Origin of the sequence: Gymnodinialimonas mytili (assembly GCF_037544085.1) — a bacterium.
GTDB lineage: Bacteria > Pseudomonadota > Alphaproteobacteria > Rhodobacterales > Rhodobacteraceae > Gymnodinialimonas > Gymnodinialimonas mytili.
Map to the genome: position 1 here is coordinate 1 of NZ_JBBIFW010000008.1, position 55,289 is coordinate 55,289.

General features: G+C 56.7%; 61 protein-coding genes and 3 pseudogenes (1 of these 64 running past the window's edge). 41 read left to right on the top strand and 23 right to left on the bottom strand.

Features of this window, described 5'->3' with window-relative positions:
* On the top strand, nt 1–190 hold a 190-nt coding region (locus V8J82_RS22205; protein WP_339978945.1), incomplete at its 5' end, for a GNAT family N-acetyltransferase.
* 491 nt (nt 191–681) lie between these two features.
* A complete protein-coding gene (locus V8J82_RS22210; protein WP_339978948.1) occupies nt 682–1,572 on the top strand; it encodes a helix-turn-helix domain-containing protein in 891 nt (296 codons plus the stop codon).
* Here the strand turns inward: V8J82_RS22210 and V8J82_RS22215 are convergent.
* The 4 genes from V8J82_RS22215 to V8J82_RS22230 form a co-directional block, all read right to left on the bottom strand.
* Nucleotides 1,563–2,174 (bottom strand): glutathione S-transferase N-terminal domain-containing protein, encoded by a 612-nt coding sequence (locus tag V8J82_RS22215; RefSeq protein ID WP_339978951.1) that lies wholly within the window; start codon nt 2,172–2,174, stop codon nt 1,563–1,565. The genes V8J82_RS22210 and V8J82_RS22215 overlap by 10 nt on opposite strands.
* A gap of 37 nt (nt 2,175–2,211) precedes the next feature.
* Nucleotides 2,212–2,943 carry an SDR family oxidoreductase gene (locus V8J82_RS22220; RefSeq protein WP_339978953.1) on the bottom strand — a complete coding sequence of 244 codons (732 nt, stop codon included), beginning with the start codon at nt 2,941–2,943 and terminating at the stop codon, nt 2,212–2,214.
* 160 nt (nt 2,944–3,103) lie between these two features.
* Nucleotides 3,104–4,366 carry an MFS transporter gene (locus V8J82_RS22225; RefSeq protein WP_339978956.1) on the bottom strand — a complete coding sequence of 421 codons (1,263 nt, stop codon included), beginning with the start codon at nt 4,364–4,366 and terminating at the stop codon, nt 3,104–3,106.
* A gap of 99 nt (nt 4,367–4,465) precedes the next feature.
* Nucleotides 4,466–5,407 (bottom strand): SRPBCC family protein, encoded by a 942-nt coding sequence (locus tag V8J82_RS22230; protein ID WP_339978958.1) that lies wholly within the window; start codon nt 5,405–5,407, stop codon nt 4,466–4,468.
* 255 nt (nt 5,408–5,662) lie between these two features.
* Here V8J82_RS22230 and V8J82_RS22235 point away from each other — a divergent pair, with 255 nt between their 5' ends.
* From V8J82_RS22235 to V8J82_RS22250, 4 genes are all read left to right on the top strand, one after another.
* Nucleotides 5,663–6,346 carry an isochorismatase family protein gene (locus V8J82_RS22235; RefSeq protein WP_339978960.1) on the top strand — a complete coding sequence of 228 codons (684 nt, stop codon included), beginning with the start codon at nt 5,663–5,665 and terminating at the stop codon, nt 6,344–6,346.
* 178 nt (nt 6,347–6,524) lie between these two features.
* Nucleotides 6,525–7,400, top strand: a complete 876-nt coding sequence (locus V8J82_RS22240) for an MBL fold metallo-hydrolase (protein WP_339978962.1) — start codon at nt 6,525–6,527, stop codon at nt 7,398–7,400.
* A gap of 110 nt (nt 7,401–7,510) precedes the next feature.
* Entirely contained in the window at nt 7,511–7,990 is a 480-nt protein-coding gene (locus V8J82_RS22245; protein ID WP_339978964.1) for a nuclear transport factor 2 family protein, read from the top strand.
* 21 nt (nt 7,991–8,011) lie between these two features.
* A complete protein-coding gene (locus V8J82_RS22250; RefSeq protein ID WP_339978966.1) occupies nt 8,012–8,656 on the top strand; it encodes an NAD(P)-dependent oxidoreductase in 645 nt (214 codons plus the stop codon).
* A gap of 646 nt (nt 8,657–9,302) precedes the next feature.
* On the opposite strand, the gene V8J82_RS22255 is transcribed toward V8J82_RS22250, so the two are convergent.
* Entirely contained in the window at nt 9,303–10,838 is a 1,536-nt protein-coding gene (locus V8J82_RS22255; protein ID WP_339978968.1) for a serine aminopeptidase domain-containing protein, read from the bottom strand.
* 172 nt (nt 10,839–11,010) lie between these two features.
* On the opposite strand from V8J82_RS22255, the gene V8J82_RS22260 reads away from it, so the two are divergent.
* Nucleotides 11,011–12,141, top strand: coding sequence for a helix-turn-helix domain-containing protein (locus V8J82_RS22260; protein ID WP_339978971.1), 1,131 nt, complete (start codon nt 11,011–11,013; stop codon nt 12,139–12,141).
* Between the two features lie 260 nt (nt 12,142–12,401).
* Here the strand turns inward: V8J82_RS22260 and V8J82_RS22265 are convergent, their stop codons facing one another.
* From V8J82_RS22265 to V8J82_RS23735, 4 genes and pseudogenes are all read right to left on the bottom strand, one after another.
* Nucleotides 12,402–12,965 (bottom strand): hypothetical protein, encoded by a 564-nt coding sequence (locus tag V8J82_RS22265; RefSeq protein ID WP_339978973.1) that lies wholly within the window; start codon nt 12,963–12,965, stop codon nt 12,402–12,404.
* Entirely contained in the window at nt 12,947–13,126 is a 180-nt protein-coding gene (locus tag V8J82_RS22270; protein WP_339978976.1) for a hypothetical protein, read from the bottom strand. Before V8J82_RS22270 ends, V8J82_RS22265 begins: the two co-directional genes overlap by 19 nt.
* 190 nt (nt 13,127–13,316) lie before the next feature.
* Complete coding sequence (locus V8J82_RS22275; RefSeq protein WP_339978979.1) at nt 13,317–13,547, bottom strand: hypothetical protein; 231 nt, start codon at nt 13,545–13,547, stop codon at nt 13,317–13,319.
* Nucleotides 13,548–13,594: 47 nt separating this feature from the next.
* Nucleotides 13,595–13,923 (bottom strand): annotated as a pseudogene (locus V8J82_RS23735) (recombinase family protein).
* A 253-nt stretch (nt 13,924–14,176) separates the two neighbouring features.
* On the opposite strand from V8J82_RS23735, the gene V8J82_RS22280 reads away from it, so the two are divergent.
* Nucleotides 14,177–14,587, top strand: coding sequence for a hypothetical protein (locus V8J82_RS22280; protein ID WP_339978981.1), 411 nt, complete (start codon nt 14,177–14,179; stop codon nt 14,585–14,587).
* On the opposite strand, the gene V8J82_RS22285 is transcribed toward V8J82_RS22280, so the two are convergent.
* Both V8J82_RS22285 and V8J82_RS22290 read right to left on the bottom strand, forming a co-directional pair.
* Nucleotides 14,584–14,775, bottom strand: a complete 192-nt coding sequence (locus V8J82_RS22285; protein WP_339978983.1) for a hypothetical protein — start codon at nt 14,773–14,775, stop codon at nt 14,584–14,586. The two genes, V8J82_RS22280 and V8J82_RS22285, sit on opposite strands and share 4 nt — an antisense overlap.
* Nucleotides 14,772–15,437 carry an acyl-homoserine-lactone synthase gene (locus V8J82_RS22290; protein ID WP_339978984.1) on the bottom strand — a complete coding sequence of 222 codons (666 nt, stop codon included), beginning with the start codon at nt 15,435–15,437 and terminating at the stop codon, nt 14,772–14,774. The genes V8J82_RS22285 and V8J82_RS22290 overlap by 4 nt, the downstream gene beginning before the upstream one ends.
* A gap of 155 nt (nt 15,438–15,592) precedes the next feature.
* Between V8J82_RS22290 and V8J82_RS22295 the strand changes: the two genes are divergently transcribed.
* Nucleotides 15,593–16,159: a helix-turn-helix transcriptional regulator gene (locus V8J82_RS22295; protein ID WP_339978986.1), complete on the top strand. Its 567-nt coding sequence runs from the start codon at nt 15,593–15,595 to the stop codon at nt 16,157–16,159.
* Between the two features lie 324 nt (nt 16,160–16,483).
* Here the strand turns inward: V8J82_RS22295 and V8J82_RS23740 are convergent.
* Together V8J82_RS23740 and V8J82_RS22305 are read right to left on the bottom strand one after the other, a co-directional pair.
* Nucleotides 16,484–16,723: pseudogene (locus V8J82_RS23740) on the bottom strand (helix-turn-helix domain-containing protein); the annotation flags it as partial.
* A gap of 305 nt (nt 16,724–17,028) precedes the next feature.
* The gene (locus V8J82_RS22305; RefSeq protein WP_339978990.1) at nt 17,029–17,979 is read right to left on the bottom strand and encodes a LysR substrate-binding domain-containing protein; all 951 of its coding nucleotides are present in this window, start codon (nt 17,977–17,979) and stop codon (nt 17,029–17,031) included.
* A 54-nt stretch (nt 17,980–18,033) separates the two neighbouring features.
* Here V8J82_RS22305 and pcaC point away from each other — a divergent pair, with 54 nt between their 5' ends.
* The 12 genes from pcaC to V8J82_RS22365 all read left to right on the top strand — a co-directional run bounded on the left by pcaC (nt 18,034) and on the right by V8J82_RS22365 (nt 28,095).
* Nucleotides 18,034–18,417 carry a 4-carboxymuconolactone decarboxylase gene (gene pcaC / locus V8J82_RS22310; protein ID WP_339978992.1) on the top strand — a complete coding sequence of 128 codons (384 nt, stop codon included), beginning with the start codon at nt 18,034–18,036 and terminating at the stop codon, nt 18,415–18,417.
* Nucleotides 18,414–19,142, top strand: coding sequence for a protocatechuate 3,4-dioxygenase subunit beta (gene pcaH / locus V8J82_RS22315; RefSeq protein WP_339978994.1), 729 nt, complete (start codon nt 18,414–18,416; stop codon nt 19,140–19,142). The genes pcaC and pcaH overlap by 4 nt, the downstream gene beginning before the upstream one ends.
* On the top strand, nt 19,142–19,762 hold the full coding sequence (pcaG, locus tag V8J82_RS22320; protein WP_339978996.1) for a protocatechuate 3,4-dioxygenase subunit alpha: 621 nt from the start codon (nt 19,142–19,144) through the stop codon (nt 19,760–19,762). The genes pcaH and pcaG overlap by 1 nt, the downstream gene beginning before the upstream one ends.
* On the top strand, nt 19,755–20,606 hold the full coding sequence (locus V8J82_RS22325) for a 3-oxoadipate:acetyl-CoA acetyltransferase (protein ID WP_339978998.1): 852 nt from the start codon (nt 19,755–19,757) through the stop codon (nt 20,604–20,606). The genes pcaG and V8J82_RS22325 overlap by 8 nt, the downstream gene beginning before the upstream one ends.
* The gene (gene pcaD, locus V8J82_RS22330; RefSeq protein ID WP_339979000.1) at nt 20,599–21,384 is read left to right on the top strand and encodes a 3-oxoadipate enol-lactonase; all 786 of its coding nucleotides are present in this window, start codon (nt 20,599–20,601) and stop codon (nt 21,382–21,384) included. The genes V8J82_RS22325 and pcaD overlap by 8 nt, the downstream gene beginning before the upstream one ends.
* Nucleotides 21,384–22,433 carry a 3-carboxy-cis,cis-muconate cycloisomerase gene (locus V8J82_RS22335; protein WP_339979228.1) on the top strand — a complete coding sequence of 350 codons (1,050 nt, stop codon included), beginning with the start codon at nt 21,384–21,386 and terminating at the stop codon, nt 22,431–22,433. The genes pcaD and V8J82_RS22335 overlap by 1 nt, the downstream gene beginning before the upstream one ends.
* 185 nt (nt 22,434–22,618) lie before the next feature.
* Nucleotides 22,619–23,569, top strand: coding sequence for a LysR family transcriptional regulator (locus V8J82_RS22340; RefSeq protein WP_339979002.1), 951 nt, complete (start codon nt 22,619–22,621; stop codon nt 23,567–23,569).
* A 70-nt stretch (nt 23,570–23,639) separates the two neighbouring features.
* Nucleotides 23,640–24,668 carry an ABC transporter substrate-binding protein gene (locus V8J82_RS22345; protein WP_339979005.1) on the top strand — a complete coding sequence of 343 codons (1,029 nt, stop codon included), beginning with the start codon at nt 23,640–23,642 and terminating at the stop codon, nt 24,666–24,668.
* Between the two features lie 91 nt (nt 24,669–24,759).
* Nucleotides 24,760–25,527 (top strand): ABC transporter ATP-binding protein, encoded by a 768-nt coding sequence (locus tag V8J82_RS22350; protein ID WP_339979007.1) that lies wholly within the window; start codon nt 24,760–24,762, stop codon nt 25,525–25,527.
* Complete coding sequence (locus V8J82_RS22355) at nt 25,520–26,323, top strand: ABC transporter permease (RefSeq protein ID WP_339979010.1); 804 nt, start codon at nt 25,520–25,522, stop codon at nt 26,321–26,323. The genes V8J82_RS22350 and V8J82_RS22355 overlap by 8 nt, the downstream gene beginning before the upstream one ends.
* Nucleotides 26,324–26,328: 5 nt before the next feature.
* Nucleotides 26,329–27,372, top strand: a complete 1,044-nt coding sequence (locus V8J82_RS22360; protein WP_339979013.1) for a zinc-dependent alcohol dehydrogenase — start codon at nt 26,329–26,331, stop codon at nt 27,370–27,372.
* Nucleotides 27,373–27,375: 3 nt separating this feature from the next.
* Nucleotides 27,376–28,095 carry a hypothetical protein gene (locus tag V8J82_RS22365; protein ID WP_339979015.1) on the top strand — a complete coding sequence of 240 codons (720 nt, stop codon included), beginning with the start codon at nt 27,376–27,378 and terminating at the stop codon, nt 28,093–28,095.
* Between the two features lie 314 nt (nt 28,096–28,409).
* Here V8J82_RS22365 and V8J82_RS23745 read toward each other — a convergent pair whose 3' ends face one another.
* The 3 genes from V8J82_RS23745 to V8J82_RS22375 all read right to left on the bottom strand — a co-directional run bounded on the left by V8J82_RS23745 (nt 28,410) and on the right by V8J82_RS22375 (nt 30,680).
* Nucleotides 28,410–28,544, bottom strand: a complete 135-nt coding sequence (locus V8J82_RS23745) for a WGR domain-containing protein (RefSeq protein ID WP_439650094.1) — start codon at nt 28,542–28,544, stop codon at nt 28,410–28,412.
* Nucleotides 28,545–28,634: 90 nt separating this feature from the next.
* Nucleotides 28,635–29,867, bottom strand: a complete 1,233-nt coding sequence (gene repC / locus V8J82_RS22370) for a replication initiation protein RepC (RefSeq protein ID WP_339979017.1) — start codon at nt 29,865–29,867, stop codon at nt 28,635–28,637.
* 279 nt (nt 29,868–30,146) lie between these two features.
* Nucleotides 30,147–30,680, bottom strand: coding sequence for a hypothetical protein (locus tag V8J82_RS22375; RefSeq protein ID WP_339979019.1), 534 nt, complete (start codon nt 30,678–30,680; stop codon nt 30,147–30,149).
* Between the two features lie 371 nt (nt 30,681–31,051).
* Between V8J82_RS22375 and V8J82_RS22380 the strand changes: the two genes are divergently transcribed.
* The 15 genes from V8J82_RS22380 to V8J82_RS22450 are packed head-to-tail and all read left to right on the top strand — an operon-like array spanning nt 31,052 to nt 42,647.
* Nucleotides 31,052–31,399 (top strand): hypothetical protein, encoded by a 348-nt coding sequence (locus V8J82_RS22380; RefSeq protein WP_339979021.1) that lies wholly within the window; start codon nt 31,052–31,054, stop codon nt 31,397–31,399.
* Entirely contained in the window at nt 31,396–32,019 is a 624-nt protein-coding gene (locus tag V8J82_RS22385; RefSeq protein WP_339979023.1) for a lytic transglycosylase domain-containing protein, read from the top strand. Before V8J82_RS22380 ends, V8J82_RS22385 begins: the two co-directional genes overlap by 4 nt.
* Nucleotides 32,020–32,021: 2 nt before the next feature.
* Nucleotides 32,022–32,309 carry a TrbC/VirB2 family protein gene (locus V8J82_RS22390; RefSeq protein WP_339979025.1) on the top strand — a complete coding sequence of 96 codons (288 nt, stop codon included), beginning with the start codon at nt 32,022–32,024 and terminating at the stop codon, nt 32,307–32,309.
* Between the two features lie 3 nt (nt 32,310–32,312).
* Complete coding sequence (locus tag V8J82_RS22395; RefSeq protein ID WP_339979027.1) at nt 32,313–32,591, top strand: VirB3 family type IV secretion system protein; 279 nt, start codon at nt 32,313–32,315, stop codon at nt 32,589–32,591.
* Nucleotides 32,581–34,944: a VirB4 family type IV secretion/conjugal transfer ATPase gene (locus V8J82_RS22400; protein ID WP_339979029.1), complete on the top strand. Its 2,364-nt coding sequence runs from the start codon at nt 32,581–32,583 to the stop codon at nt 34,942–34,944. The genes V8J82_RS22395 and V8J82_RS22400 overlap by 11 nt, the downstream gene beginning before the upstream one ends.
* Entirely contained in the window at nt 34,941–35,171 is a 231-nt protein-coding gene (locus V8J82_RS22405) for a hypothetical protein (RefSeq protein WP_339979031.1), read from the top strand. Before V8J82_RS22400 ends, V8J82_RS22405 begins: the two co-directional genes overlap by 4 nt.
* A complete protein-coding gene (locus V8J82_RS22410) occupies nt 35,164–36,300 on the top strand; it encodes a lytic transglycosylase domain-containing protein (RefSeq protein WP_339979033.1) in 1,137 nt (378 codons plus the stop codon). Before V8J82_RS22405 ends, V8J82_RS22410 begins: the two co-directional genes overlap by 8 nt.
* Nucleotides 36,301–36,310: 10 nt before the next feature.
* A complete protein-coding gene (locus tag V8J82_RS22415; RefSeq protein ID WP_339979035.1) occupies nt 36,311–37,096 on the top strand; it encodes a type IV secretion system protein in 786 nt (261 codons plus the stop codon).
* Nucleotides 37,097–37,142: 46 nt separating this feature from the next.
* A complete protein-coding gene (locus V8J82_RS22420) occupies nt 37,143–37,796 on the top strand; it encodes a VirB8 family type IV secretion system protein (RefSeq protein WP_339979037.1) in 654 nt (217 codons plus the stop codon).
* Nucleotides 37,796–38,479 (top strand): TrbG/VirB9 family P-type conjugative transfer protein, encoded by a 684-nt coding sequence (locus V8J82_RS22425; RefSeq protein ID WP_339979039.1) that lies wholly within the window; start codon nt 37,796–37,798, stop codon nt 38,477–38,479. Before V8J82_RS22420 ends, V8J82_RS22425 begins: the two co-directional genes overlap by 1 nt.
* Nucleotides 38,469–39,926 carry a TrbI/VirB10 family protein gene (locus V8J82_RS22430; protein ID WP_339979041.1) on the top strand — a complete coding sequence of 486 codons (1,458 nt, stop codon included), beginning with the start codon at nt 38,469–38,471 and terminating at the stop codon, nt 39,924–39,926. Before V8J82_RS22425 ends, V8J82_RS22430 begins: the two co-directional genes overlap by 11 nt.
* An 18-nt stretch (nt 39,927–39,944) precedes the next feature.
* Nucleotides 39,945–40,940 (top strand): ATPase, T2SS/T4P/T4SS family, encoded by a 996-nt coding sequence (locus V8J82_RS22435; protein WP_339979043.1) that lies wholly within the window; start codon nt 39,945–39,947, stop codon nt 40,938–40,940.
* Complete coding sequence (locus V8J82_RS22440; RefSeq protein ID WP_339979045.1) at nt 40,930–41,187, top strand: hypothetical protein; 258 nt, start codon at nt 40,930–40,932, stop codon at nt 41,185–41,187. The genes V8J82_RS22435 and V8J82_RS22440 overlap by 11 nt, the downstream gene beginning before the upstream one ends.
* A gap of 9 nt (nt 41,188–41,196) precedes the next feature.
* Nucleotides 41,197–41,643, top strand: coding sequence for a hypothetical protein (locus V8J82_RS22445; protein ID WP_339979048.1), 447 nt, complete (start codon nt 41,197–41,199; stop codon nt 41,641–41,643).
* Entirely contained in the window at nt 41,643–42,647 is a 1,005-nt protein-coding gene (locus V8J82_RS22450) for a TrbL/VirB6 family protein (RefSeq protein ID WP_339979050.1), read from the top strand. Before V8J82_RS22445 ends, V8J82_RS22450 begins: the two co-directional genes overlap by 1 nt.
* Before the next feature lie 13 nt (nt 42,648–42,660).
* Here V8J82_RS22450 and V8J82_RS22455 read toward each other — a convergent pair whose 3' ends face one another.
* The 6 genes and pseudogenes from V8J82_RS22455 to V8J82_RS23750 all read right to left on the bottom strand — a co-directional run.
* Nucleotides 42,661–42,996: a hypothetical protein gene (locus tag V8J82_RS22455; protein ID WP_339979052.1), complete on the bottom strand. Its 336-nt coding sequence runs from the start codon at nt 42,994–42,996 to the stop codon at nt 42,661–42,663.
* 237 nt (nt 42,997–43,233) lie between these two features.
* Nucleotides 43,234–44,646, bottom strand: coding sequence for a hypothetical protein (locus tag V8J82_RS22460; protein WP_339979055.1), 1,413 nt, complete (start codon nt 44,644–44,646; stop codon nt 43,234–43,236).
* Nucleotides 44,647–45,121: 475 nt separating this feature from the next.
* Nucleotides 45,122–47,101 carry a type IV secretory system conjugative DNA transfer family protein gene (locus tag V8J82_RS22465; protein ID WP_339979057.1) on the bottom strand — a complete coding sequence of 660 codons (1,980 nt, stop codon included), beginning with the start codon at nt 47,099–47,101 and terminating at the stop codon, nt 45,122–45,124.
* 5 nt (nt 47,102–47,106) lie between these two features.
* Nucleotides 47,107–49,344 carry a relaxase/mobilization nuclease domain-containing protein gene (locus tag V8J82_RS22470; protein ID WP_339979059.1) on the bottom strand — a complete coding sequence of 746 codons (2,238 nt, stop codon included), beginning with the start codon at nt 49,342–49,344 and terminating at the stop codon, nt 47,107–47,109.
* Nucleotides 49,337–49,774, bottom strand: coding sequence for a hypothetical protein (locus tag V8J82_RS22475; RefSeq protein ID WP_339979061.1), 438 nt, complete (start codon nt 49,772–49,774; stop codon nt 49,337–49,339). The genes V8J82_RS22470 and V8J82_RS22475 overlap by 8 nt, the downstream gene beginning before the upstream one ends.
* Before the next feature lie 30 nt (nt 49,775–49,804).
* Nucleotides 49,805–49,945, bottom strand: a pseudogene (locus V8J82_RS23750) (hypothetical protein); the annotation flags it as partial.
* 471 nt (nt 49,946–50,416) lie between these two features.
* Here V8J82_RS23750 and V8J82_RS22480 point away from each other — a divergent pair.
* Nucleotides 50,417–51,154: a ParA family protein gene (locus V8J82_RS22480; RefSeq protein ID WP_339979063.1), complete on the top strand. Its 738-nt coding sequence runs from the start codon at nt 50,417–50,419 to the stop codon at nt 51,152–51,154.
* The gene (locus tag V8J82_RS22485) at nt 51,147–51,494 is read left to right on the top strand and encodes a hypothetical protein (protein WP_339979065.1); all 348 of its coding nucleotides are present in this window, start codon (nt 51,147–51,149) and stop codon (nt 51,492–51,494) included. The genes V8J82_RS22480 and V8J82_RS22485 overlap by 8 nt, the downstream gene beginning before the upstream one ends.
* Before the next feature lie 438 nt (nt 51,495–51,932).
* Here V8J82_RS22485 and V8J82_RS22490 read toward each other — a convergent pair whose 3' ends face one another.
* Nucleotides 51,933–52,364 (bottom strand): hypothetical protein, encoded by a 432-nt coding sequence (locus V8J82_RS22490; protein WP_339979067.1) that lies wholly within the window; start codon nt 52,362–52,364, stop codon nt 51,933–51,935.
* A 559-nt stretch (nt 52,365–52,923) separates the two neighbouring features.
* Between V8J82_RS22490 and V8J82_RS22495 the strand changes: the two genes are divergently transcribed.
* The 3 genes from V8J82_RS22495 to radC form a co-directional block, all read left to right on the top strand.
* Entirely contained in the window at nt 52,924–53,733 is an 810-nt protein-coding gene (locus V8J82_RS22495; protein ID WP_339979069.1) for an SOS response-associated peptidase, read from the top strand.
* A gap of 163 nt (nt 53,734–53,896) precedes the next feature.
* Nucleotides 53,897–54,307 carry a thermonuclease family protein gene (locus tag V8J82_RS22500; protein WP_339979071.1) on the top strand — a complete coding sequence of 137 codons (411 nt, stop codon included), beginning with the start codon at nt 53,897–53,899 and terminating at the stop codon, nt 54,305–54,307.
* Nucleotides 54,308–54,411: 104 nt separating this feature from the next.
* Nucleotides 54,412–55,289: the 5' portion of a RadC family protein gene (gene radC, locus V8J82_RS22505; RefSeq protein WP_339979074.1), read on the top strand. 55 nt of this gene lie beyond the right edge of the window; the window shows 878 of its 933 coding nt (coding positions 1–878); its start codon is at nt 54,412–54,414; its stop codon lies off the right edge, out of view.

Sequence of the window (55,289 nt, forward strand, 5' to 3'; positions counted from 1 at the left end):
GTTGGGCAAAGTGCTGACTGCAAGAATTGAAGAAGAAGCGCGACAGAGAGCAATCCCGGAAATGATGCTTCATTCCTCACTAACAGCGCGGGAGTTTTACGCGGCTCTTGGCTATGAATTTGTAGAATTGCAATCATACCCGGAAGGACCATTCGTCTTGATGAGAAAGCCGCTTAATGTGCGCCCGTGAAATACCTTGTTCCACGAAGCACCGGCAGTGACGTTTGCTGATGTGTTGCGGCCGTCCGTTGACGCCACGGATCGGAGCAGACCTTCGTTTCCGCGAGGCCGAGGGTTGCTTTGTCCCGCGCACCAGCCTTTTGGCACGCTTGCAGTAAGGTCAGATTTGGGCTGGCTAGTGCCGTCTGGATCGTACCAGCCCGAAATTCCTCCGTCCATTTCAGTCCCATAGTTCGTCTCCTTTGTTGCATTAAATGCTATCAAAGGAGCGGCATCAAACCGCGACACGTCCAAGTACCAGTTGCATGCGACTTGCCGCAGTTCGTCGATCTAAATGACGACCGAAGCGACATTAAGTGTGCGGTTCTTTGCTCGCTATCTCCAACCTATCACCTCTACTCTGGTTCAGAACCTGAACTCCGTGAATTTCCTGAAATATCGCCTATATGCTGTTTGGTACCAATAAGGCGGGAAGCAACAAACTAAGAGGTTTTCGATGAGGTGAGACAGCAGATTGAACCCTACTCCAGTTTCTACCGGCGCATGTACGGCAAGCATATTCTGAACTCGCGACTTGTTGACGGTCGTGAGGCGGTCGACATTTTTCGTATCCGCCAACCACCCGGCCACTATCCCGATGCTCCTGTCAACCAATATGTGATGCAGTTCAATGTTGGCCCCACAGTCAACGCAGATGCTGACGTCGGTCTGGGCTTAAAAGCTATACCCATGAGGCGCGGTGAGCTCGTTATTGCTCCCCCAAACACAAGTGCGGACTACCAAACCAGCACATCTCTGGACTTCATTTCTTTTGGCCTTCCAATCAACTTTGTTGATGCAGCCGCCGCTCATCTGAATATCGAGCGTTTTTCAGTGGAACCGTTGCTTGGCTATGCGGTGCAAGATCATGTCATCAGGCATCTAATCCAGGACATATGGCGAGAAGCATGTCGTGATCTCTCCAAGGGCGCGCTTTTTATCGATGCGAGCCTGATGAGCCTGTCCAATCAGCTGGTCGGGCTGGCTTCCAAGGGACGACCGAGGCCTGCTCCGTCAAGGCATAAACTATCGTCGTCGGATTTCGCGATGCTATGCGAATATATCGACAGCAATATCGATACCAATGTGCGGATGGCATCGCTGGCCCGCCTAACCGGCATGCCCGATCATAAATTTGCGCGCGCCTTTAAGGCCACAACAGGCAAGTCACCCCATCAGTGGGTGATCGACCGACGGCTGGACCGGGCCGAACAGTTTCTGGGTAAGAGCCGGATCAGTCTCGCTGAGATCGCCTATGCATGCGGGTTTTCCAGCCAGGCCCATATGACCACGCTGTTTTCTGAACGGCGAGGCGTCACGCCTGCAGAGTACCGAAACAGCCTTCAGGCATAAGCGGCCAGCGCGTCCTTCACAGCCGGATCAGCCTCCATAGCGTGAAGGAATGCAGTGAGATTAGGCATTTGCTCGATCTTGATGGGAGTTAAGTCAAGCCAGCGACACAGGACGTAGAGATAAGCATCCGCGACGCTCCGCGTGCTCTGTTTCCGATGATCATGCGCCAAACGATCGTCAACCAGTGCAAACAATCGCTTCATCCGTTGATAAGCCATTATGCGGAGCGTCGGATGCTCGGACGGATCGGTGTGATATCGGCCGGGTGCAAAATGCGGGCCAAACGCCGTGTGAAGTTCAGTTGTGTAAAAGGACAAAGTCTGGTGTAACCGGATGTCGCGCAACGCATCCGACGTATGACATCCAAAAACGCTCGGATTGTCGCGATGGATGTAGGCGAGAATGGCATGCGCTTCGGTCAGAACCTGGCCGTCAGGAAAGAGGAGCGTAGGAACCGAGCCCAAAGGATTGATCCTGAGATACTCGATCTCGCGGTTTTCGTTAGCTCTCAACACCTTCAGATTGAAGGGACGGCCCGACCAGAGCAACGCAATGTGGGGTGCAAGCGCGCAAGCTCCGGGCATGGAATAGAGGGTCTGCATCACGTCTTCGGACGGAGCGAGACAAACGAAACACTCTTCATGTGTCGGCTCCCATCTTGTTTACTGACTTTTTAGCATCGAGTGTCTTGATCTCGCCGGAGATCTCTTTGCCCTCGAGAGATATCAGCCATGCGCATTTGGCCCCGACATCTTCGGCTGAAAGCCAGGTTTCCGGGCCATCGGGACGCTCATGTGTGATAATTGGCGTATTGAGAATGAGTTGGTTTACCCGCACGCCTGATGCAGTATGTTCCGCCATGAGTACGCGGGCCATCATCGTTTGAGCCGCCGCTACGATAGATATCGGACCGGCATTTTGCGCCGGCTCCAATGCAGCACCACCATTGATCATCAGATAGCAAGGCCGGTTGGATTGCTTTTGCAGCATCGGGAGAAACAGCCTTGCCGCATCGAAATGACTGGTCAGGTTGTCACTGAGCACGTCCGCCCAATCCTTCGGGTCATAGTCGACAAGCGCTCCACCTTGACGCCAGCCACCCAAGCTGACGACGATACCATCGATACGACCAGCGATCGTCTGCAGGTTCTCGATGTAGCGTCGAGCATCAACCGTGTCTCCAATGTCAACTTCCATCGCATGCAAGCGCGTATAGGAGGCGTTGCCCAAAATAGCTGAAAGCCGATGAAGCTTGGCGGGACGTCGCGTTGGCACAAAGACATGCGCGCCGCATTGCAACAGGGTCGAGACAATGCCTTGACCGACGGCTCCCGCCCCGCCCAGGACAATGGTGTTCTGCCCGGTATTCATCGCAGAAAGCAAAGCACATGATCTGTTGAGATCTGACCAAGCGCCTTTTCCTCTTCTGGTATTCCGCTCCTGACCGCGATCACCTGTCCCGAACCAAATAGCATCCGAGTCGCTATGACGGCATTGGATTGAAGGCGTAGTAGAAGACAACAGGACAGTCTCATGATTTGGTCTTCCTGTCTGACTGGTTAGCGGACTTGCGCAACCGCAGCACAATTAGCACCACACAGAACGAGACCGCGACGATGAGCGCAGTGGCACCCGCCCAAAGAAAGCTGCCCGCGATTGTCGTAGCTGGGCTCAAGGCCGCGAACAGGATCGGGGAGAGAAACTGCCCGAGGAAAATGCTCACGCTTAACCCGCCTGTTGCCTTGCCTCGGCCCCTGGCTGGTGCAGTGTCCAGCACGAGGCTGTTCACGGTCGGCATGGTGAGCCCGGCCCCCGCGCCGGCGATCAGCATCCCGCTGGCAATAACAAGAAAATTGTCCGAGATACCGGTCACCAGCAGACCAAGGCCCAGCCCCATGAAAGTCAGACCAAGCGCGCCCGTTGCGGGGATCGCAGCTTTGATCCGCCCGAACAGCAAGGCAGTCATGGCACTCGCGAAGGTGCTGACGGCAATTGCGTATCCTGATAGTGAGGCGTCTTCGAAACCGGCGGCGACGAGGCGGAAGGGCACTTGGGTTGGAACGATATAGAAGAGCGTCATGGCGGCCAATGCAATCAGATACAATCCACCGAGACGCATCCAGGGCATCCTGTTGGTGTCGAGACGCTCTGTGGCCTGATCCTTCTCCGGTGTAGCGTTCGGAAGCGTGGTCAGAATGAACGGCAGAAGCAAAAGTGGCAGCGCGTAGATGTAAAATGGAAAACGCCAATTCATCTCGGCGAGCCAACCGCCCGCCGTCAAAAATACGACGCCGCCAAGCGCCATCGCCGCGCCTTGATACCCAAGCACGCTGTCGCGAGCGGCAGCCGGATAGAGCCCGCCGATCAGGGTTGTCGTCGCAACCATAATGCCGGCCACGCCCACACCAAGAAGCGCACGCCCGACCAGAAGCGGGTAAAGATCTGGGACAATTGCACCAGATGCGCCGCCGACCACAAAGATCACGGTAGATCCGAACAAGATGCGCTGCGCGCCAAACCTGTCGACCAAAAGCCCCATTATCGGCGCCGTGATCGCAATAAAAAGAGCCGGCAATGTAAGTGCGAGTCGGGCCAGGAACTCGGCATCGGGAACATCAGAAAAGTACCGGGCCAGACCCGGCAGAGACGGCGCGATCGTGGCACCCGCCATGACCGTCAAACTGCTGGCGGCCAACAGGACGACGAGAACGGCAGGACCCGGGGCAACGATCGGCGCGATCTCATCACGATCTGAACCGGCAGGATCGCGGGTGGGGGGTACTGGTAGGTTCATCTGGACCCGCTATGGATATATGGAACGAAACCGCTCGATGCATGTCTCGGAAATGAGAGACCATGACTGTACGAGAGTGTATCTTTTACCTGCATCTATCTAAACCGACGCTGCCAAAGGTTGCTGAGATGGCTTGGCCTGATTTGAAACCATGTTGCCGCCGAATTGCTGCACCAATCCTTCGAGTGAGGCTCGATACTCAGATGTCATCATGTCTGACACGGTGTTGACGGTGGTTTCATCGTCGGGATTGGTTGGGGTGAATTGTCCCGACCAGACCAGACCGGCGGTGCCATCGGCGCGCGGCCAGACTTTGAGGTTTGCTATGTAATCATCGCATGGATAGGCCGAATCTGGCTCCAGACGGGAATCATAGCTCAGCGTGCGTGCCGCGTCGTCGCGGAACAACTCGGTCTCGACATCGATCTGATCCGCATCCTTGAGCTTGACGAAACGCCGCCCATTGCTCACTTTTTTTACGGTCTCAACTGTCGTTATCCAGTCTGCGATCTGGAAAAAGTCGCCAACAAATGACCAAACCTGGTCGGGTGTAGTGTTCAAATGCGCGAGGGCAGATGCGGCATAGGCATGCTCCGGTACTGGCAAGGGTGCACCGCCGAAGTGATCGACAAGACCGCCAAGACCAACCGTCTGGTTTTCCACCAGCTGAGCTGTCAGGCTGTCAGCGCCAGCCTCAGGATCTGTCGGGATCATCTGGGCCGACCAGAGCACCCCGGTCCGCTCAGGTCCGCGACTCCACACCTTGAATTTGCCGAAATAGGAATCAATCGGCCAAGCCCCACCACCGGCATTCAGCGAGCGATAGCTATAGCATTTGGCTTGGTCGGAATAATGTAGTCGTTCTTCCAGGGAGCCGGCGTCGACACCGGCGAACATGTCACGTCGCCAAAGTCCCCCATTCTCTCGCTTGGTCTCTTTGATCAATGGATGGAACTTGGGAAGGCCATGAAAGTCGCCGACAATGTCCCACACTTTGGCAATGGGGGCGTTCAGCGTTACGGCGCGAGCGGATTGATACATATGGACTTTCTCCTGTCAGATCGTAGGGCGACACTGCATCATAAGAAGAACCTTATTTTGATTGGTTGGTCTTTCAGAATATCGATGCTTTCAAAATCTGTGCCGGTTTCTCCACAAGCCTTTGGCCTGGTTCATATCAAACGATCGCATCGCTAAATCCTGAAAGGGGCCGAAATCTGAAAGAGCTCAGAGGTCATTAGCCGCCATAACCATGATCGTAACTGTTCAATTGATTCAGCAGATGGAGTTTTCGACATGGCCCTACCGACAAGCGAGCTGACCCCTGACAATTGCGTGTTCATGATGGTCGATCATCAGGTCGGACTGATGCAGTTTCTGAGCTCAGTCGATCCGATGCAGCTCAAGCACAATATTCTTGGCCATGCCAAAACCGCGAAGGCCTTCGACATTCCGGTAGTGATGGGGACAAGCTGGCCGCAGGGTCCAAATGGTCCAACCATGCCAGAGCTAAAGGCGCTCTTCCCTGAACTCGATGTGATCGACCGGCCTTTTGTCAATTTCTGGAATGATGCTGAATCTAAGGCCGCGGTCGAAGCGACAGGCCGAAAGAAACTCGTCATCTCAGGGCTTGCCACCGAGGTTTGCGCTGCCTTTCCCGCACTTTCCGCTCTGCGTGAAGGCTATGAGGTTTATGTAGTGATTGACGCCTGCGCAGATTTCAACCCGATGATTACCGATGTGAAGACGCAGCGGCTTGCTGCGGCAGGCGCTATTGTGACGACCTGGGTCGCCGTTCTGGCGGAGCTGGCCGCTAACACCCAGGAAAATGGTGAATATATCGGTCAGTTTCTCAGCGAACATATGGGCCAATACTATGCAGCCATGAATAATTTCCTCGGCGTAGCATTCAATGCTGACACTGTCCGTGAGGGCGTTGGGCTGACCGGTCATCCCCCCATTCCGCAAGCAGGCCTTTGAGTCGGTCGATGCAAAGCTCGGTCTTCGGTGCGGTTGTCGTATACATTCCAGCCTGCCGGTCATGGAAGAACATCCGAAGCTCTAGGGTCCTCCCGTATCGCTGACGCTTCGTTTCCTCCGCCACCCTGTTCCCCACACGGCGGGCACCTTTTTCCATTCGAACCCGAAAGGACACCCCATGAAACTGCTTGACAGACGCGATTTTCTGCAATTTGCCGCCGGAGCTTCGACCCTTGCCCTTGCATCACCCGCATCCGCGCAACCGCTGCGCTCGGCGGATGTCTTTACATCGGACGAGGCGGGCACTTTTGTCGACTCGGTCGTCGTCCTCGGAGAGACACGTGCGGTCCTGATCGACGCGCAAACTGATCGCGCCAATGCAACCGCTCTGGCCGACACGATCGATGCATCAGGGCGCACGTTGGAGACGATCCTGATTACCCATGTGCATCCTGATCATTTCCTCGGACTGGGAGTGTTAATGGATCGGTTCCCACAGGCGCGGCCCGTCGCGCATTCCGCCCTACAGCCGATCCTCGAACAGGCCGGACCGCCGATGTTCGACCAGATCAAGGCCATGATGGGGCCTGCGCTCGCCGATCGCGTCGTCATTCCAGAGCCTTTGGGTGGCGACACCATGATGCTTGAAGGTGAGCGTATTTCGATCCTTGAACCCATGCATGGGGACACCGATACCATCACGCCTGTCTATGTTGAGTCTCTGGACACCTTGATCACGTCCGATATCGCCTTTTCCGGGACACACGCCTATGTCGCGGAAAACACTGACAGCGCTGCGCTGGAACGTTGGCGTGAAAGTCTTGACGCGCTCGAGGCTACCGGAGCGGGCACCGTTATACCTGGACATCGGCTGGAGGGCTCACCGCTTGACATGACGGCCTTTTCCCACACCCGCCGCTATCTTGACGATTGGGAAGCCGCAATGAATGAGGCAAGTCATGCGACCGAGCTGCGCACAGCGCTACTGGAGCGGGTCGGCGACCTGCCAGTTCCCTTCTTCGTCGATCAGGCGGTTGCGGCGGTGTATCCGTGATGTCAGCGCGCACTTTGTTCCAGATTGAACTGGCAAGACCTCAGGACGATTGGGGGCAATGGAACTCAAACGCTAGTCCTGGTTTTCAGCCCTCGAGAAGGAAAAGGCCTATGAATGCACCGTCCGAAACTCTGGAGGCGCGGATCCAGACACTGGAAGACCGCACCGAAATCCACGAAATGACCAGCCGTTTCGCCGATGCGGCCAACAGAGTCGATGCGGATGCCGTCATCTCGTTGTGGGCCGAAAACGCAATCTGGCAGATTGGCCCGCCGATCGACAAGATGTTCAAGTGTCATGACGAAATCCGTGGCGCGTTTCTGGGATTGCTGTGCAACGCCTGGGAGTTCTTAATTCAGATGCCGTTGGCCCATGTGATCAAAATTGACGGTGACAAGGCCACAGCGCGTTCCTTCGTCAACGAGATTGCCCGCGCCAAGGACGAAACGGCGAACTTCAATCTCGCTGTTTATGAAGACGACCTGATCCGCACAGCAGCTGGTTGGCGGTTCGTCAAACGGAACTACAAAGTGCTCTATCTCGATACATCACCCCTTACCGGCACAGCCTACCAACGCGCAGTTCTGTAATCAGATCAGGAGACTGAAAAAATGAAAGTTCTCGTCATTGGCGCCACCGGCAATATCGGCCGCTATACGCTTGCCGAAGTTACGGCTCTCGGCCATGAAGTCACCGCGTTTGGCCGATCGGTAGACCGTATCGCGCCCTTTGATGGGCTTTCGATCCAGAAGGGTGATGTGACCAATGCAGAGGGCCTGGCGGCGGCTATGCCGGGCCACGACGTTGTCATCCTCACCTTTGGCGCGCCACTAAACAGACAGACGATCTTTCATGGTACTGACGTTTGTGAAACAGGTACGCGCAACGTTGTATCGGCGATGAATGAGGCAGGAGTGCCGCGCTTAGTCGCCATGACGTCTATCGGTGCCGGCGACTCGTCCGGGCATGGCAGCTGGCCGTTCCGCAATCTGGTAAAACCGATCCTGCTCGGCCGCATTATGAAGGACCGCACCGCTCAGGAAGACGTCGTGCGAGGCTGCGGTTTACCTTCTTGGGTCATTGTCCGCCCGGCTGAGCTGACGGATGGCGAGAAAAGGACCGAGCTGCGAGAATTCGTGACATTCGACGGTAACGACGAACCCGGTTCAATCGCGCGCATCAGTGTCGCTGCCTATCTGGCCGGAAAGGTGATAGATACTTCCCATGACGGTGGCGCTGTTTTGATCTCCGAGTGAAGCGATATGCGGAAGAGCTCTAGTTCCAGATCGCGCGGAATGGCATCGCAAACGCCCACGAGACCGCCATTCATGCAGCTGGAATCCAAGGATGACACGGTGCCTATACCTTTCGGGTAGCCGAAAAAATCGAATGCTGCCTAAGACTGTCGCATCGGAAAGTCTGACCCTGCCAAAGGAAACCGTTTCCAAAGATCAAACTGCAAAGCCGTTATTCATACAGCCGCAGCAAAAGGTAGCTAGGTCCGCCTTAACAGACCTATCACACCGACCTAGGCAATGACGGCAACGCGGGACAAAACCGCCGTTAGTGTCCACTAGATAAACGGCCGAGTTTCTGTCTCATCTCCACTCCTTGGTGGTTACGATGTGCCCGAAACCCTCTCTTATCAAATCGATCTAAATTGTCCCATTGCCGCTGACGTCGGACAGGCCTTCTCTCACATCTTGGATCAAGCGATGTAATGCGCTCCCGCGGTAGCAGGGGCTCATGGAGGCAGTCACCCCTCCGCCACAGTTCGGGGTTTTTCCAGATGCTTCAAGTCATCTTACTAAATGTTCGGTTTGGCCGCATGGCACTGCGCGCAAATTGCCAATCGTGCTGGACGCCACAGTCCTGGTTGAGCGTCGCCGCATCGATATATCTTCAATTCTCGCCCCAGGCATTCGCATTTCCGAACAGAAACAGGTTCAGTGCGTCGGATCCTTCCCACGCTGGCGGCATGACCTGAGCGATGCATCCAAGGTCAGGTGGTGTGAACGGATTATCCAGGAACTGAATGCGGATCCGGCGGGCGCAGTCGTCGCCGTTGAGCATTGGCGTGGCGCCGGTCAATTGATGGGATCCGTCGGGAAACTCAGCCCAGACTTGAGACGGCCCGCGATAGGTGTCGCGCAACAGATTGGCGCGGCTCAGTGGTGTCGGTGCGTCAAGTGCCCCCTGCAGCATGAGCAATGGGCCATCGTAGGGTGGTGGTGTTAGGGGAACCCCCTGACCCTGAGTACGAGGCCACGCCTCGATCCGTGAGATATGGGCTTCGAGTCCCGTCGCCATCGTATAACCGGCCAGGTCCTGGAGCAGTGTATACGAGCGATCGCGTGGTGGTTGGGTCTCCGACAGAAAAACATGGGCTCCAAGAACGTCGGAGCTTCCGTCGTCGCTGACTGCAAGCTCGGTAAGGCGTCCCGCAAGCGTGTTCAAAGCACTGACATCCTCCGGCCTACAACGGTTAAGCCGCAGGACGGCGGCTGGGATCAAATCCCGCACTGGCGCCGAAAACAACATGCTGCCAAACAGCAGACGCGCATCCGCGCTGCTTGCCCCCAGAGCGGTACAGCTCCCGTTATCGAGCGACGCCACAGCCCTTTGCGCAATGTCCCAAGGATCCCCATCAAAACGATCGGCACATGCCGGATCGACGGCACATCGTCGCAAGAGGTTGCGCCCGGTCCGTTCGAAACTGGCGTCATAGCCATCGAGGAAGCGACCGGTCGCAAGGGCCTCCATGATCACACCGTCGGGCTGGTTGGGATATAGTTCAAGATACCGCTGGATCACGATCGTGCCGTACGAGCCGCCATAGACAAACACTGGAACGCCGGGTTCGCGATTGGCCGTAATCAGCGCGGCGAGGTCATGTGCCGAAGCCGTGAGCGTGACGTGAGACAGGCGATCCCCTAACCGGGCGTGAAGCTCGGCTCCACACGCTTCGACTTCGGCAACCCCCGTCTGAATACTGGTTGCGCTCCCGGCTAAGCCCGGGCAATCGAGGCGCTCGGATCCGCCCGTTCCGCGATGATCGACTGCATATAATGCGATATCAGGACGGTCTTGGTGGATTCCACCGGACAGACGCTCCATGTTGGCGGTCGCGGCGTCTCCCGGTCCACCGCTCACCAGCCACACCTGCGCCTGAAGAGGCGCACTCGCACCCCGGCGTTTTACCAGCAGACGGTAGCGCTCGGACAAGCTGGCTCCATGCTCCAACGGGACCGTGACAAAGGCGCATTCCGCCTCGCGGTCTCCCGTGCCAGTCGACCAATCGCAGACGGCCCATCGCGCTTGCTCTTCAATCGGCGTCTCAGGGACGTCCGGTGCATTCGAACAGGCTGCCGCGAGAAAGAAACACACAGTCACAGGAGTTGGGCGAAGCTTGCGGAAGGTGATCATCGATTGGTCCATGGTTGGCAACTCATTCCAGATGCGAATGCGGTCTGAAAGTCGCCCAATCCATGCGGACAGGACGGCGTACGTGGCGGAGATCGGCCAATGTCCCTAATGCATCGTTGCCAGCCGCAGTGAGGTTCGCAATCTGCGTTAGGTTGGAGATGTCGAACGACGTAGGATGCAGGACATGAGCGCTTTGTTTCTGATCGCCCCAACTATCCTGCAGAGCACAGTATTTGCAGGGCTTCTGGCAGAGAGCGATCCGCGTCATCCCGTGGCAGATCGAGTCTTGGCATACCTTTTTGCGGTGGTTGCGCTGTCGCTCTTGGTGTCGCTGGTGCCCGAAACGGATGACAGCGCATTGTCGGCGGCGTTGGTTCTGGTCGCGCTTCCCTTGAGTCTGCTCTATGGCCCACTGACCTATACCTATGCGGCGGCGCTTTTGGGGCCGGCCGGCGCCTTTGACACCGGGGGATCTCGCCGCGTTGGGCTTTGGTTTTCCGTTGGCGTTGCGCTTGCATTGCCGGTGGCCATTGTTGTCGCATCCGGTGTCGAGGGAGACGCCTTGGCACCCTTGGCGGGCGTGTTCGCCTACACCTGTGCCATTGCCGCGATAGCTTTGTTTTTAGTGGTCAACTCGCTCTATCTTTGTAGGAGTTGGAGGGTTGTTTGGACGGCGGGAAAGCGCGGCTTGGACGGCAGAGCCGTGTCAGCCGCGTCGTTACAACTCGGGCGACGGGTCCTGTTGGTGGTGTCTGTTGCGTGGTTGATTGCACTGCTCGAAGACCTGCCCGAGATCCTGGACTTCGATCCGGTCGTGCCGCCGATCTTTGGGGCGGCTCTTGATCTGGTTTGCGTGCTTGCCGTCGGATGGTTGGCGCTGGCGTTCCGTCGGACTGTGGGCTCGTCTGAGCCAAGCCAGTACCATCGCTACCAGCGCTCGGTCCTTCCGGAGGAGCAAGTTGAGCGGATCCGGAAGAAACTCGATCACGAACTGGCGGTGAACCGGATCTACCTTGATCCGAATCTTTCTTTACAGAAGCTAGCCGAACGGGTGGGATGTCCGACCCACAAACTAACCCATTTTCTGAACCTGCATTTGGGCCAGACGTTTCACGACTGCATCAACAAATGGCGGATCGCTGAGGCATGTATCCGCCTCAGGCAGTCCGAGGAGACGGTGCTGAATATCAGCATGGATGTTGGGTTCAATGCCCGCTCAACCTTCAATGCCGCGTTCGCCAAACATATGGGCATGACGCCAAGCGATTACCGACAACAGAGGGAAGCGGGCGCGAAACCCACCCCGTTGCAATAGAGGCGCCTTACTTCACCATGCCCGTCACAGCGAAGGCGACTGCGCCACGCCGCGGTAGATTTCAACGGATCAATCAAATCATCTTTTGTTGTCGCCGCTCATGCAGACTTCCCCGACAGCCGGCCGCGCGCAACTGCGGAATTGAGCAACAAGAAAGCGCAACACCGTCTCGCTCCATTGCTACCGATTTCTTTGCATCGGCGGATGTCCTATGTTGGAAATTTGCTGAACCACCGGTACACGAGACACTCGTGACATCACTATTGATCACGCTCCGTCGCATGCCGGGCGCGCTGAATGCTCGCGATCACGTCCGAGAGAACCCAAATCGTCATTAGGACAAGAAACGCGGTGAGGATTTGTTGCGCCTCTGCGATCGCGCCCATCGTGCCGATGAGCAGAACGACAGCCAGAATGGCGTTGGTCATCACATTTGCGCTCGCCCAGGGCGACAGGCCAACCACAGACCGCTTGTTTCGCTCATAGGTTATGGTCGCAACGCCGACCCAGGCAAAGAGCAACATCGCGACAGACACAACCAAGCTCGTGAGTGAACCGACGTCCAGCAAAGCCACCAGCTGCCATAGCGGGTTGGATCCTGACGATGCTTCCAGCTTGGCCACGGCACTTGCGCCGGTAAGCTTCAGGACAGTGCCGATGAAGAAGGCTGAGGCAAACACCAACGGGACGCTGCGGGCTGGGGGCAAGTATGTAAACGCCGCGAGAGGTCTAGGCTCTTGCGCGTAGGCGTTCAGATGGCCCATCGGCGAGCCGATGAAGAGGAAGCGAGAAATCGTCTCGCTGATCACGGCCGTGCGCGCCACATAGACACGCCAAGCGCTATCGAACTGGCTAGGACCGCAAATGCGATCACAGGATCCATGTAACCGCGCGCGACAACTGAATCTGCAAGCAAGCCGCCGAGCCAGGCCGGGAGGCCGATGCAGAGCAATCCATAGAGAGATTCGAAGAGGTTCTTGATCATATCAAATTTATAACGACGGGCGAGATAGGCTTCAATCTCGTGTGGCCGGTAGACCGAGTTTCAGCAGCGGTTCGCGCGACATCTCAGAGACAGCTTTTGGCAGCCTGCCTCTCTCGCTTTTAGCGACATCTCGCAACCGCACAGGTCGTGATAGGAACTTATCTTCAATCGATGGTGCTCGCCCGAATGATTAGCTGCCTTTGTCGCCCTTGGCGGCTTTAGAGTGGCTCAGAGTGGCGCGCCCGCGGGGGAAATACTTGTAGAGCGTCGAGATCTTGATGCCATGCATGGAGGCGATGATTTTGGCTTTCCGGTCGGTTCTAACAACCATCTGTCTGGTGTTGTCGATCTCATCATCGTTCAACGCAGCTGGCGTGCCGCCTTTTCGCCCTTGACCGTGGGCCGCCTGCAGGTTGACCATTGTGCGTTCACGGATCAGATTCCGCTCGAATTGCGCAAAAGCCTTTGCTATAGAGAAAAAATCCGCCTCACGTCCGTCGATGTGTCGATCCGCTCCCGATCGGTCAGCAGCTCGATTCCGTTCCGTTCAAGCCGATCCGCGATGCTCGAAAGATGCATTTGGCTTCGACTGAGTCGATCCAAAGCCGTCACCACGAGCACGTCGCGGCGCCGCAACCTAGCAAAGCATTCCTCCAAGGTCGTTTCGCTCCGGTCTCTTTGACGGTGTAGATCTCATCACATCCCAGAGCGCGAAGTCGTGCGACCTGCGGGTCTAGCTTCTGGTCAAGAGTGGAGACCCGCGCGAAGCCAATTTTTTGTTTGAAGTCGGTGTCCATAGAACGTCTGTTCGAGTGGTTTTTGTAGAGGCTAGTTTATAGATGAGGTTGGAAAGGCATACGGCGCGGATTGCAGAGCAAAACAGTCCGAAGCGATGGTGACCACAAAAACTCGGTTTTATAGACATGGTTTGGAAGATGACATAACAACAAGTTTGTATCGCCATCGGGATGGCCCGGCTTGTGTACGCGAGCCTAGGGACGAGAGGGGTGTGGTGACGCTCAGCGTTGGGGCTAGGAGCAAGGATAGCATATGCGGCGCGAAGACCGTTTGGTTAACACTGAATATGCAACAGATGCGCAGTTTAGGGCTCTCCTTGAGGCCGGGTTCGAGCTCGAGCTGATTGCCCATGAACGCATGTACAAGAAGCATGTCTCATTCGCCGGCACATGGTCTGCGCGGGTGGTCCACCCGCTGACGGGTGAGGCAAGGTATCTTGTGACAACGAGTGAAGCGCTGAACAACGATGGCAATTTCACGATGAAGGAGTTTAATGGGATCCTAGGCATCATGTCGTTTGTGAAAAGCCTCGGCTATCTCACAGTCAGTTTGCCGATTTACGCGACAGGCTGGACTCGGATTGGTCCCACACCAGCGCTAGTCGCGCGACCGGAGAATTGGGAGGATCCATGGGCTCGGGATGCCGATGTCAGCGACAGTTAATGCGCTGAACAACTGCTTTCATCCAATACGGGTGGGATCGGCTCATCTGTCAAAAGTGTCTTTGGATGCTCGTCTTCAAACCAGACATTCCCGATCTCGCCGCTTGTCCAGCGGACACGATGGCCAATGCAAATCAAGGTTTCGGGGTTCCATAGAAAACCAATTGTCCGGGCGAAATTGGCTTTCATGCGACTATCTCCGGTGCGGAGGATCTACAAACTTCGCGCAGGCACGGCTGCACGTCACATGCAAAGACGCGATGCGCAGCGCCATCGATTTGAACCTTTGGTCCTTCCGGTTGCATCTCATAGCCCCAGCGGCGCGCCACACGTTCGACATGCGCCCGGGTGAGGAACAGGGCCTTTCTGCACCCGACAGAGGAGAGAAATGCCATTGCCTTGTCGAGGACAAGCCGTGTGGCGTCAGCACCGCCGATGGAAACCAGCCGCGTTGCTTCCCAGATCGATGCATCGATCGGTGCGGTATCATCCATGAGGTTCATGGGAATGGATGGTAAGAGGCCGCGCTGAGCATCACGGATCATATAGCTGTATAGTCCTGGCCCGCCGTAGCTGGGGCAGTGTTCTTCCGTTGGACGCAAGCGCAGACCTGCAACGACCTCACTCGTACCGCTTCTCGTGGCTATAACATAGGTGGCCTTTCCGATGTCGTAGTAGTCCTGTTCCATCTCAGCGACGGCGGGAACATCCCACCCCATCCCCTCGACGAACACTCTGTGGCGCAACTGGGCAAAGTGAACGAGTTCCGGTCCATGAATAAAGGGCGCATGGCACACCCTGCAGTCGAGAAGTTGTGATGAATAGGTCAATTTGCAGGCCCAAAGTCGCATATTCTTGCTGGTGCTGCGAATTTATATGACTGGAGTTGTGAGGCGCCGCAATATTGGCCAAGAATGCGCGCCAAAACCTATACGAAAGATAGAATATGACGGCGAGCGCACAGGTTCCAAAGAAAGTAGATCAGCGACTTAATGGACTGTGTACAATGGGTTACACGGTGTTCTTGGACTACACCTTGGGCGGTCCGAAGTTCTTCTGCTGCACCTATCCGCAGTCATGGCAAGAGGACTACGACACTAACCGATTTTATCACTTTGACCCTGTATTTCTGCAAGCTGTCGCCGGGTCTAAACCATTCCGTTGGTCCCAAAGCCGCATACCGGATCTAAGGGGTGTCATGGAGGCTGCAAGGTCACATGGTTTGAAGTTCGGATGTACCTTTTCGATGACTTCGGCAAAGGGCGTGTCTCTTGTTTCAATCGCGCGGGATGACCGCGAAGTTAAGAGGGATGAAGCAGATCAACTGCCGACAATCCTGAAGGACGTTGCCAAATGGTATAAGGAAGAGGCGCCGCACATCACAGCCAGACAGACGGAAGTGCTGAGCATGATCGCAAATGGCCTCCGAGAAGACGAGATCGCAGAAACGTTAGGCATCTCGGTCCAAGCGGTGAAGAACCGCCTGCATCAGGCGAGAAAAACAACGGGCTCGAAGACAACCGCTGAGCTGGTCGTTAAAGCACTTGCGGCAGGTCTGATCCAGACAAGTTAGAATATAGCTCAGGACATGAGGGCGCGGCCCACGAAGATGGCCCGGATCAGACTTTATATTACGCATCGCGCCTGTAGGGCATCACTCGAGTGCATCCACAACGCATTCAGGCTGGTCATTCTGTCGAAACACGTCGCGTTCCGATGGTGAACATCCAACGAGCGCCGGGGACGTCTCAGCCAAGTAGGTCAAGATAGTCAGGTACTGCCTAGCGTTCTCTTGAATGACGGCCATGCCACAATCTGCATAGATCACGGTATTGGTTTCGAGGACGATGGCGCAGGTTAATCTTTCGCCAGAGAACAGCGCGATCGTCGCAGCGTCGAGCCGAACGAGTTTTCGACGCCGCTGACGGCGCCCAGAAGCTGCTTTCTGTGCGAGCGTGCTGTAGTAGCCATTAAGCTCGGGGATCTCAGTATCTGTGAATCCGTTGCGCTTGATCTCGCGGTAGATGGACGAGCGGTGCCTGCCGATCTCGGCGGCGATCTTGGCAATCGGCGTCTTCATGTGGAGCAGGACCTCGATCACGCGTCTCTCACGCAAATCTAGCTCTGTATGGGCCATGTCCGTTCTCCTTGCTTTTCAGCAAGATAGGGGAAGTGTCGCAGCCCAGTTTAGAATGTGCCCGCTACACATATTACTGACCTATAAGGCTTATTATGTAAATTAGTTTAGTTTCCACGTGCTGCCGGACTGGCGCGAGGCTAGTCGTCAGAAACGATGCTTGGCATTGATGGACACGGTTCAGGTTAAAGCGCCCGTCTCACTAAAGCAGCGCGCGAGTATTCAAGCCAACGGCCGAAGCTACCTCACGTAAAGTGGTGATAGTCTCTGCGGTCAGCAACTCTTCTTCTTCGCTGAATCCAATATCAGACGTTTGCGGTATTTCGTAAACATTCGGCAAAAACACTGCGCTCGACGTTGATCGGGGCAGACGTCGAGATGCTAATTCCCACTGGGCCCGACAGAAGCGGCGACGAAAGCTCGACCGCAATAAGGCTCCCCGCTTCTGTCTCGTGCGCGACGACACCGCGCGAGATGAACCAAAGCGCATTCGATGCGCTGAGGATCTTTCGACCCACCGGAAGTCCGACCGTTTCGTAGGCTCCCCGCAATCCCGGCAGCCCGATGCTGCTCAAATACCGTTCCACCGTAGCAGAGATAACCGCCCCACTTGGTGGAAGGATCAAAGTGAAATCCGAAATATGATCTTCGGGCTTGCTTCGTTCTAGGATTGGGTGGCCTGGCCGACACACCAGGATCACATCCTCGATGTATAGCTGTTGAAAGGTAACACCGGCCGCAGCGTCCCGTTCTGGCATTCGACCAACCACCAAATCCAGCGTCCCGTCTCGAAGTTGGTTGAACAGGAGCCAATTCGGGCCAGTCAGAATGTGCAGCCGGACATGTGGCATTTCCTCGCGAAACGAAAGCGCAGCCCTCGGCAGGAGATCCGTCGCTGCCGTGGGAAGAACGCCAATGGAAAGCCGCGATGTCAGATCTCCGTCTTTAGCCAACCGGTCGCGCCCGCGCATCAATTCCACCATGGAGGCGCTGGCGTGGGACTGGAACACCCGGCCCGCTTCGTTGAGACGGAGCCCTCGCCCTACCCTGTCAAAGAGCGGGGCTCCAAGCATCTCTTCAAGCTCTTTCAGGCTTCGAGATACGGCTGGTTGAGTGATGTTGAGGCGGTCCGCTGCGACCGACACGCTCTCGGCCCGTGCAATCTCCAAAAAGGTGCGGACGTGCCTGAGCCGAAGATGTGCATCCCAATTCATACCAAACAGGTTATATTTGTACCTCAATATATCAATATTCAAAATCCAAAAGGCAATATAACTCCGCTCTTAACAAAACACTGCTGAGGGAATGTGATGTTGGATCAACGGTCGCAAAAGGGGATGGCAACACGGCGGGCGGTCCTTGGCGACGCGCATGTCGACCGCGCCGAAGCGGCCAAGACCGACTTCGACGCCCCTTTCCAGTCACTCATCACCGAGGGCGCATGGGGTACGGTCTGGGCGGATGACAGCATCACACAGCGCGAGCGTTCCATGCTGACACTCGCGCTTCTAGCGGCGACCGGGAATTTCGAGGAAATCCCGATGCATATCCGCGCCACCGCCAACACCGGTGCGACCAAAACCGACGTTATTCAGGCTTTCCAGCACGTGGCCATCTATGCCGGCGTGCCCAAGGCCAACCACGCGATCAAACTTGCAAAATCGACCTATGCCGAGATGGAGGAGCACCAATGACTCAACCCGGAGATTTCTATCAGAGGAACCGAGGTGTCCATCCCGCGGCGTTCACACCGGATTATAAGATATCCGTGGCCCGCAGCCCGCGTTATTCACTCATTTCGCTGCAAAACTCCGTCAGTGAAATCACAGGACCACGCTTCGGCCACAACGATATCGACGAAGGCGACAACGACCTACTGACAAACTACGCCAAGGCCGATGAAAGCCCGATCGGTGAACGGATCATCCTTCACGGACGAGTGTTGGACGAGAACGCGAAGCCCGTGCCGAACACGCTCGTTGAAATTTGGCAGGCCAACGCGGGCGGACGCTACCGGCACAAGAAGGACACCTATCTTGCGCCGATCGATCCGAACTTTGGCGGCTGCGGGCGGACACTGACGGATGAGAACGGCTATTTCTTTTTCCGCACCGTAAAGCCTGGCGCATATCCGTGGCGCAACATGGTCAACAACTGGCGCCCTGCCCACATACACGTGTCGGTTTTCGGCTCGGGTTTCGTGCAGCGGCTCATCACCCAATGCTATTTCGAAGGCGATCCGCTGATCCCGGCTTGCCCGATTGTCCAGACAATCCCGGACGCAGACGCCATCGATCAACTGACCGCGAAACTCGACCTTAACGCGACCGTCCCGCTCGACAGCATCGCCTACAAATTTGACATCGTGCTGCGCGGTCGCCGCTCAACTCTGTTTGAAAACCGTCTGGAGGGGAACTGATGGCTCAGGAACTCGCATACCTCAAAGAGTCGGCATCGCAGACCGCCGGACCTTACGTACACATCGGCCTTGCGCCAGGTGCTGCGGGCTTCGAGATCTACCAGCAGGAATTGGGTCACGACATCACCGGCCCAAACGCCGAAGGTGAACGGATCCGGGTTGAAGGCCGTGTGATTGACGGCATGGGGGCACCGATCAAGGACGTTTTGATAGAGGTTTGGCAGGCCAATGCCGACGGCCACTATGCACATCCCGAAGGTGGCGGGCCCGTCGAAGATGGGTTTCGCGGCTGGGGTCGCGTGATCTCCGATTTTGAGAGCGGCGCATGGGCGTTTGAGACCGTCAAACCGGGACAGACCCGCGGACGCAATGTCGGCACGCAAGCTCCGCATCTGAACCTCTGGATTGTCGCGCGCGGAATCAACATCGGGCTCAATACGCGGATGTATTTCGGCGACGAGACCGCGGCCAATGCGTCGGACCCTGTGCTCAACCTGATCGAATGGGAACACCGCCGCGCAACGTTGATCGTCGAGCGGACAGAGGAGGACGGCATGCCCGTCTACCGCTTCGATATCCGCCTTCAGGGCGAAAACGAGACGGTATTCTTCGATGTCTGATCCTTGCATCATCTGCGTGGCGATAACCGGATCGCTGCCGACCAAGGCCAATAATCCTGCCGTGCCGATCACCGTGTCCGAACAGGTCGAAAGCACTCAGGAAGCCTTCGAGGAGGGCGCGTCCATCGTGCACGCCCATGTGCGCAATGACGACGAGACGCCCTCCTCCGACCCGGAAAGGTTCGCGCGCCTGAAAGAAGGGCTAGAAAAGCATTGCCCCGGCATGATCATTCAGTTCTCGACCGGTGGGCGCTCCGGCGCCGGGCAGTCACGCGGCGGGATGCTGCCCTTGCAACCGGACATGGCCTCACTGTCGGTCGGCTCGAACAACTTCCCGACCCGTATCTACGAGAACCCACCCGATCTCGTGGACTGGCTCGCCGCCGAGATGAAGGCGTACAACGTGAAGCCGGAAATCGAAGCCTTCGATCTGAGTCACATCCTGCAAGCGGCAAAGATGCGCGCTGACGGGCGGATCAAGGACACGCCCTATGTGCAGTTCGTCATGGGCGTGAAGAACGCCATGCCGGTCGATCGTGAAGTCTTCGATTTTTACATCCGCACCGTGAAGCGCCTGTTCGGAGATGAAGCGCCATGGTGCGCGGCAGGCATTGGCGCACAACAGGCAACGCTGAACGAATGGGCCGTGTCTTCCGGCGGTCACGCACGCACCGGGCTGGAGGACAATGTCCGGCTCGACCGCGATACGCTTGCGCCGTCCAACGCCGCTCTAGTGCGGCTGGTCGTGGACATTTGCGGAAAATACAAGCGCCCTGTTGCCACCTGGGGCGAAGCGCGGCGGATTCTTGGTTTGCAGCAACCTGCCGACGCTGCGCATGACTGAGTTTCTAAGGGCGAATGGTCGCGTTCACCACTACAGATTTCGCGCGGGATTAGGGGCGCGGGCAGTCGTCTTCGCCAACTCGCTTGGGACCGATTTGCGAATTTGGGACAAGGTGATCGAGGGGCTGCCCTCTGAAGTCCCGATCCTCAACTACGACAAGTCTGGCCATGGATTGTCTGAGCCCGGTGCAGTCACAATCGCGGACTACGCGTCCGATCTGGCATCGCTGATGGACGCGTTGATGCTACGGGATGCCATGATCTGCGGGGTCTCGGTTGGTGGCATGATCGCACAGGCACTCGCAGCTTCGCGTTCTGATCTCGTGGCATACCTTGTGGTCTGTAATACAAGCCACCGCATCGGATCCTCTGAAAGCTGGGCGGAGCGTATCGCCGCGCTGGATAAGACCGGCCTTGAAGATATGGCCGACGGCATCCTCCTACGCTGGTTTGCCAAGCCATTCCGCGACGAACACCCCGATTTCGTGGCCGGGTATCGCATGATGCTGACCAGAACGCCTAAGGATGTATACCGCGCGACCTGCGCTGCCATCCGGGATGCCGACCTGACTCAATCTACAAGCCGCCTCACCTGCCCCACTCTCTGCGTCGCGGGTTCCGATGATCTGGCGACACCACCGGACATCGTGATGGCCATGTCTGGCCTCATCCAAGGTGCTGCGTACGTCTGCCTTGAAGATGTCGGTCACTTGCCCTGCATCGAAGTGCCGGATCAGTTGGCAGCACTCCTCTGCAAGCGTCTGGAGGCATTGCCGTAATTTTTGATCATCCCTGGCTTGGAACGCTCTTCGGCGATGCGGAGATCGCCAGCTTTTGGTCCGCAGACGCGCAACTTGCGCATTATCGCGCTTTCGAGGTTGCGCTTGCACATGCACTCGAAGCCTGTGAGCGCATTCCTTCGGGGCATGGCATGGAGGCCGCTGAAGCGGTCAAAAGAGCAAAGATTGATATTGGGTCCCTCGCACATGCCACCCTCCGCGACGGTTTGCCGATCCGTGATTTCGTGCGCCAACTTCGCGCTCAAGCAGGTGGGAACGAGGCCGCCATTCACACTGGGGCCACGTCGCAAGATGTTCTTGATACTGCATTGTCGCTCACCCTGAAAAACGTCTCCGTTGTCCTAGCCGACAGACTGGAAAAGCTGGACCGTGGGCTCGCCAAATTGGCTAGCGAAAAAGGGGATGCGCCCTTGATGGGCCGGACCCGTATGCAGGCGGCCCTACCGATCACCGTTTCCGACCGGATCGAAAACTGGCGGCAACCTCTTCGGGGTCACATTGCCGGTCTAGACGCCCTAAAGCCTCGCGTCGAGCGTCTGCAGCTTGGCGGTGCGGTCGGAACACGGCATGACTTCGGCGAAGACGGAGACCGCATTGCAACCCATATGACAGATGCGCTTGACCTCGCAGCGGGACCTGTCTGGCATACTGATCGTACGGGCGTAGCTGAGTATGCCGGACGTGTATCGCTGATCACGGGATCCCTCGGGAAACTCGGGCAGGACATCGCACTGATGGCGCAACAGGGAATTGACGAGGTGATACTCGAGGGCGGTGGCGGATCCTCCGCGATGCCTCACAAATCAAACCCAGTTTTAGCCGAGTTCCTTGTGTCACTTGCTCGGTTCAACGCCACCCAAGTCGCGGGCCTTCATCAAGCATTGGTTCACGAACAGGAGCGTTCTGGGGCCGCTTGGATGCTGGAATGGATGATTTTGCCACAGATGACGATCGCTGCAGGTAGTTGTTTGCAGACTGCCAGTGAAGTGGTTCGATCCATTGTTAGTTTTGGTTTTCGTAAGCCGTAGATTCATGTTTTAGATCGGGACCAAGCATGGCACTGAAGAACAGACGCCGTACAACTGGGTGTCTGACTGCCGAGTCCTTGAGAGCAAGTGGAGGCAACTTCGGGTCACTGAGTTAGGCGCTTGATCCTCCAAACTGCGTTAGACTTGTAACCATCCCTAAATCTGACACGGGAGTTCGATGAGAAATGGCAGGTCGCCTCAAGAACGCAAAGAACCTCAGCCTTCGGCAGATCGAGGCGTTTCATGTAGTCGTGCAAACCAGATCAATTACATCAGCTTCTGAAGTCTTGTCTATATCTCAGCCCTCGTTAAGCCGAACGATCAAACGCCTAGAAGATGTCCTTGAGTTGAGGTTATTCGATCGTGACCATAGAGGTTTAGTTCCAACAAGCGAGGCTTTGTCGATTTTTCAAGAAGTCGACCCGATTGTTAAGCAAATCGCTGGTCTCAGTCACCGTATTTCGGAGATCGCCACTGGCGAGTTTTCCGAGTTTCGTCTTGGTGCAACAGCCAGCGTGTCACGTGCCTTGGTTCCCAGAGCCTTAAAGTTAATATCAAAAAACAAGAGTGGCCCTGATTTGTTCTTCGATGTTCTCTCTGTTGATCAAATGGAGGACTACTTGCTCACTGGTCAAGGAGAGTGCCTTGTTACCATTTCACCGGTTGAGCATCCGATGTTTCAAAAGCGACTTCTCGGTAATTGCGAACTTGTTGCTGTAGTTCCTATGGGCCACCCGCTGTCAACGAAGGAGCGGCTAGATACGGGTGATTTTGACGGTGTGGACATCATCCATTTTCAGCACGAAGGCCCGCATCAACGAGTAATTGACGGCTTTCTCCAAAACAGATCAAGGGAAGCGAGGAAATCGGCAGTGGTGCGATTCTCCGACACGGCTATTGCGCTTGCAAATCAAGAAATGGGAGTGGCGCTGGTCGATGAATTCTCCGCTTGGGGACCTCTTGGCGATAGGGTGATAAGGCTCCCTATTCAAAATGCACCAACTTTCAGCGCTTTCTTGCAGTGGAATGGACGCAAACCGCAGTCCCAGTTCGTGCAAGTTCTCGGGGATAAGATCGAGGAATTGATCAAAAAACCAAATACGCCGCGCAAGGATATGCCTTCGGGGCATGACTAGCGGAAAAAACTGCACTAGAATGCATATCGAGGTCATGTATCTCTCTCAGTACTAAGTTTGGGAGGAAACCATGAAAAAATTCCATTTGGACAGACGTCAAGTTGTGTCCCTTCTGGGCGCATCGGTCGTGTCAACAGCCTTTGCTTCTCCGGTGAAAGCAAACACCAACTTGGTGATTGGTGCACTGCGGCTAACGAGCCATTCGCCGACCTATATCGCGTTGGAGCGCGGTTACTTCGCGGATGAGGGTCTCAACATTGATCTCAGTTTCTTTGAGTCTTCGGCCGCGGCTGCAGTCGCAGTTGCCGGTGGGGATCTCGACTATGGCATAACGTCCATCAGCGGTGGGCTTATGAACTTAGCTCAACGGGGTGTTGTGAAGGTGATTGGTGGCGCACTGGCGGAAGATCCAACAGTGCCCGGACAGGTGATCCTGGCTTCAAATTCGGCGTTTGAGGCCGGCCTAACAGATCCTTCACAGCTAGCGGGTAGGACATTCGGAACCACAAGCGCCGGGTCTTCATTTCACTACATGCTAAGCCGGATCGCGGATGCGAACGGTATTCCGATGGCCGAAATTACCATGCGCCCCCTACAGAAGGTTGGCGCAATTATCGGTGCCCTAACTTCGAACCAAATCGACGCTTGGGTCATACAGCCCAGTATCGCCAACAGAATGATCGCCGAAGGATCAGCTCAAAGAATTGGCGATTTCTCTAGCTACGATCCGAGCTATCAAGTTACCGCAGTGTTCACCTCGACCGAAATCGCTACTAACGAGCGTGGTCAAACGGAGACCTTTCTTAGGGCACTTGCGCGTGGCGTCGCAGACTACAACGCTGCGTTCGTCGACAAAACCGCTGACACATCTGAGGTCGAGGAACTAATCGAACTGGTGCATCAGTATGTCAATGTGGATACACCTCGCGAGACCTTTGCACTGTCGCTAACCGAGGGTTCAATGCGGATCAACCAAGGTCTAACTCTGTCCACCACTTCAGTTGGAGACCAGTTGAGGTGGATGCAGTCCGAGGGCCTTGTAGACGCTGAAATCACGCTCGATATGCTAGTAGATCCCTCTTACGTTCCAACTATGTGAGCCAACCTGCCATTTCTTAGGCATGAATTTCTCGGTTCGACACCAATGAGCCGAGAAATTCTTAGGGTGTGGATAGTTATAGGGGGGATCGATGGATCTACAGCTTCAAGGAGTAGGGCACTCATATGGGAAAGTGCGTGTTCTACAAAACATTTCGTTTGACATCCCGAGCGGCAAAATCGTCTGTCTGATCGGTCCTTCTGGCTGCGGCAAATCTACGTTGCTCCGATTTATCGGAGGACTTGAGCGGTCCACAGAGGGCCGCGTCCTGCAGGTTGGTGAGCCGCCAAAGGAGTCGCTGAATCCACTCACTTATATCTTTCAACACTTCGCTTTGTTGCCGTGGCGAACGGTATCGGGAAATGTTGAGTTGGTTCTGGAGGATCACGGTCTCTCCCGTACCGAGGTAAAGGACATTGTCGACAACGTTCTCGCAAGAACCCGTCTGTCTGAATTCCACGATGCACTTCCAAAACAACTGTCTGGTGGAATGAAACAACGTGTAGCCATCGCTCGAGCCTTGGCAGTTCGCCCAGCTGCCATGCTTATGGATGAACCTTTATCAGCACTCGATAGCCAAACTCGAGAGTTGCTTATGGACGATCTTGTGGACCTATGGGTCCGCAAGCCATTTACGGCCGTTTATGTCACTCACAACCTAGCCGAAGCTGTTCGATTGGGTCACACGATCGTCGTACTTTCGCGCCGACCTGGGCGAATTCATGAGATTGTCGAGATAAACACTCCACTCGCGGAACGACACTTGGGTCACCCGGAACTTGAAGAAAAACAAAAGCAGTTGTGGAACCTAATGAAGGAAGAAGCAATGGCCGCTGATTTGGAGCTTGTCGATGGCTAATACACAGATCATGACGAGGCCGGTGGCATTCCGGGGCGGTGGCTTTGAAACCCGCAGTGTAAGATTTGTTGGACCAATGGTGTTCATCGCAGTGCTAGCACTATTGGAATGGGGCGCCCGGTCTGGAGTGATCTCTTCACTAACCATGCCGAGACCTAGCGCTGTTCTGGAGACCCTGATGAACCTCGCTCGTACAGGTCTTCTATGGCAGCACTTGGCGCCTTCGGTCGAACGGCTGATCGTTGGAGGAACTATCGGGGCCGTTGCTGGCATTACCTTAGGAACACTCATAGGGCTGTTCAGCCTAGTTCGCGCCGGCTTAGTGCCAATAGTTGCAGCTATTTTCCCGATCCCGAAAATTGCGTTGTTGCCCCTATTCGTAATCTGGTTCGGTATCGATGAGGCATCGAAATATGCACTAATTGCATTCGGTACCTTCACACCTACGGTCGTTTCAACGTTCGGCGCCGTGGACAATGTGGACCGCACATTGATCCGAATGAGCCAGAGCTTTGGGCTGTCGCGGTGGTCTATCGTTCGTAAAGTTGTATTGCCCGGTGCATTCCCAGGCATTTTGTCCGGTCTGCGTGTTTCAATCGCCATCGCGATAATTCTATTGGTCGCAGCTGAAATGCTTGGCGCGTCGCATGGCGTTGGAGCCTACATTTTGGAGGCGGGCTCGCTCTACGATTTAGAACGGCTCTTCGCTGGTGTGGCGATCTTGTCGATGATGGGCCTGATTGTCAGTTGGGCGATTGGTCAAATCGAGCGCCGGTTCTTGGCATGGCGGACCTAAGAGCCATGTTGGCAGTTCAAAAGATCTCACCAAGCCGCGGCATCGAGCTTAGGGAGGTTCTTCAACCAGACTCCCTGGGACAGCGAGATGTTCTAGTTTCTGTTGAGGCTGCGGGGATTTGTGGCACGGATCTGCATATCGCTGCGTGGACACCCGGCTACGAAGCTATGGCTGCACACCTGCCAATTACACTTGGGCACGAGGCGGCTGGTAGAATCGAACGCGTAGGATCTGACCTTGAACAATCGCTCATTGGTCGAAGGGTGGCTGTTCGACCTTCGGTGGTTTGCCATACTTGCGCGTCTTGCAAAAAAGAGCGGTTTGATCTGTGCACCAAGCGCAAGGGTGTTGGTGTGACGCTTGATGGTGCTTTTGCGCCATTCGTCGTCGTTCCATTAGAGAATTGTGTGTTCGTACCTAGTGGGCTTAGCGCCGATGTAGCCGCACTAACCGAGCCGATGACAGTCTGCAAAGAAGCTGTGGACACCGCTAGTGTAAGTCCCGGTGACAAGGTGTTAGTTTTAGGCCCTGGAGCAATTGGGCAAGGTATTGCCTTGTTCGCTCGAGAAGCGGGTGCCAGATCGATCGTCGTTTGTGGCTATGACGACGAGAGCAGACTGAATACAGTCAAAGCGCTCGGGTTCGAGGATGTTGTAGATACCCAAGAGTTAGGGTTGTACCGAAGCGTCAAACCTTGGCTGAAGGACGGCGAGTTCGACGTCGTTATCGAAGCAACCGGAGTTCCAGAGGTCGTAAACGACGCCCTAGATGTCCTTAAAATCCGCGGCATCCTCGTAGTAGCAGGCATTCATTCTTCTTTCGCCAAAATCGACCTGACAAGACTTGTTCGTCGGCAACAGCAGGTTCGGGGATCATATCGTGCCCCCATTCCCACTTGGGAGTGGGTCCTAAAATATCTGAACGATAATCAAGATCTCGTCAAAAAAGTCATTACTCACTTTGTCGATCCTGCGGACGCCTTGGACGGTTTCGAACTTGCCGCCAGCAAGACTGCATCAAAGGTGATTATACGCCATCGGACGGAGTAAACGATGCCGCAGCCCGAAAACGCATTTCTTTATATCTGGAACGACTATAGCGAAGCGCGACGCCTTGAGTATGATAAATGGCATACCTTTGAACATGTCCCAGAGCGCGTTAGTCTTCCAGGCTTTGAAGCAGGATACAGGTATCAGTCCGAAGACGAAGGGACTCAGGCCTACTTTACTGAATACCGCCTTGCTTCCCTCGAGGCGCTCGAGACTGCCGACTATGCAAATGTGGTGGACTATCCCACGGAATGGTCGGCAAAAATGCGACCAGAGTTCAGCAATGTTTTTCGACTACCAAGTCGTCTCATCTGCTCGGCGGGCTGTGGTACCCCTGGGTGGGTCGCTACGATTGTTTTTACTGTCGATGATGCCGATGCCTCGTTTACGGGTCTTATCCATCAAAGCACTTCGTCGATGTTGCGTGACCGAAAGATATCTGGCTATCAGATCAGCGAAGCTGATGGGGTGCCTCCATACAAAGTCTTTACGCAAGTGAACTCGAACGCACTGTCGTGTGCGATCTTGGCAGTGGTGCTCTCTGCACCCACTAAGGCTAGTGCGAATTGTGCAGTTAATGACCTACTTGCGCACTGCGACTTAGAAAGCTCGTCGGAAAAGCTTCTTCAGCTAGGCGTTTATCATTTCTGCTATGGAATTGAATCTAGTGAAGTTTCTTCGAAGAGAGCGGAAGGGCACCCAGAGGAATTTAAGGTTCAATAGTCTTCAACTTTGATCTGAAGGCATTCGAACCAAGAAACTCTATCAGACAAGAATGTAGCAATTCGCCCAAAAGGACCGTGGCTGTTTATTCGACTGATTACGTGTCAGATGTTTAGTAGTCTCGCATCTGGAATGGACTACTGCTCAGACTTGAAAAAAAGAAACCTTTGAAGCGAATAGAATTGGAATTCTCTCTTTCATTGGGGAGGTTGCTTCATAAACAAGATTATCGGCTTTTGGTCTGTGAACAGGGCGCAGTCTAAACTGGATCGCGAAAATTACCCTATCTTGCTGAAAAGCAAGGAGAACTTACATCACCCATACCCGCGCTTTGCCTTCTGCATATGCAGCTTAAACCTGGCATCCTTCGCTTCTTCCTCTGTGCCGAACCAATCGATCCGAGTAGTCCCGGAGCGCCCGATGCGACCCCATTCGCGGACCAGACCCAGTCTCCAAAGAGCCCACGCACAATCTCCATCCGGTAGAACCGATGCATATTGGCCTCTGGCTCTGTTCGTGTGAGATGCATATTGCCTGCCCTATGATTTGTCACGGATCCTATTGCGCTCGGCGATCCCAATGAGACTCCGGATGATGTGCAGATCTCCACTCCGCGCTTTTCTGACCATACCACGGAAATAGGCGCCGTTGTTGAGGATCGCGATGTCGCCGCTATTGAGATGCGCATCGATGATTAGGATACAGAGCGCCGCGGTCTCAGGGGTGACCAGATCTACGGCTTCATCCCAGGCCGAGGGGTGGACACCTAAGGGCTGAAGACGTGCCATGGCCGCCCCGACAAAGTCTCGGATGGTGAGGCTTGGAACATCGTCACGCTGTTTGCGCAGCTCCAGCTGGAAACCCGGCGCCGCCATGCCAAATAGGGTGGGTGGCGTCAGCTTTGCGAGGAAATCAGGCTCGTGGATCCGGTGCGACTGAACCAACCGCCCGTCCCCGCCGCCTTGTTTTTCTAAGTATGAGCGCGCTTGCGCGCTCTCCTTTTTGACGTTTGCGTTACAAGATACAGATGCAGAGTCTTGGGTTGTATCTTGTATATAGGGCGGCTTATTTTTGAGCGGTCGGGCGATTGTTTTTGCACAGTTTTTCAGAAGATCCTCAGCTATATCCACCAAGGTATCCAGCTCCTTCACAAGCCGTTCCAGGGAATCGATCGACATGCGGTGCTGCTCTGAGGCGGTTGGCATCTGATCGAAGGCCGTCTCCACCTCCTGTGCTTCACTGTGATCAGGGCACAGATCGAAAACCTCCCCCAGGATCGAGGTAAGGAACCGCTTCGATGTGCTGAAACGCCCGCGTAGGTAGCCGTTCTCAAGGCGCTCTTGTTGCAGGTGATGCAGAACCGCTTCAAAATGCGCCGCGGAGCGGATTGCTGGCGTGAAATAGATTCCGCAATGCAGGAAGCCGGATCGGGCGCCATTCGCGGAGGTGCGCTTTTCGATCAGGCCAGCCCGGACCAATTCTGTCTCGTGCTTGCGAATAACGGATGGGGACCGCCCGCGCATCTTGGCAATCTCGGTCTGTGCCATGTAGCAGCATGGCGCCTTCTCGCTGCTCGTCCAGTCGCGGGGACGGGTCGCCTCTGCCATGAACAAAAACGTCTCAAGTGCTGCGGCCGAGACAGGTTGTGCCAGATGTGGCCGCACGCTGCGCAGGATCCGCAAAAACGCATCTCTGGTCATGTTTTCTGGGAGGCGAACATGCTTCTCCAGGTCCGATAAGCTCGGGTGATCAATCGATTGAGCACTGCCCATAAGTCATCTGTCCTCTTATGTCAGAGGCAGGACACCAGGTCGCAGAAAGGTGTTCGCATAAACTGCGTTTTTGCTTGTTTTCTGAATAAGACAGGGATAGGACAACTGATGAATGAGTGACTCTTCTTTGAGTCTGTCCCCCCCCTCGCTGGTTCGCCCTGCGGGGGGTTCTTTTTTAAGGGTGTTAGAGTCTTTGCTCCGTTGTTGTGTTTTGGGGAAATCTGACTGGCATCGACCCACGTTAGCGAGAAAGCGTGTGAGCCGAGGCGTTACGATCGTCTAGTAACGGACTACTTCATAGCTGTGGTTGCCTTCGTGATCGCGCCACTCAACACCGACACCGCGGAACGATCCAACAGGGCAGCGCTGCTCCATTCTGATCTGAAACGGGAGCCAGTCTGATGGCGGGTAGTTGGGGTCGTTCCGATCAAATGCTTCCCATCGAAACTCGCCTTGGGCACCGTAGACACCTTGCTGCATTCGCCGTCGGCCATGTCTGCAATTGATATCCCCGTCACCGCTTTCGTGAAGCCAGACGCGATAGTCGATATCGATCACTCGAATGGTTCGAACAAAGTCAAAAGCCGCGCTGCTGATATCTATGTCGGCACGATCCTGGATGAGATGCAGCATGCCATTCGGGAATGGACTCTCTATACCCTGTTCGATGTCGAGGACAGCCTGGGCCATGCTTGGCTCGTCATCTTCCGAATTGATCGCAAGCCATGGCGAATAGCGATGCATCTCATTTTGATAAAGCGCCTCGAACACATCCGGCAGCCCAATGGGTTCGAATGCATCGCCAGCCGCCATGGGGCAGCGCCAGATTTGTAAAGGCGGCTCAACCGGAAAAGGTGTGACCCGGCGGATGAACTCAGCCCGTGCCAAAGCGCAGGGCGTCGATGGCGGGAAGCCGCCTGCTAGGCACAGAAGAATGGCGCAATCGATCGGATAGCTCTGCGCGGATGCGGGCGCGGAGATGGTGATGAGTGCGGCGACAGACGCGCTCTTGAGCGAATGGAGTGGTTTCATCATAGATCACCCCCTAAGCGGAACGATGCGTCAGAGTCTATAATATAAATTTATATTTTTGCATCATCTATCCTTCGTATATGTTCGCTCATTCGAGGTGTTGATCAATCAATTTATAACTGCAATGCCGTTTGCCAAACTGAGGGTGTCGAATGTCAGTCAGCAAAGTTGTGCGAACCGTCCCGGAAAAAGCTTTCGTGGATCGGGTCAAAGAAGTGGGCCGCGTCGATGTGATTTGCACTGGCAACCCTGCGCGACGCGTCAGTGTGGTGAGGGGTGGCTGGCGCTATCAGGTCACAACTGAGTGCGGCTCAGAGACCTTGCAGCTGGCGACCCATCGCAGCAGCGACAGCCGGATTATCAAAAGTGTGGCCACCGTGTTTTCGATGTTGGCCGATTGGGGGGTGTCGAGTCCCGCCATCCCATCAATCGAGGGGCTGACCGTCACCAATACGATCGCGCGGGTTGCCCCGAACCAACCGGGGGCAATGAGCCGATGACCCGCGTGGCACATATGTCTTGTTTATCACTGGTCGCAGGAGTCATCGCCACCAGCGGCGCGCCTCTGCACGCCGATGTGCTGGCAACTGGTGGATCCGGGCTGGCGCCTTATGCCCATAGCACAAGCCTCTTGCTGTTCAGTGAGCCTGAGCCCGATGTGGTGACGGCTTCTGACGCCCGCCTGCGCCGCGCGGAACCCTCTGAGTATGTCATGGCCGCGATCAATGTCGTCGCCCGTGAGTACGCGGATCATCCGGTCTTAGAAGAGGTTGGGCTCACCAGCTCGGAATGGGCGGATCTCTTCCAAAGCAATATCGAGGTGGAAAGCGCCTATGACCCCGATGCGCGCTCTCCCGTGGGGGCCATCGGGTTGGGCCAGCTGATGCCAGCGACAGCCGACGATCTCGGCGTCGATCCCTTTGACATGATTGAGAATTTGGACGGGTCAGCGCGCTACGTGCTGCAAATGCTGAACCGGTTCGGATCGGTGGAACTGGCCTTGGCGGCATACAATGCCGGGCAAGACGCCGTCGAGGCCCATGGCGGCGTGCCGCCATTCCCAGAAACAGAAAACCACATCCGACGCGTTCTGGCCGTGTTCGCAGATTTAAGGAGTTAGGAATGTCACGCAGGCTATCGAGTTTTCTTATTGTGGCGCTTCTCGTCGCCGCATCCCCCGCCGTAGCGCAGTCAATCGACACAAGCGCCATCGACTCTGTGATGCAAAGCATCTTGGACGCGATGACCGGCACAACCGGTCGCTTGATTATGACTGTGGTTGCCGTGGCTATCCTGATCGCCGGCGCGCTCAACTACATCGATTGGTCCCGGGTCTTTCAGCTGCTCATCATCATTGTCGTCATCGGCGTGGCGCCGACTGTTGTGCAATCCATCTGGGGCACGACCTAAACGATGTTGGATGTGGAGCCCTTCAACGTCGCCCTGACCCAATCAAGCCGCTTGTTTGGGCTCCCCTACCCCTTCGCATTGCCGTTCTTCGGCGGCACCGTGGTTCCGCTCATATGGTCAACGAGTGTCTGGACAATTGTCTGGTGTGTGCTCGTCTATGCGGCCTGTCGCTTCATAGCCGAGAAGGATGAGCGGATCGTGGACGTGTTCCTGGTCGGCAGTCGCGCCGCACCGGGAACACGTTCTGCACGCATCTTCGGGGGCCATAGCTATGGCCCTTGAGGTGCGGACAATCGCAGAGCAATTGGCCGGGCGTGGCCAGTTGCTCCAACATGGCTATGCCCACCTGCCCTATGTCTCGCTGGTGAACGATAAAACCCTGCGACTGCGGGACAATTCGCTGATGTGCTGCATCCGCCTGGATGGGTTGAACTCGACCACGGCAGCGGACGAGGATCTCGATGGGGTCAAAAGCGCCTTTGCACGCGCCATTGCCCAACTCGGGCCCGATTACACCATCTACACGCATCGGGTCTCGCGCCGCGTTGATCCCGTGGCAGACCTCGATCCGCTCAACGACAACGATTTCTGCGACCATGTGGATCGGCGCTGGAGCAAAGGCCTGGCAGAGCGAAAACTGCGTGACCGCACGCTGACCATCTCGATCATCAGGACGCGGCGCCTCAAGCGAACCTTTAACCCCTTCGTCAAAGCCGCCAATCTCATCGAAGGCGCGGATCAAAAACGCGACCTCGAACATCTGGAGGAAACCGTCCGGCTGTTTCGGGCCGCGCTCGGCAATGACCGCTCGCGCGTGCTCACAGAACCCAGCGGTGAGGTTCTGGGCTTTCTGGGCTCGATCCTGACGGCCAATGAGACACCGATCTATCACCCCAACACGTTGAACGTGATTGGCGATGTCGTCTTCGGAGAACGTGTCACCTTCGTTGATGACGGATTTGTCCTCTCAGATGGCCCATTCGGCGAGCGGGTCGGGATCACGCGCGCGCTCAAGGATTATCCGCCCAATAGCTGGTGCACGATTTTCGACGGCTTCGCGCTGCCCTGCGACTACGTCATCTCGCAAAGCTTTGTCCCGATGAGCAATAACCAGGCGGCGGAGCTTGTGGAGCGCAAGCGCAAGGTGATGCAATCCACCGCGGACATTCGCACCGCGGCCAGCGAACAGCTGGCCAAGCTGCATGAACAGGTCATGGTCCGCGAAAAGTCCCTCGGGTCGCATTCCTTGACCGTCTCGTTGATCAGCGATGACGAGGCCAGCCTGAGGGAGCGCGTGTCGGATCTCGAAGGCCTCGCCTCGAATTTCGGGGCGCGGTTTGTGGCAGATAGGGTGGTCAATCGCGCCCATTTCTTCGCGCAATTCCCTGGCAATATGGCCGGGCGCCCACGCACAAATCTGATCACCAACACGCATTTTGCCAACTTCGCATCCCTGCATCGCACACCGATGGGCAAAGCGGCGGATCAATTGCCCTGGCGCAGCCCCATCACAGTGTTTCCGACGAATGAAGGCGGCGTGTATCGCTTCAGCTTTCACCGGGCGGGCGCAGCCACAAGCGAACCGCCCGCCGGTCATACCGTCATTCTCGGTGAAACGGGCTCCGGAAAGTCGGTCTTGGCCGCGCTGCTGCTGACCTTCGCGCGGCGCACAGGCGCGCGGGTCTTTGCGTTCGATTATCGCAAGGGCCTTGAGATGGCGGTCCGTGCAATGCGCGGGACCTACTCCGTCGTCGAAAGCGGGCGCCCCACCGGGCTCAATCCGCTCTGGGTCGAAACGGATCCCGAAGGCGTCGATTGGATGACCGATTGGCTCTCCCGCATTCTCAAACCGGGCGGGCAGCTGAGCGCCGCCCAGGGCCAAGAAATCCGCCAGAACGTTGTGCGCAATGCGGAAAGCACGAGCATCGATGTCCGGCAATGGAGTCCCTTCACCAAGCTCTTTGCCTCGACGGATGATGGCGGCGAGTTGCAAGGCTTGCTCTCGGAATGGGGCCCAGGCGGCCGATATGGCTGGGTCTTCGGGGAGACAAAAGAGGATTCCTTTTCCCTCGACGGCGACGTGATGGGCTTTGATCTGACGCATATTCTCGATGCGCAGAGCGAGCGCGAGCGGATGGCCGTTCTGAGCTACATCTTCCGGCGTGTCGAACGTCAGCTAAAGGATCGGCGCCGCACCATTGTTCTGATCGATGAGGCCTGGAAGGCCATCGATAATGAATACTTCGCCACCGTGATCCAAAGCTGGCTGGCCAGCCTGCGCAAACAGAACGCCGTCGTGGTCATGTTGGCGCAAAATGCCGGTCAGCTTGCCCAAAGCAAGGTGGGTGAGCGCATATTCAGCTTCTTCCCAACGCAGATCATCTTTCCCGACGCCAAATCCTCGGCCGGGGATTACCAGGCGCTGCGCTTGAACGCCTCCGAGCTAGCGGCTGTCACCGCGCGCAGCAATGGCCGGAACTTCCTGCTGCGTGACGATCAGGCCTCGGTGATCATCGACGGCGATGCGTCCTGCCTGGGCGATCTCTTGCATGTCCTGGGCGGTGGTGCCGCTGGGGCCTTCGTCGCCGGCGATACCTTCCGTGAAACCCCCGACTTTTGGAGAAAACTCGTATGAACCGTCTCAAATACTTCGTCTTCTTCGGCGCGATTGTTGGGTTGGCCGGCTGCGCCTCGATGCGCGATCGCGAAGCGCCCTGCCGCTGCTTCAACAGCAATGGCGAAACCAACGGATCGTGCAATTTCGAGCGGTTCGAACACGACCCCTATAACTACACCGTCGCCCAAAGCACCCACCAGCCAAGCGCCCTCGCGGCCACAGACGATGGATGTGGCGGTGTATAGGCGCGCGACACTGACAAGCGCGCTTGTCCTGTGTCTGGCCTGCGCCAGCCCATTGGCTGGCCAGGGTGTGCCGGTCACCGATCCCACGAGTTTTGCGCAACGGCTGCAAGTCTTCCTGAACATGGAAGAGGACGGCATGACCCAGGTTGAAATCGCCAATTCGCGGGCCAATCTCCGCGATTTTGGCAATCAACAGGTCGAGGCCCTCGACGCGATGATCGACGCGTTCAGCGGCGTGTCCACATTCCAAGCCACCTTTGCGAGCGGCACCGGAGGCGATTTTCCGGCCCTGGGCGCGGTCTATGGACCAACGGCCAATGCAGCTGCCGGACAGGTCTTCGGTGATGCGCGGAAAGAGATCGAGCAGCTGATCATTCGGGGATCCCAAGACACCTATTCCCTGCCCGGGGTCGCGGCGGCAGGTCTCTCGCCGGTGCAATGGCGCTGCCTTCTGCAAGCGCTGATCTGGCAGGAAAGCCGGTTTCAAGTAGGGGCACGCTCCCCGGCCGATGCATTCGGGCTGACGCAGATCATTCCCGGCACGGCCCAGGATCTCGGGATCTATCCCGAATACTACACCGATCCCTATCTCCAGGTGGTGGGCGGTGCCCGATATCTCGCGCAGCAGCTTCAAGCCTTTGACGGCAATATCATCTTCGCCCTGGGCGCCTACAATGCGGGGCCCGGCCGGATCCAGCAATATGGTGGCGTGCCTCCGTTTGAGGAAACGCAGCATTACGTGCGCGTAATCCCGGAACGCTATAATCTATATCTGGCCGCGATTGGCGGTGTGGAGGCGACCGGCACCATTGACCCAACGCTTTTCGCGGTCAGCTCGGCAAGCCTGGTCTCGTCGGGATCGATCGGCTTTTCGGAAAACGCGCTCGTCAATGCCCGTCAGGCTTTGCTGCGGGTCCGCGCCCTCGTCGTGCAGATCGGCGAGTCCACTGATCTCGTCGATGCCATGAACCTCAACACGATGATGAAGGCTGAGATTGCCCTTATCGCCTCGATGCGTGTTCAGGGCGAGGCCGCACGGACCCAAGCCCTAATGGCGCAACTTGCCGGACGGCTGGCCCGCCAGCGCGAGGCGATGCTCTTCGCAAATATGGAATTTCCAGAGCTATAGGAGACGAACAATGCCGAACTACACGCACAGAATTGCGGCCTTGGTCACAGCGACAACACTCTGTGTTACCTCACCCGCAATGGCGCAAGGCGTGCCGACCATCGACAGCCGGTCTTTGCTGCAACAGATCCAAATCCTGGAACAAATGCTGCAGGATATGGGGATCCAGAACCAGCAGCTCACCCAGATCATCGAACAGGTGAACTTGCTGCAACAGCAGATCGCGCAATTGGAGCAGATCCAAAGCTTGTTGGAGGATCCCGAAAGCATCGTCGCCATGCTCATGGGCGATGAGCTGGACGGGTTGCTTCAGGGCAATTTCGATTTAAGCATGGTGGAAACCATCGTCTCCGGTGTGAACGGCGATTGGAGCGGCATCGCTGAGGGCGTGTCGGGCGAGTTCGAAGCCAGCGTAAACCGGGTGCTGGAAGGGGCGGGCACATCGCCCGAAGGCATTGCCGCTCTTGCCGAGTCTCCAAATCCAATTGCGCGGTTGAATGCAACGGCCACAACCACGGGCGCGGCAACCTCCGCCGCGGCCGAGGTGGCCTACCAGGAAGCCCAACAATCGGTGCAGCGGGTGCAAGTGCTGGTCGAAGATATCAGCAACATGAGATCGCTGCGCGCCGCGCTTGATCACAACACCCGTGTGACGGCCGAGCTGGCGATCGCCATGGCCTCGATGTGGCAGCTGGAAAGCGTCCAGACCATGGGAACCGGCATGGGTGGCGTGCTCGATGCCGCCACCTTCGCCGAGATCCAGCGCTTTAGCGATCTGACACCGCCTGACTACTGAAACCGCAGGCCACGCGGTCTGACCATCAATCTTCCAGAGGAACGCCATGTCTGACGACAGACAAATCCTGCTCGATGCTGAGGTGATCTACGGTGCGATGCGTCGGGAAAAGACCTGGCAATTGCTCTTCGTCGGCATGACGGTGGCCACGATCCTGGCTGTGGCATCGGCCACGCTCGTCATGGTCAGCATGAGGCCCCCTGCCCCGGTCGTCGTGCCCTTCGATCCGGAAACCGGCATGGCGGTGCCCAATGCCTCGGTCGAAGCGGTCTCGCTGGATGAGCAAGAGGCCGTCGTCCAAAGCCTGGTCTTTCGCTATGTGATGGACCGCGAGACCTACAACCAGCTCGACAACGATATCCGGATCAGCCGAGCCCTGGCGCGCTCGACCGGTGTCGCCCGGGCCGGGCTGATGCGCCAATGGGACTCGCGCAGCGGGGAGTTTCTGCCTGACCGCTATGGGGATCGCACCCAGGTGAATACGGTCGTGACCTCGATCACGATCCTGGATGGCTCCCGGGTCCATGTGCGGATGCGCAAGACGTTGCGCTCACCGGACGGTGTGACAGGTGGCAATTTCACAGCGGTGCTCGCCTATGAATTTAGTCCCGGTGAAGAGCGGACCCTAGAGGCGGTCTGGCAGAACCCGCTTGGATTCACCGTCACCGACTATTCCCTTTTCCAAGATCGGAGAGAATGATGCGGATCCAGGCCCTAATCCTATCCTTGGCTGTGATGGTGGCGGCCGGCAGCGCCGCCGCCGAAATCGTTCCCGCGGGCAGCCATCTTGATCATCGGATCCGCGTCACGGAATTTGTCGATGGTCAAGTCTATGCGATCCAGACCTCGCTGACCCGGGCCACGACGGTGGAGTTCCAAGAGGGTGAGCGGATCGTCTCGATCGTCGCAGGCGACACGGAAGGCTTCGATTTCCAAAGCGTTCCAGGGGATCGCGTCTTTGCCGTGAAACCGACCCTGAATGGCGCCACGACCAACGTCACGGTCTATACCAACCGCCGCAGCTACTACTTCACCCTGCGCGTGACGACGAACCCGTTCTACGTCCTGCGCTTCACCTATCCAGAAGATGCAGAGGACCAGCCGACACGATCGGCGGGGCCAATCAACGCCAATTACGGCGCCGATCAGCGCAATGACATCACGCCTGTCTCAGTCTGGGATGATGGCGAGTTCACCTATTTCCGGTTCCCGGGCGGCGCCCCGGTTCCGGCGATCTTCCGGGTCACGAATGGGCGCGAGCGCAGCGTGAACTCGCAGCTGGTTGCGGATCGACTGGTCCGTGTGAGCGGCACGGCGCAGCAATGGGCGCTGCGCATGGGCAATATCGAAGTTTGTATCGCGGAGTTGTTCGATGGGCAGTGATTTTGACAAGGATCTCGCCGAGATCGAAGGTCAGGCCGTTGGCAAGGCACGACGCAACCGGGTTGGCAAATGGCTGCTGATCGGTGGGGCCACCAGCGCCGTTGCCCTGGGCGGCGTCTATGCGGTCACGCAGCTGCAACCGGCGCAGGTCGATGAACCCTCGATCCCGGTCAGCACCACAACGGAGTTTCCGGAGGACGTGCCTGTTGTGGAAACGCTGCCGGTGCCGCAATTGCCTGAGACCGTTGTTATCGAGCGGGGTAATCCCGCCCTTCTCCAAGAGCAAGCCGACCAGCTCGAAGCCCAGGCGGCCGAGATTGCCACATTGATGGATGAGCTGGCGCGGACGCAGGAATTGCTCACGGCGCAAGGCGATGCCTCCGCCCGGGAAGCCCTGCTTCAAGCGCAGATCGCCGAATTGCAGGAAGCCCATGCCCGATCCCTGGAAGAGGCGGAGCTGGCCGCGAGAGAGACGCGCCTTCAGGAGATGGAAACACTCCGTCGCGATTTGGAACTGCGTATCCAGCAAATTGAAGCGGGCGCCGAACAGAGGGAGACCGAACTGCAGCTGGCCTTACGCAATGCCGAGTCGGAATATCAGGCCTTGTTGCAGCGCATGGACCAAGTGGATCCCGCTGAGGAAGCGCGCCTGCGCGCAGCGGAAGAAGAGGCGCGGCGCCTGGCCGAAGAGGAAGCGCGTCGGCAGGCCGAGCTGGCCGAGCGCGAGGCGCAGATGCAGGAGATCCTCTTGGCCCGGATCAATTCAAACATGCTGGCCGTGTCCAATGGCGGCATAGTCTCCGAGATCGAAGGCATTGCGCGCGACTTGTCCGAAAACGAGGCCTTTGTGCGCCGGATCGTGGAGCCTGTCCCCGTAGCGACGGCCCAGACGATCACCAATCCAGAGGCGACGGTTGCCCAGGGCACGATCATTCAAGCGTCATTGGAAACGGCGATTGATAGCTCGCTGCCCGGTGCGATCCGTGCGACCGTGGCCGAAGATGTGCACGCGCTCGATGGCAGTCGCGTGCTCATCCCGGCGGGCTCGCGTGTCTTTGGGGAATACAATTCCGAGATCGAATTGGGACAGCGCCGGATCCTCATTCTCTGGACGCGGATCCTGACGCCCGATCACCAATCGATCAACATCGCCTCCTTTGGCGCAGACCAGCTGGGGCGCTCGGGCACATCGGGTACGGTCGATACACGGTTTGCAGCCCGCTTTGGCGGTGCGGCTGCAATCTCGATTATTGGCGCCGCACCCGCAATCGCCGCGCAACAGGTCGATGACGACGATGCGGCCGATGTCCTGGAAGAGGTCGGGGACGATCTGTCATCGGAATCCGAAAGCGCGCTCAACACACTTCTGTCACTGCCGCCCCGGATCTTCGTCCAACAGGGCGCCAGCGTGTCGATTATCCTCGACCGTGACGTTGAAATCTACTGATAGGACGGGAGTGATCGGGTGGAACGCGAAGCCTCTTATGTCGATATGGAGCTTGGCCGGTTTACGGCCCTCATGAGCCCGGATCTGGTGGAAATTGTTCTTAACCCCGATGGCGGGATCTGGATCGAACGCCGTGGCATGGAGTTCATGGAGCCCTGGAGCGGCCGAAAATCAAAGGATGAAATCGGCAATCTCGGCAAGGCGCTGGCCAGCGAAGGCGAGATCCGGGTCGGCGAAGAAAGCCCCATTGGATCCGCTTCGATCAACTACATGGATTGGCTCATCCGCGCCCAGGTTATCCAGGCCCCGGCGGTGCGAGACGGGCATTCAATCTCGATGCGGTTCTTCCGGTCCGATTCCGATGTGATCGAGCCGGAATATCTCGAAGGCGGCCCGATGAGCGCAAGCAAGGCCAGGCGCGCACTGAGCCAGCGCGTGCGAGAGCTGGCCGCTACGGATCTTCAAGCGGCCTTAAGGCTCTGCGTGACCGAGAAACTGAACGTTGTTGTCTCTGGCGGAACCAGCTCGGGCAAGACAACCGTGGCGCGCTGGTTGGTGCAACAGATCGATCCGCGTGAGCGCATCCTGACGATTGAAGACGTGCCGGATCTGATGCCTTTCCATGAAAACAAGGTGATGATGGTCTCAGATCGTAGAAGCCCGGTCCGCTCCCCCGACAAGCTGTTGCAAGCCTCCCTGCGGATGCGTCCGGATCGGATCATCCTATCGGAGGTGACCGGGGCCGATGCCTACACCTTCCTGAAGGCGATCAATACCGGCCATGGCGGATCGATGACCACGATCCATGCCGACACGGCGGAACTGGCCATTGAACGTATGGCTCAGACCGCTTTGGAAGCGGGCAGTCAGATGACCTACACGGACATGATCTCTTATGTGACGCGCTCGCTCGATGTCATCGTCCATGTCGGGAAAAAAGGCGGGCGCCGCGGCGTCCTGGAAGTGTTTTTGCCGCAAGACTATGCCGATGGAGGTGCAGCTGATGACCTATAACCACAATGACCTGCAACGGCAGTATAACGACCAACAGGAAGCGCAATATTGGACAGAGTTTCAGCAGCGGCAACGCGCGGCTGCGGGGCCGGCCGATGGGGGCTTCTTTCTGTTTCTGTTCCTTGTGCCGCCGGTTTTGCTCGGCGTGTTCTCGGCGATTTATCCGCCGCTTTGCGACGGCCTGGCTGCAATCGGATTTGAAGACGCCTGCCCGCATCACAACCCTAATCCTTCCGTGGATGAATGAGGTAAGACGATGAAGACACCCACCCTCTCCCTGGCGCTCGCTCTCGGCTGCGCGATCCCTGCCGTGGCACAAGACAGCACCATCAATCCCCATTGCCAGCCAGAAATGGATCTCTCCGATCCGAGTTCGATGCTCACGGAACCCCTATCGACGGCACCGCCAGATTGGGTGCGTGATCGTCCAACGTGGCAGATCGGCCTCATCACCGACTTTCGCGAGCTGCGCTCTGCCCAGAATGTCATCGCGGCCGGCGACTGTTCTTGTGAGATTAGAAATCTGACCCATGACGAACTCCGCGACGAAATCGAAGCGTTCTTAGAGCCGTTGGGGGATATTCCGGAGCGTGATCTGACCAGCGAAGAGTACCGCGTACGACAAAACATCGGTCGCCAGCTGCGGGCGGAGCGCCGAGCCTTGCGCCCACAGTTCGACGAAGTGTGTCGCGAGGCAGAGTGATGGGGTTTGTCGAAGTCGTTGTGACGGGCATCCTGGAGTTGATCGAAGGCTTGGATCAGAGCCAGTTCGGGAACCTCTCCTCCGCCTTCGCCAGGACCGGCCAACTGGCCGCGTCTTTGATTGTGGTGATCACCATCATCAATATGGCCATCCAACGGGTCTCGGTGCCGCTGGAAACATCCATCGGACTGATCGTGCGGATCACCTTTGTAGCGCTCTTCTTCCAAAGTTGGACGCAATTCTCGGCCGTCGCTTATGCGATCCAAGAGGCGTTTAACTCAGTGGCAGCAATCCTCTTTAGCGGCACAGAATATGCCGGTGAAACCTCAGTGGCGCGGGCATTGGACAACATGATCGGCAGAGTGGCCGAGGCCGGGACGAATGCCGTTGGCCGCCTCGATGTCCTGGGCGCCGTCATGAATGGGGTCTTCTTCTTGCTGATCTCGGTCTGCGGCGCACTCGCCGCGGCCGGTTTGATCGTCGCCTCCGTGGCCTTTACCCTGATCCTGTCCCTGGCACCACTGGCGATCCTGGCAACGCTCTGGCAAGGGACACGCAGCTACTTCCAAAGCTGGCTCAACGCCGCGATCGCGTTCCTGCTCTTCCCCGCCATCCTGGCCGGAACCCTGGGGATCATCGTCCAGCTCGGCAATCGGATCTTGCTGGAACGTGCCACTGAGGTTGAAACGCTCGGCGCGACCTTTCCGTTTGGCATGTTCTTACTGCTCAGCATCATCATGCTGCTTCTGACGCCATTCCTCGTCACAATGCTGACGGGCCAGTTCCAGATGGGATCCCTGGCGACTATGGTTGGCGGGGCAGCGCTTCTGAGCCGTGGGCTCGGATTTGCCGGGCGTTCCATGGCCAATAACATCGCCCAGCCAAGGGATAGCGCCGGAAATGCGGCCAGCGGAAATGGCGCGGTGCAGGCCGCGCAGGCTGCCCAACGGCAGGCGGCACAACATCGCCAGCAGCAGATCCAGAACGCGATGAACAAGCGGTAAACCTAGAGGCAGATTACACATCGCCCAGCTTCAAAGGCACGTGGTGCCAGCGCGTCAATGGTTCCGTCTTCATGCGCCAAACCTTCAGCCTGCCGAAGTCTTCAGCGCCCGGGCTTCGAACCCGGATCCTCACATACTCATACTTGCCGCACTGCTTGCACTCGCAGGGCGCCACATGGATGGGATGTTTGTGACCAAACACATCCGCGAGGTCGCTCGCGAGAAATGTTATTTGGCGGCGGCAGAGGTTGCAGCGCAACGTCACCAATTGCCCATCACGCGCCGCATCCCCAAGCGTGCGAACCGGTTTGCCCGGATGGGCGACAACTGGCGGGATCCCTGCTGGCATAGCCTGGATAGATGTTCTGCAAACGTTCTCATTTCAATCGGGTTGCGGATCGGTCTGCGCGGCCCACGGTGCGAAAGTGCGGAAAGCAACCCAGACCTACTGAAATCCTGGAAGATGAAGGGGATCCGCTTTGAACAGAGTTCATAAAAAGATCGGCGCTGAAACGCCGCCATCTATTTTGAAGCAGATGCGAGGTAGGAATTGAGGTGCCGACAACGGCACCTCAAAAGGGTCCGATCACCCGATTCCAAGCAAATCGACTGCATTTTGCTGGTTTGCAACATCAAAATCAGTCAGGACCAACCCCAAATAATGGTCATCGAACACAACCTCCTTGAAGGCTTGAATCTCAGCCACGTTTTTGGTTCCTGACCGAGCATTCGTGATCTCCATTGTCACCAAATACTCTTCGAAAACCTTGATATCGCCGGTTGCAACATGAAAGCCGTAAGATACAACAGTTCCCTCAGCATATTTACCGGCAGGAATCTTGTATGTATCTCGAACTTCACTTGCGACTTTGAAGTCGCGACCGGTCGTAACCGCTCCGCCGCTGGAAGAGCTTTCCGACCGGCCAACCTCAGCGCTAAAGCCAGCGAACGACCCTGTCGCTTTCAAAGACTTTTCGACTTCAGTGCTCCAATTGAATTCGCTGCTGGCCTTGTAAGTATCTTCCTTTCGCAGGACCCAGGTTGTCGATGGTTCACCTTGGCCGGCGACCAGAGTTCTTGACTGACTTGTCGGTTCTAAAGTGACGTCCGTTATGCTCCCAATCGTAATGGCGCTGCTACCATTCCAATTGTTGGACGTGTCATCTCGAGAAACATCAAAGACTTTGTACGTGTCCTTGATGCCATCATTGTTCAGATCGAAACGATTGTTGAGGTTTGAAATGTTTACGTTAGAGCGATCAACGCCTGTGATCGTTGGATCGCCGTCACTGGCCTTGCCGTTGGAAAAGCCTTTGGCAAACGGACCAAAATTGGCAAGTTTGATGTCTTGCAGAGAGTGGCTTTGGTTCAGTGCACCATAAAGATTGGCAGCTTGGCCTTTTTCTTCATTGGTAACATTTGCCTGGACTTCACCATAGCTTGTCCGAACGGTGTCGCCACTATCTGCTGACTGAAACGACGCCAAAACACCGGCATCGACCACACCATCAAGACGCGCTTCAACCTCAGCGCCGAAATCACCCTGTGACGCAGTGCCAATCATGCTGTAGTAGGCGGCTTCGGCGATTTCTTCGACCAGAACGTCCGTCAATTGCTGCCCACTTAAGGCAGAGTCCAAAAGGACCTTTCCATCTGTTGTCGCAGCACCATTCAGTTTGGTTCCGTCATCAGCACGCAAATTGTCTACGATCTCGATGTCGAACTCATCGCCAAAACTATCAGCGGCGTCTCGCGCGGACGCGAATTCTCGTGACTGCGCCTCGTCTAGTGCTTCAGAGTAGCGTAGCAAACCTTCAAATTGCTCTTGTGTCAGCTCAAGAGACTCGATCCCACGCGCCTCAAACGCTGCCTTCAATGACATATATCCGTCAGATGCTGGCATTGGCGCTTCCTTGGTGTAAGAAGGACCAGGACGGACATCATCGTCGCTGTAGAATACAAACTCTTCCTCGTTTGAGGATTCAAAATCCATAGCCATCACTATTCGTTCCTTCACTTAGTTCTGGCTGATCTCAACGATTCTGTTCGAGATCAAACCACTGGTGAGGCGGACAGCTAGAGTGGTGGTGCTGCTCTTTCACCACATGAGATTGTGAAGCAAGGTGGCTCGCTATTTCTTGCGACTTTGCGAAGCGATGGCAGCAACTTCCTGCGAAGTGCTCGAAATTTGTGCAGCCCCACATGGACCGAATACCATTTGGATCGCAATGTCGCGAAGAAACTGCTTCTACGAGATAGATTCATCATAAGGTAACGCGTTGTTTTCCAATAGAAACCGCGATTTAGGTTACTACGCGCCCAGGTGTTACGACCCGTTGAAGTATCACTGGCTCACAAAGCAGAAATATCGCCAAACAGGACGGCGATAACTAAGTCTGACCCGCAGAGCGCGCTCTCGTGGAGTCTTGCACGGTGCCAGAGGTAAACATCTGCTCATGGTGTTGTCTCTGGCTTCAAGACGCTGGTTCCAGCTCACCAGGCGTAGAAACCGCAGCGGCCCCGACGCGATTTCCGACCGCAAGCGACGTTTTCTTTCGATGGGTCACTTTGACGGGCGGTTTTTCCTGCGCTGGCATACCCGAGAACATCAATTGCTCCGGCTTGTCGGCCACGGCTTCGGCGTCCTTCAACACGCCCGACATTTCACGCGCGGCACTTGCGGCCGCCGCGAGATCCTCGCTAGTGGGCCGGGGTGGTGTTTCAGCACTTGGGGCCGACATGGAGTTGGATCCGCCTGGTCCCGCTGCCGCCATCGTATTGTTGCGTTGAAACCGTTGGATTTCGACGGTCCGTTTGACAAGCTGATCACGATCCAGCGCGTCCCAGGACAGGGCCTTTTGCTTCTCCAAGATCGGGGCAAATGTCCGGTCTTCGTAATGCTTGATGGCGTAGGCCCGGACGGGCTGACGTCCATTGACGATAGCGATCGCCGTTCCTTCAGGAAGCCGCCGCGCCTCGTCATCGGGCAGAAGCGGCTTTTCTTCTGTGCGCTCGGAGATGGTGGACAGTTTATCGAGCCCCGTTTGGCGCGATTTCGTTACCGTGCGCCTAGTGGTCATGCCACAGGCCTTAGACAGATCCTCAATCGTCATCTCTTCGCTCGGCGTCATGTAAAGCTTGATCCCTGCCCCACCCTGGATCGAGAGGCGTTCCTCGTAGGAATAGATCTTGTCGAGCTTCGGCACGGTCTGCGTGATAATTGCGATCATGCCGTTGAATCCGCGGATCGTCGTCATGGCCTCGGCCACTCGGGACATCTTTCCGAGACGATGGAACTCGTCGAGGATGATCATCACCTTGTGTGTCTCATCTGGCCCGGGCAGACGGCTTTGGATATTGGCGACAAGCTCGTTGAAGAACAGTCGGACCAGGCCCGCCAGGGGTTCCAGGTCACTGTCATTGACGGCGAAGTAGACGGAGATCTTCTGGCGCCGGAGATCGTCGAGCGAGAAATCGCTGCGGGACGTCATGTCCGCGATGTGCCGGTTCCCCCACAGATCGAAGCCGGCATTGTTCATAACGGAAAGGTAGGATGACAGCGTTTTGCTCTCTAGCTTCGCCAACGTCTGAAGTTCTTTGCGCAGGGCCTTGTTTGTCGCGGCCTTCGCCAAGACGCCGATATGCTGCCGCAGATCTTTGTCACCTTCGGCCAGGACATCGTAGATACCGCCAAGCGTGAAGGTTTGGTTGAAATACGCAACGCCGCCCGCAGCACAAAAGAGCTGGATCGCACCGTTCAACCACTCCCCTGCCCCATCGGCCTGCAGAAACAGACCGGCGATCTTGCGCAGCTCATAGGCCACCTGGTCGTAATCATTGAGCGCGCCAATGCGCTCCAGCGGATTGTACCGGCACGACAGGCCTTCGAAATCGGCCGGTGCGAAGCGATAGACCTTGTTGCCCATCTCGTGGAACCGCCAGCGGGCCGTCGTGTCGTAGTTCTCGCCTTTGATGTCCAACGTGATTGTCGATCCCTCAAAGGTCAGAAGGTTGGGATAGACGAACCCAACACCTTTACCGGCGCCGGTGGGAGCGATCACCAGGATGTTGGGGAAGGCGGTCGAGTTGAGGAAACGGCCACTGCCCTTGGGCTTTGAGGTTTTGGCAAAGACAAAGCCCGCCCCGGGCTCCCGCAAGAGCTTGTTGCGCCGCAGATCGGCTTTGGTCTGCCAGCGCGAATTGGCAACTTTTGTCAGGGGTTCGGTTGCATAATGCGCGCCAAACAAGAATCCGCAGATCATCAAGGCGCCAAATCCAATCGCGAGCTGGCCGGTCAGCTGCGTGTTGTCGAGGATCGAGGCGAGATTGAGCAGCGGATAGCCGTAGCCAATATCGCTGCCGAGCTGAAACCGGATCCATTCAACCGCCAGCAGGTACGCGACGATGGCCCCGATCAAGGCGAAGAATAGTCCTGCGAGAAGCTGTCTGGGCATATCGATTACCTCTCATACCCTTGGTCACGCTCATGATCACGGTCGATCACGTTGCGGATGTAGTCGCGGTTTTCTTCATGGGCGTTCTGCTCGTCGCGGGTTGGCTTATAACCATTGAAATTGCGCTCGTATTCTTCGACCTCCTTAGAAAGCTGCCGCGCAAATAGCGGATTGTCCGTCAGCCCCTCAGCGCCGCGCATATCCCCTGCCCTCAACTGCTCGTATTGGCGCTCTGTCGTATAGGCTTTGATCAGGGCAATGGCCGCGAGAACCTGCTCGCGGGAATCCGTCAGTTCGATCTGCGTCGATCCGCGTGCTTCCAGCTCTTTTAAAGCGTCGGGTGTCCCGGCCCGCTCCGGCCCTTCGCGTTCACGCTCCGGATGTGAGGCCACCACCAGACGCGCGAGATTGTCTGCCAAGCGATGGGGCATGTCGGGATAGGCGTTGGACAGGCTCTGGCCCGCCGCGGCTTCCTTTTGCATCGCGGGGTTGGTCCGATCCGCTTCCGGTACAAGGGCGTCGAACACGCGCGCCTTGTCAGCCTCGTCTTTCAACGCGAACTCGCCGGTCTCGTCGCGGTCAAGTTTGCCTATGGCGTCGTTGAACTCATTGGGGGCATACTGGAACCATGTGTCGGCGGTGTGGGCGCTGTTGACTTCAACAGCCTGTCGAATGGCGCGCTGGTTGGCCTCAATCCATTCCTGTGGGGCTCCACTCTCTCGATAGTATTCCTCGACCCGTTGCACATCGTCGGCGACCCGGTCCTCGAAGTAACGGTAGGTCTCAGGATCAGAGGGCGTTTGGATCTCCCTGTCCTGAAGATGTGGAACACGCTCCAAGACGTTTTCCTTGGTCAGAAGCTCCCGCAAGTCCGCATAGGCGGATCGGAGGTAGTCGATCGATGTCGCGTTCTGGGCCTGGTCTCGCAGATCAAGCTGATGGGCCTGCGCGATCTGCGCCTGATCATCGCGCAGCCAGAGCCGTTCAATGTGGAAGTTCGGCGTTCCGGCCGCGATGCGCGCCTCCATCGCCGTGGCGCTCACGCCGTAGGTCGCCTCGATCTGAGCCAGGCCATCGCGTACGGTCTGATTGTGCACCGCCGCAAGCTCCGGACCCTGCTTATGCATGTAGATGGAATCCGCTTGGGGGGCTTTGTGCAGATCTTCGATCATTGGGGAGAACCGCGACAAGGTGCTGTGCTGGGTCAGAACATCACTCAGGCGCAGTTCGACAGGAACGCGTTTGGCGGCATCCTTGCCCTGCAGGGTGGCTTCTGCCTCTCGGATCCCGCGCTCGATTAAATTTATATATTTATCGAACCGTTCGACGTCATTTTGCGACAATGCTTCCATGAACATAACCCCTTCTTTATCTGGAAGATATTCACCTACTTGGGCATAGTAGTTGGCCAAATCAGCGTTGTCACAATTATAAGCGCATATGGCGAGAGTGCTATAGGCCATCGCCGACCAGCGCACCAATTCCTGTTGTCGTTCAAGATCCGCCCCGAAGCGTGGCCGTTGCTGGGGATCCCTGCCCTCCTTACGCGCGTTGATCTGCTCGGTCCGCGTGGGCTGCCGATCCGTGATGCCCCGCTCAAAGCGGAATGACGGATCCAGGAACACACCATATTTGAGCGCATGGTCTGACATGCTTTCGCGAAACGCCTCGTAGCTGAGGTCTGTTTCTGCGCGCATCGTCAGCAGGTTCCCCTCACTGCCCCAACGGTTCACGATCACATGGGCGTGGGGGTGATCTGGCGTGTCGTCATGCACGGCGGCCACGTATTTGAACCGCTCCGGGCCAAGCTCAAACTTCTCCTGCAACACATTGCGGGTGATCTTCTCCACGGTCGCAGTAGGCGTCCCCTTCGGAAAGCTGAGGATCAGATGGCTCGTGTTGCCGGTTTTCGGCGTGTATTTCCAGTCGGCCGCCCAGTCTCGAATGATGGCATTACGCGCGCCCGGATGGACGACATCCTGCAATTCCAAGCGCCCCGTGGGATCGATGAGCCGGGCCGCTTTCTCTGGATTGAAGATGTAATCCATCTGGCCGCGAAGACCGCTGCGCGTCGTGGTCCCGCCCCGCGAGATCCGCTTGAACATGGCCCGATCCGGGAACCCAGCCCTGGCGAGACGCCGCAACGAGGGGCGCGGCGGGCGATAGAGCTGCCCGCCCGGGCCCTTTCGCTGCTGGAACAGGTCCGAGACCCGCCCCAAGACCTGATCGATGGCGCTACTCATACTCTTCATCCAACGGATCAACCGCGTCCAAACGCGCCCGCAGGGTCTCGGTCTTGATCTGATGATTGTCGAGCATTTGACCCAGGACGGTCCGAATATGGGCAACGTCATCAGCCGCGCGCAGCATGATTTCGACTTGCTGACGGGTTGGATCCGCGCGTCCGATCTTCTTCATCGAGGCCGAGAGAGACCCGGCGATCTGATTAAAGTTGCCGCCTAGCCGCGACAGATGTGCTTCGGCGCTCGCCAAAAACACCTCTTCGTCAGGCGTTGGGGCGAAGTAATCCCCCAGAAATCGAACCAAACGGCGCAGCACAGCGGCGCGTTTCCTCATCCCGGCACGGCCAACAAACCGATCCAAAGCGGCGCATTCGTGATCTGTCACCCGTGTGGCAACGCTCAAATAGGCCGCACGACCCGGCTTCCGCATGCGTTTTGCGTCCACCGCGCGGTACACCGTGGAGGGTGCAACACCCAAATCCCGGGCAATGGCCGTGGCCGTTTCACCCCGTTGAAGCCGAGCTCGGATTTCCTGCCGTCGCTTTCCGTATCCCTTCGGACCGCGCATTACACACCGCATACTTGCAACAAATGTAAACATTAGCCCTATCCTGCAATACGCAATATATGCCGGGCTGAGCTCGATCTATACTGGAATGGATTGGCTTGCCAGACCATTGGAAGAGATTATGCAAAGCCCGAATAGCAATATTGCGGCAATAGCACGTCCGAGATCTCGGCGAGGACGAAAAAACACTGAGAATGCGCGAAGCACTCATTTTAGAATTCGTGTGTCATTTGGCAATTGGATAATGACCAAGTGGCACTGACCAAATACCAACTGCCGAAAGCTAATAGGTGAATGCTTGTTTCCAGTGGGCGTTCGTATATTACCGTGCGCCTCCTGGAATTGATCCGATGCCGGACGCCCCATGCCTTCTACCGAATGTCTTTTGGAATTTGGTCATTGACGGCGGTCTTTTGCCGTTCGTCAAACAGTCACCGTTTATTGCGGTTGCCATTCTCTAGCGCTCGGATTCTATATCCAACATCACATTTAGCAGGCGTAGGTATGGCTGAGCACGACGACAGCATCGACACAATTCTAATTGCCTTCGTGAGCACCAAAGGTGGGGTCGGCAAAAGCACGAATTTGGTGGGTTTGGCAGCCGGTCTCCTCGATGATGGTCACTCGGTTTGCATCATTGATACCGACCTACAGGAGACGAGCGGATCTTGGGCGCGTGAATGCGCTCGAACCCATCCGAATTTAACGTCCAAGAGCCTTGAGCTGTCTGTCGACAACGTTGAACTGGCGCATGAGCAAATCATAGAGGCGCTGGAGCCCGTTGAGTTTAATCTGCTGGACACGGCCGGCGCGGCCTCCGCGGCGATGACTGCGGCCATGGTCACAAGCGATATCATCTTATCTCCGTTTATGCTGACGCAGCCGGACATGGACGGTTTGATCTTCTCGCGAGATGTGCTGAGTACGGGGCTCGCGTATTACGGCGAGGACGATGACGTCGATGCCAGGTTCTTTGGCCTTGTCGTGCGTGACAACAACTTCATCAGCAATGAAGACAAAGGGCGTCTCGAAGCCCTCTCCATCCAGATCCCGCTCCGGCGCGGCATGAACCGCAGTCCCAGCGTTCGGCGATGGATGGAGGCCGGCCTGACGCCCAAGCAAATCAAAGATGGGATCACGCCGGCCGCAGACGCTGCTTTGCTCACCGAGGAAGGCCTCGCAAAGGCCGGGGCGGTCATCCATCAAATGACCGCAGACATTAAGGAGTTGATCAATGCCTAGGAAGGTCGGAACCACAAGACAAAGGGAAGCTGCGCTTGGTGGCCTCGCAGCAGCAGGCGCCAGCATAGAAAGTGAACGGGCGGAGGAGGAACACCTTGCGGAGCTTGGACCGGAAAGCCACAGGCTGCCGGTTGTCGATGTGAAGGCTCCTGCCGCTTCCATCCGCGTTACCGTACCGGCCAATAGCACTGTCGCCCGGCTTGCGACGAAAATGGCTGATGAGGCGAACGCCACCCTCGGCCGCAATGTCGTCACGCCGAGCCAGATCGTCGCTGACTTCCTCAGAGACCATGAGATCGAACTTGGTCGCATGTTTACGAACAGCATGAAGCGGGGGTAGGCGCGTTCATCACCGGCGCTGATGCATCTCATGACGATCAAAACCAACATGCACGTGCGGGTCGTGTTCGCCTCTATGCTGCCCTCGCCAAAGACAAAGAAGGCAAACCGCGCGAGACATATACGTCGTTCACGCCGCGAGACGGCGCCTTGGTGGTACCTCCCGGATACCAATACCATGGTCGGCCATTTCTTCAGATTGAGGATGCCGACAGCGCGGTAAATCTGACGCTGGTATTCTACGAAGGAGGCATACAGCTCGTTTATCCAGACGGGACCGAGACTAACCTGGATTATGAGACGCTCTCGGAAATCGCTCACACAAACCCATAGTGAAAATAGGCACCGCCGCACTTTTCTGAACGGCGATAGTATAACGCCAGGTCGGCTGTGAGGGCAGTATTGCAGTGGTTGAAGACGATGATGCAAGCCGTGTCCATCAGCGCGCGGCGGCTTCGCTCAAGAGGGTCTCGAATGATCTTTCGTCCCAATGCTGTACGTAGAAGCCCCGGCTATTCGTGGACAAGCGCCCTGGGTCGCCGGCAACCGATGGCAGGCTCGAAAAATCGCTGATCGGCCTGAATGGACCCTGCCCCACTATGGGAAGGAACATCCTGAACATCTCACCGGTTTCATCGACACGCCAGGTGCCGCGCAAGATTTCCGTCGACCCATTCTGATAGTACGTGCCGTCGGGGGCCATATAGAACAGCCAGCCCGATGCTTCGTCATAAAAGGTCCGGTCCACCAAATCAGGACAGGCCTGCCGTTCTGAGGCTCGGCAGGATGCCTCACCCAATGGCCCCTCCTGCCTGCGACAGCCTGTAGCGAGCACGGTCAGGCAAAGTAGCGCGAGTACAAAGAACCTCATGACAAACTCCATCCCCACGGAGGGCAGACTTGGCACCGTCGTCTAGATGATATTGATCAGCTTCGACAGACAGGTCTCATTTGATTGCTAGTGTATGATTTGTCTTGGTTCTATCCAGACAACAATATGGAGAGCGGATGAGCGGTTTGAAGTCGCTACAGGCGCATCTGAGGACACCATGTTGCCATCAGGCTCTGCAACAGACCCATAATCCTAGGGCCGCGTTGGTCATCCGAATTCATATTTCACCAGCCATCGCTTGGCGTGATCCTGCAATCCGACGGGTTCGGAGCAAAGCAAGTATTCTCAGTCTCTGAGCACCGAAAAACCGGATCAACGGCAAAAAACCGTTGCTCGGCGGAAATGTTCCTGCAATGTTCCCCCGATGTCTCGGCGCACTACTCCACAAAAGAAGATCGATGATCAGGCTTTTCCGGTCCAGGTGAAATTTAAGGTACCGTCGGGCGGCTTAGGCCGCCGCCTCGACGATCTGCACCGATGGTTGGCCTTTGAGGTAGGGCCTGGCTTTTACGCCGTACACGCCGCCCCTGGTCTGGCGATGGATGTCATCGCCGTTTACCTCTGCGACACCCATGGCGCGCGTGATCTGGTCATAGCATTCCCTGATTTGGCGCTTGCGGATGCGCCCCAAGAGGAAACATATTCATCGCCGTCGCAAGCGGCGAACTTTGACGGTTTAGGTATTTTTGATTTGTGTAATTTGTACGCCTCTTTGCGAGGCCAAGACGCGATCCGCGATATGGCGAAGGTTTGGGAAGATCAGACAGGCAACCTACCACCCCTTCCTTCGATTTATCCCGACCAGATGGCCCCAGTCGTCTACAACGGCGAAGCCGGCCGCATCCTTGCGACAATGCGATGGGGCATGCCCTCTCCAGCATTTGCGCTCAGGGGCAAGAAGACTGATCGCGGCGTCACCAACGTTCGAAACACCAAGTCACCGCACTGGCGGCGCTGGCTGGGCGTCGAACATCGCTGCGTCGTTCCGCTGACGGCCTTTTCCGAGCCGCACAACCGACCTGGCAAGCCATCAGAGCCGGTGTGGTTTGCCCTTGACGAAACACAACCTCTCGCCTTCTTCGCCGGGATCTGGACCGAATGGACCTCGGTGCGGAGGCTTAAGGATGGCGAGACGACCGACAACTTGTTCGGGTTCCTCACCACAGAGCCAAACACCGTTGTCGGGCCAATTCATCCCAAGGCAATGCCGGTCATCCTGAGGACACACGACGAGGTCGACCTTTGGCTCACCGCCCCAACCGAGGAGGCGCTGCGCCTGCAGCGCCCCCTGCCCGATGATGCCCTCATCATGATTGATGCGCCGACCCTAGAGATCGAGCTGTCATAGATATTGTCAGCGACTCAGTTAAGTCGCGAAGCGATCTGGCGGGACATTGGACCACCTACCACGAGGCGACGGGAACCTATACGGCCCGTAAGTTGCGGTTAAGGGCTTGTTAATACAGCGCCCCCAATGTCACGTCAGTGCGTTTTCTGTTTAGGAGCATGCCATGAAGTTCTTCGCCCTAGTCGTCTCAGGCTTGGCCCTTGTATCGGCGATGCCTGTCCAGGCACAGAGCATGGAGCTATGTGATCGGGGGCCGCGTCACAGCTGCGTTGTCGACGGCGACACAATTTGGCTCAACGGGGTGAATTACCGGCTCGAGGGCTACGATACGCCGGAGGAATATAACAACGTCTGCGGTGGGTTCCGAGAAATAGACCTCGCACGCGCCGCCTCCCAGCGGCTGGTGGATCTTCTGAACCAGAGCGAGTGGACGATCCAATCCCACGGTCGAGCTGATCGGTATGATCGCGTGCTCGCAAACATCTACATTGGAGGTGAGGATGTGGGCGACATCCTAATTCGTGAGGGCCTCGCACGATCCTGGCCGGATGGACCAGAATTCTGGTGCCAATAGCACTTTGCGCTCAGTTTAAAGATCGCGAGGTCCGTTAACCATTCGTTTACCAGGCTGACCGATGATCGTGTTTTGCCCGTGAACGGATAGAGCGGACCAGAAACATGATCGGACGAAACCTCCAGGGCTTCCGCGAGAGAGCGGCAGAAGCTGTTTTCCTGCGCAATAGGAAAGCATCGCCCAAGACGCCGACGCCTGGCTTGTCAGAGGATGCGCTCCGCGGTCTCAAAGACCTTGAGGCGCGAATCCCGCCGCCCGATGCTGAACCAGTCCCAGCCTACTCAAGGGGCTATCAGCCTCGCGCGCGGCTCTCCCCGGAGCATACGGCCGGCGGCGGGCTAGTGACTGATCAAGATGGTGAAAGGCGGCCGCATTATTGGGGACACCGGGAGCGACTCCGCACCCGGTTCCTAAAGGGTGGGCATGAGCCGATGCCCGAATATGAAATACTAGAACTGATGCTGTTTAATGCGATCCCGAGAATTGACGTTAAACCCCTTGCCAAGCGGCTTCTCGCCGCCTTTGGAGACCTCAACGGCGTGATTGCAGCGTCCGAGCAAAGGATCCTGCAGGTCGAGGGTGCGACTGAACGCGTTTACTACCACCTGCGCTTAATGGAGGCATTCGCCCATCGGATGGGCCAAGCGAAGGTACTCAAGCGCGATGTCGTGTCATCCTGGGACGATCTGGTCACCTATTGCCGGACAATCATGGCGCACCGCGACACCGAGCAATTCCGCGTGCTTTACCTTGATCGCAAGAACGTCCTGATTGCGGACGAGGCCCAAGGCAAGGGCACGGTCGATCATGTGCCGGTCTATCCGCGCGAGGTGGCCAAGCGCTCCCTAGAGCTCAACGCATCGTCTATCATTTTGGTGCACAACCACCCGTCGGGGGACCCAACACCCAGCCCCGAAGACATCGAGATGACCGGGCGCATCCAAATGGCGTGCAGCGCCATTGGCATCGAGGTGCATGATCA

Coding starts and splice junctions, on each gene's coding strand:
- V8J82_RS22215 (WP_339978951.1), bottom strand. CDS start 2,174: ATGCAGACCCTCTATTCCATGCCCGGAGCTTGCGCGCTTGCACCCCAC.
- V8J82_RS22220 (WP_339978953.1), bottom strand. CDS start 2,943: ATGAATACCGGGCAGAACACCATTGTCCTGGGCGGGGCGGGAGCCGTC.
- V8J82_RS22225 (WP_339978956.1), bottom strand. CDS start 4,366: ATGAACCTACCAGTACCCCCCACCCGCGATCCTGCCGGTTCAGATCGT.
- V8J82_RS22230 (WP_339978958.1), bottom strand. CDS start 5,407: ATGTATCAATCCGCTCGCGCCGTAACGCTGAACGCCCCCATTGCCAAA.
- V8J82_RS22235 (WP_339978960.1), top strand. CDS start 5,663: ATGGCCCTACCGACAAGCGAGCTGACCCCTGACAATTGCGTGTTCATG.
- V8J82_RS22240 (WP_339978962.1), top strand. CDS start 6,525: ATGAAACTGCTTGACAGACGCGATTTTCTGCAATTTGCCGCCGGAGCT.
- V8J82_RS22245 (WP_339978964.1), top strand. CDS start 7,511: ATGAATGCACCGTCCGAAACTCTGGAGGCGCGGATCCAGACACTGGAA.
- V8J82_RS22250 (WP_339978966.1), top strand. CDS start 8,012: ATGAAAGTTCTCGTCATTGGCGCCACCGGCAATATCGGCCGCTATACG.
- V8J82_RS22255 (WP_339978968.1), bottom strand. CDS start 10,838: ATGGACCAATCGATGATCACCTTCCGCAAGCTTCGCCCAACTCCTGTG.
- V8J82_RS22260 (WP_339978971.1), top strand. CDS start 11,011: ATGAGCGCTTTGTTTCTGATCGCCCCAACTATCCTGCAGAGCACAGTA.
- V8J82_RS22270 (WP_339978976.1), bottom strand. CDS start 13,126: ATGATCAAGAACCTCTTCGAATCTCTCTATGGATTGCTCTGCATCGGC.
- V8J82_RS22275 (WP_339978979.1), bottom strand. CDS start 13,547: ATGGTCAACCTGCAGGCGGCCCACGGTCAAGGGCGAAAAGGCGGCACG.
- V8J82_RS22280 (WP_339978981.1), top strand. CDS start 14,177: ATGCGGCGCGAAGACCGTTTGGTTAACACTGAATATGCAACAGATGCG.
- V8J82_RS22285 (WP_339978983.1), bottom strand. CDS start 14,775: ATGAAAGCCAATTTCGCCCGGACAATTGGTTTTCTATGGAACCCCGAA.
- V8J82_RS22290 (WP_339978984.1), bottom strand. CDS start 15,437: ATGCGACTTTGGGCCTGCAAATTGACCTATTCATCACAACTTCTCGAC.
- V8J82_RS22295 (WP_339978986.1), top strand. CDS start 15,593: ATGGGTTACACGGTGTTCTTGGACTACACCTTGGGCGGTCCGAAGTTC.
- pcaC (WP_339978992.1), top strand. CDS start 18,034: ATGTTGGATCAACGGTCGCAAAAGGGGATGGCAACACGGCGGGCGGTC.
- pcaH (WP_339978994.1), top strand. CDS start 18,414: ATGACTCAACCCGGAGATTTCTATCAGAGGAACCGAGGTGTCCATCCC.
- pcaG (WP_339978996.1), top strand. CDS start 19,142: ATGGCTCAGGAACTCGCATACCTCAAAGAGTCGGCATCGCAGACCGCC.
- V8J82_RS22325 (WP_339978998.1), top strand. CDS start 19,755: ATGTCTGATCCTTGCATCATCTGCGTGGCGATAACCGGATCGCTGCCG.
- pcaD (WP_339979000.1), top strand. CDS start 20,599: ATGACTGAGTTTCTAAGGGCGAATGGTCGCGTTCACCACTACAGATTT.
- V8J82_RS22340 (WP_339979002.1), top strand. CDS start 22,619: ATGGCAGGTCGCCTCAAGAACGCAAAGAACCTCAGCCTTCGGCAGATC.
- V8J82_RS22345 (WP_339979005.1), top strand. CDS start 23,640: ATGAAAAAATTCCATTTGGACAGACGTCAAGTTGTGTCCCTTCTGGGC.
- V8J82_RS22350 (WP_339979007.1), top strand. CDS start 24,760: ATGGATCTACAGCTTCAAGGAGTAGGGCACTCATATGGGAAAGTGCGT.
- V8J82_RS22355 (WP_339979010.1), top strand. CDS start 25,520: ATGGCTAATACACAGATCATGACGAGGCCGGTGGCATTCCGGGGCGGT.
- V8J82_RS22360 (WP_339979013.1), top strand. CDS start 26,329: ATGTTGGCAGTTCAAAAGATCTCACCAAGCCGCGGCATCGAGCTTAGG.
- V8J82_RS22365 (WP_339979015.1), top strand. CDS start 27,376: ATGCCGCAGCCCGAAAACGCATTTCTTTATATCTGGAACGACTATAGC.
- repC (WP_339979017.1), bottom strand. CDS start 29,867: ATGGGCAGTGCTCAATCGATTGATCACCCGAGCTTATCGGACCTGGAG.
- V8J82_RS22375 (WP_339979019.1), bottom strand. CDS start 30,680: ATGGCGGCTGGCGATGCATTCGAACCCATTGGGCTGCCGGATGTGTTC.
- V8J82_RS22380 (WP_339979021.1), top strand. CDS start 31,052: ATGTCAGTCAGCAAAGTTGTGCGAACCGTCCCGGAAAAAGCTTTCGTG.
- V8J82_RS22385 (WP_339979023.1), top strand. CDS start 31,396: ATGACCCGCGTGGCACATATGTCTTGTTTATCACTGGTCGCAGGAGTC.
- V8J82_RS22390 (WP_339979025.1), top strand. CDS start 32,022: ATGTCACGCAGGCTATCGAGTTTTCTTATTGTGGCGCTTCTCGTCGCC.
- V8J82_RS22395 (WP_339979027.1), top strand. CDS start 32,313: ATGTTGGATGTGGAGCCCTTCAACGTCGCCCTGACCCAATCAAGCCGC.
- V8J82_RS22400 (WP_339979029.1), top strand. CDS start 32,581: ATGGCCCTTGAGGTGCGGACAATCGCAGAGCAATTGGCCGGGCGTGGC.
- V8J82_RS22405 (WP_339979031.1), top strand. CDS start 34,941: ATGAACCGTCTCAAATACTTCGTCTTCTTCGGCGCGATTGTTGGGTTG.
- V8J82_RS22415 (WP_339979035.1), top strand. CDS start 36,311: ATGCCGAACTACACGCACAGAATTGCGGCCTTGGTCACAGCGACAACA.
- V8J82_RS22420 (WP_339979037.1), top strand. CDS start 37,143: ATGTCTGACGACAGACAAATCCTGCTCGATGCTGAGGTGATCTACGGT.
- V8J82_RS22425 (WP_339979039.1), top strand. CDS start 37,796: ATGCGGATCCAGGCCCTAATCCTATCCTTGGCTGTGATGGTGGCGGCC.
- V8J82_RS22430 (WP_339979041.1), top strand. CDS start 38,469: ATGGGCAGTGATTTTGACAAGGATCTCGCCGAGATCGAAGGTCAGGCC.
- V8J82_RS22440 (WP_339979045.1), top strand. CDS start 40,930: ATGACCTATAACCACAATGACCTGCAACGGCAGTATAACGACCAACAG.
- V8J82_RS22445 (WP_339979048.1), top strand. CDS start 41,197: ATGAAGACACCCACCCTCTCCCTGGCGCTCGCTCTCGGCTGCGCGATC.
- V8J82_RS22450 (WP_339979050.1), top strand. CDS start 41,643: ATGGGGTTTGTCGAAGTCGTTGTGACGGGCATCCTGGAGTTGATCGAA.
- V8J82_RS22455 (WP_339979052.1), bottom strand. CDS start 42,996: ATGCCAGCAGGGATCCCGCCAGTTGTCGCCCATCCGGGCAAACCGGTT.
- V8J82_RS22460 (WP_339979055.1), bottom strand. CDS start 44,646: ATGGCTATGGATTTTGAATCCTCAAACGAGGAAGAGTTTGTATTCTAC.
- V8J82_RS22465 (WP_339979057.1), bottom strand. CDS start 47,101: ATGCCCAGACAGCTTCTCGCAGGACTATTCTTCGCCTTGATCGGGGCC.
- V8J82_RS22470 (WP_339979059.1), bottom strand. CDS start 49,344: ATGAGTAGCGCCATCGATCAGGTCTTGGGGCGGGTCTCGGACCTGTTC.
- V8J82_RS22475 (WP_339979061.1), bottom strand. CDS start 49,774: ATGCGGAAGCCGGGTCGTGCGGCCTATTTGAGCGTTGCCACACGGGTG.
- V8J82_RS22480 (WP_339979063.1), top strand. CDS start 50,417: ATGGCTGAGCACGACGACAGCATCGACACAATTCTAATTGCCTTCGTG.
- V8J82_RS22485 (WP_339979065.1), top strand. CDS start 51,147: ATGCCTAGGAAGGTCGGAACCACAAGACAAAGGGAAGCTGCGCTTGGT.
- V8J82_RS22490 (WP_339979067.1), bottom strand. CDS start 52,364: ATGAGGTTCTTTGTACTCGCGCTACTTTGCCTGACCGTGCTCGCTACA.
- V8J82_RS22495 (WP_339979069.1), top strand. CDS start 52,924: ATGGATGTCATCGCCGTTTACCTCTGCGACACCCATGGCGCGCGTGAT.
- V8J82_RS22500 (WP_339979071.1), top strand. CDS start 53,897: ATGAAGTTCTTCGCCCTAGTCGTCTCAGGCTTGGCCCTTGTATCGGCG.